The following is a 57,671-nucleotide window of genomic DNA, read 5'->3' as shown; positions in this document are numbered from 1 at the left end:
TTGATCGCGGCGATGCTCATCAGAATCCAGTACGCCGGGACCAGCAGTGCCGAACCCACCAGTTCGCTGCGGTCGTCCTCGCGGATGGCCATCAGGTTCATGTAGAGCGCCGAGCCGTTGCCGAAGACCAGCGAGAGCAACGACAGATAGTAGATCGGACCCCAGAACAGGTGCGCGACAACGGGTGGCTGGCCGGCGATCCACATGATCAGGATCAACCAGAAGACCATGTTCATGCACGCGATGAGCGGGGTGCCCGCGATGAGGAAGGTGAATCGGACCCACGCCACCGGACCGAGGATGTGCCACAACGTGATCGGGTGACGCATGTGCACCAGCCACGTCTGCATGTAACCCTTGTACCAGCGCGATCTCTGCCGAACCCAGTTGATCGCATCGACATTGGCCTCTTCGAGGGTCACCGAATCCAGCACGGCGGTGCGGTATCCGCTGTCGGCGATGCGCACGCCGAGGTCGGCGTCCTCGGTGACGTTGAACGGATCCCACGCACCGATGTCGTCGAGCACGTTGCGCAGGAAGTGATTGGACGTGCCGCCCAACGGGATCGGGGCGCGACTGACCATCATGCCGGGCAGCAGGAACCCGAACCAGATGCCGTAGTCGGCGGTGAACCAGCGGGTCAACAGGTTGTCGGTGGCGTTGTGAAAGCTGAGCTTGCCCTGCACGCACACCACCGAGTCGTCGCCGATGTTTCGGAAAACCCAAACCGCCCTGCGTAATTGGAGCGGATCGGGTTTGTCCTCGGCATCGAAGATGGTGACGATGTCGCCGGTGGCGAAGTGCAGACCGTAGTTGCACGCCTTGGGTTTGGTGCGCGGCTGCGCCGGTGGGGTGAGCACCACCGTCACCACGCCGCCCTCGTCCTCCATCGCACGCGCGGCCCGGATGGTCGGTTCGTCGTCCTCCTCGAGCAGCAGGAGCACCTGCAACTTGTCCTGCGGATACTCGATCGACTCGACCGCCTTGATGAGGTCGCCGACGACCTCGGGTTCGCCATAGGCGGGCACGAGCACGGTGTAGGGCGGCAGGTCGTCGTCGGACAGGGCGCGGGCCTGCTCGTCGGAGACGGCGATGGCCCCGTTGACCAGGCCGCGTCGGAAGATGACCAGCCGGTCGATCAGCGTGACCACGTAGGCGACGGTGGCGATGCCGATCAGCATTGCCAGCGTCGGGATCGGGAAGAAGCCGACCAACACGACGATGACGAGCAGCAGGGCCAGGCCGCCGTACTTCTGTGGCCGGGAGAACGCGGTGGATGCCGAGGCGTCGGCGTCGGCGTCGCGGAGCCGTTCGACCGCGTCGTAGAGGGCCTGCTGCCGATAGTCCTCGTCGACGAGCAACTCGGCGACCGGACGCGTCGGCCGGGTGCAACGGCTCCGCGGATCGGCCTCGGAGCGATGCCGGGCCCGCACGGGCGCTCCGGTGTCCTCGGCACTCAAGTCCCGGCCTCCCGTCCGGCCGCCTCGACCTGCGCGTCGACGATGCCGGCGGCCAAGCGCACCAACAGATCCCGGTCCTTGTAGGTGGGTGTGGTGTCGCGGATGGCCGCGTTCCCGCGGAACAGCACGGTGAACATGGTGTTGACGTTGCCGACCACGGTGTACGTCGGCGCCGGGAAGTAGGCGTCGGTCTCGTGGTTGTCGACCGACCACAGCACGACCTGCTGGGTGAGGTCACCGTTGTTCCACCACCACGACACGACGGTGTAGCTGAGGTAGCGGGTGTCGTCGATCACCGTCCACATCCAGGCGCGCACACCGTGCGGCATGGGCACCTCCACCGAGGGACCGAACCGGTCGCCGACCATGTCGTAGCGAAAGATGTAGGGGTAGGTCTGCAGCGACAGCGGCCGCCCGGTGTCCACGGAGTCGACGGCCACCCGCCGCGGCCGGGACTGCTTGTCGAACCGGGAACTGCCCAGCCGCTGCACGACCATCTGCCGGTACATCACCGATCCCGAGCTGTAGAAGCGCTCCGCCCAGTCGTACCGACTGACCGACTCCTGCCGCCAGTCGGCGGGCAGGGCCAGCGGCACACCCACCGACATGCCCGGAATCGTCGCGCTCGGCCAGCTCGACGCCGTCACCGGAACCGGGATGAAGGCGATGACAACGGTCGCCAGCAGCAACAACAGCCCGGGCCTGCGGACCCGGGCCAGCGTCGGCGGATGGACGTTGCGTCCCAGTGGCGACCAGCCCAGCCGATGCCGGTTGCGGTAGTCGAAGTACATCACCAGCGACGACATCAGCGCCGCGGCCACCGCAGGCACCACCACCAGCAGAATTCGCTGCAGGCCTTCGACATAGACGTGCATCACGATCAGGATCACCAGTCCGGTGACCAACGACAGTACGGCGCCGATGAAGGCCCGGCGACGGTTGCGTCCGACGGCGATGAGTGTCGCGATCGCGGCGACGACGACCATCACCGCGCCCGCGGCGACCGGGCCGCCGCCCGCGGTGAGGATCACCACCCGCATCGGTACCGGCCAGATCAGTAGCGCCAGCGCCCAGGTCCACCGGAACCGCATCACCGGTCGCAGACCGAACATCACGATCGCCCCGCCGAGCACGAACAACCACAACGCCAGCAGGTCCATGTGCGCGGTGATGTAGGCCTGCGAGTATCGGGGATTGACCATGAACTGCACCGACACCGACAACAGCAACACGATCGCCCCGACGATGGTGTCGGTCTGCCGGTCGTAGATCGGCGGTTCCGGGGTGGGACGCCAGGACTTGCCGATCGCCGCGATCAGCACCAGCGCCAGCAGCACCGGGACGTAGATGATGAGCGTGAGCGCACGCATCTCCGCCAGCACCGCGAGGATGGTGACCCGGAAGGCGATGGCGGTGAGCGCGGCCAGAACCAGCCAGCGCACCGCGAGCACCACCGACGGATGGTCGGCCGGGCGCAGCGACACACCCGGCCGGGCGGGCGCCGGCGGCGGGGTGGTCGGCTCGGTCACCGTCATGGTGGGACCATCACCGCTCGTCCGGGGCGCTGTCGGCTACACCGGCGGCGGACCGGCGGCGACGCAGCACCAGGATCACCGCGCCGGCCACCACGACCGCGGCGACGAGCACGCCGACGATGATGCCGATCGTCGCACCCGTACCGAGCCCCGACGACGCCGACGGACGCGGGGTCGACGCCGCGGCGTCGACGTAGACCTGGTCCTGATCACGCACCTTGATCAGCGCATCCCCGGAGATCGATGTCCACCGGTTGTCGTCGTCGAGCCAGCGCAGCAGGTCATCGAGATCGGAGCCGTCCCCGGTGGACGTCGCCACCAGGACGGTCCGGTCGCCGGACTGCGTCGCCTGCAACGATCCGTACCGCAGCGCCGGGGTCAGGGTGATCTGCGCCGACGACCCGCTCGCGGCATGCACCGTCACCGTGCCGCCCGACGAGCTGACCGGCAGGGTCAGATCGGGCAGGCCCCGACCATCGGCCGAGATCAGCACGGCCGGCTGCTGCGACGATGCGGCGTCGGCCATCGACACCACGTCGAGCCCCAGCGGGACGACCGACAGCCGCTGCAGACCGGCGGCGATCTCCACACCGCGGCTGACGTCGCCGACATCGCCCTTGGTCCAGGCCAGCTTGGCCCACGGCATCAACGATTCGGGGACCGATCCGAGTCCGGCCGGTTGCGGCGGATCGGCGACGTCGCTGGTGATCTCGCCGGCCGAACTCAACGACAGACTCGAGCGCGAGCCGTTCCCGCAGCCCTCGTTCACCCCGCCGCGCTCGAGCGTGACGGTGAGCTGGGTGAAGCGGGTGACCGCGTTGTCGGGCAGGTCGACCCAGCTGTTGAAGGTCCCCGAGGAGTCCGTCGGCAGTGTTGCGATGACCCGCCGGCCGATGCGCACCGAGATCACGGCGTTGTCACCACCGGCCGGTGCGTAGGAGCCGATCAGCTGGATCCGGATGTTCTTGGACGGACGGCCCAACCGGGTCTGATCGATCCCCACCGAGATCGACGGCCAGGTGTTGGAGACGACCTGTTGGTCACCGATGCCGAGATCGGCGAGGGTCTGCACGTCCGGCGCGAGCTGCGGGGCGTCGAAGAGGGGGCCGCCAACCGCCGACGAACTCGCGGCGATCGAGGCGAGATTGCTGGTCAGCATGCGCGCCTGGGCGACGAGCTGATCGGCGGGACCCCCGACGACGAGATACGCCGAGCCCTGCGGGCCGCTGCGCAACGACAGCCCCGCCGGTGCCGACGAGTCGATGACGATCTGACGTTCGAGCGGCCCGGGAGCCGTGGGCGGTGTGAGATCCGAGCGGGGACGCGCGACGGTGGTCACCGGCACCGACGCGGTTCCGTAGTGCGCGACGACAGCCGCGGCGAGGTCCACGGCCGCTGCGCCCTCGGCCTGCTTCACGTCGTCGGGAATGACGAGGGTCAATTGCCGAAGAATCGGCGGCAGGAATTGCGCGACGGTCTGCGGAATGGATTCTCGCCCGGTGAACGACACCACCGCACCGGAGAGGGTGAATGCATTGTCGGGCTCGAATTGGCAGATTCCCTGAACGGTCAGATAGGCGCGCAACGTGATGTCTGCGGCGTCTGCGCTGACGGTGACACCGGCCAGTGGCAGGACGATCTGCGCGTTCGGTGCGTTCGGGATCGGGGTCCGCGAGATCAACCGCGACCCTTGCATGACGTCGACGGTGCCGCCGGTGACGAACGACGGCAACGACACCGTGCCACGCAGTTCGTCGGGATTCAGATTGTCGGGCACCGGAATCGACAGCGACACCTCCCCCTGTTGGCCGGGAAAGGTGATGGTCGGTGACGAGCCGATCTGTTCGAGGGACATCGGTGGTGGCGGGTCGCCCGGCGCCGCGTGGACGAATGCCGCAGGCCCGGCGGCGAGCCCGAGGACGAGCAGGCACACAGTCACTGCGCGGACAATGGGGGTGACGCGCACACGAAAGATCATGGGTTCCTTCGACGGCCGGCATTTCTCGATGACGCGATCTCCCGAGAATTCTCGCGGTTTATCGAGTCTGGTGAAGTCACCGTATCGGTAAAGACCGCCGCATGTGCGCCTTCGGTCGGGCGACACACGGCGGGCGCGTGGCGCGCGGCTCGTCCGCGGGCGGACCGATGCCGTTTCGACTCTCAAACGTTCTCACCGCGCTACGGGGACTCTGGGAGCATGGGCGCCATGCCCACCGAGTTCCTCCTCCGACGCAGCGCGCCATGTCCCCGACATCCGCGATGACCCGTTCCGGGATCCGCGTCGGCGACCGCGTCGACGCCGGCTGCTACATCGACGTCGACGGCGCCCTGATCTGGCACTTCGTCGGCGGCGACCCGGCCGGGGCGCCGACGGTTCTGTTACACGGCGCCTTCGCGTCGGCGGCGACGTGGGGTGCGCAGATCGCCGGATTCACCGATGCCGGTCTGCATCTGTTCGTTCCCGAACGCAGCGGCCACGGCCACAGTCCGGACATCGCCGGGCCGTGGTCGATGGATGCGATGCTCGCCCAGATCGTCTCCTATCTCGAGACGGCGGTCGGGGTGCCGGCCAATCTGGTCGGCTGGAGCGACGGCGCGATGCTCGCGCTCCTCGCCGCGCGGGTGCGCCCCGATCTGGTGTCCCGGGTCGTACTCACCTGCAACTACATCAACTCCGCAGGACGCGACGCGCCCGAGTTCTTCTCCCGGATGACCGATCGGGATCCGGATCTGGTCGACTTCCTGCGCGGCACCTACAACGAGGAAAGCCCGGACGGCCCAGAGCATTTCGACACGGTGTACGCGAAAACCGAGGACTTCCTGATCAACGGACCGGACTACGCGGTCACCGAGTTCGCCGAAGTCGACGCACCCGTGCTGGTCGTCGCCGCCGACCGTGGCGTGGTGCACCTCGAACAGAGCCTGGAATTGTCCCGCACATTGCCCCGCGGACGGCTCGCGATTCTCCCCGGCACGCACATCCTGCCGATCGAGTCACCGGAACTGTTCAATCCGCTGGTGCTGTCGTTCCTGATGTCGGACCCGCCGAGTCAGTGGACTCCGTAAATCACCGGACTCCGTGACCGCTGGACTCCGTGATCGCTGGATTCCGTGACCGCCGGGAGACCCGGCTGCTCAGACGTCGAGCGCGGCGACGTCGGACGGCGCCTCCGGTGAACCGCCGGACGCGACGAGGAGTTGACGCCCCCGATCCCACGCCTGCCGGCGCGACGCGTCCGGGTCGGACTCGACGTGGCTGGTGCGGTCGAGCACCATCACCGGCCGATGCGCCGCGTCGTAGGCGGGCCAATCCGGCCCGGGAGGCCGCCCGCGAGCGAAATCGCCCCACCGGGACTGCATCTCGTCGACCATCGCGCCCGCGGCGCGCCAGTCGGCCGTCGCCAGCCCGGCGAACACCGGCATCCGATATCCGCCGAACACCGCGAACAACTCGGTTGCGTGCGTGGCGCCGAGTCCGGCGCGCGCGAGGGCACGCGTATGGAAGTCGAAGCGGTACACATACGTCGGTGCCACCGCGCGATGAGCGTCGGCGAAGGCGGTGACCGGAGCCCAGAAGATGCTGTCGGCGGTCAGCCGCAACTGGTCGTCGGGGCCGCCGGCGTACTGGTTCATGATCTCGTCGCGCGCGGTCTCGTCCTGGATGGCCAGCAGGGTGCGTTGGGTGTCGGGCAGCAGATTCCAGAACTTGTCGAAGAGTTTGCCCTCGTCGCGGTTGGTGCCGATGATCAGCGGGACCGGCGCGGTGTTGCCGTCGCGGGCCGCGGCATACGGCGACTGCGGTAGGGACGGCACGCCGTAGGCCGGTCCGAACGGGGTCGGTTCGACACTGTCGGCGTGGCGGGCGAAGCCCATCAGCCGACCGCCGGCGCGGTGGAGTTCCTCAGGGGTGGCGGCGTCGAGGCGCCGGGCCGCCTCGTGCGGGTCGATCGGCTCGCGCGGGCTGGTGGCGTCGGTGCTGCGCCGGTTCGGATCGGCCAGCAGGCGCAGGAACTCGTCGGCGAACAACGCGGCGCTCTCGCGGGAGATCGCCAGGTCGGTGGCCGGGCTCTCGGCGATCGCCCGGTGGAACAGTCCGCGTGCGCCGGGCGCGGCGAGCAGGCACAACACCGAGGTCCCCCCGGCGGACTCGCCGAAGATGGTGACGTTGTCGGGATCGCCGCCGAAGGCCGCGATGTTGCGCTGCACCCATTGCAGGGCGGCGATGTGGTCCTTGAGACCGGGGTTCTCGTCGAAGTGCCGTTCCGGCGTCGAATAGCCGCTGAAATCGAGCATCCCGAACGGCCCGAACCGGTACTGGATGGTGACCACGACGACGTCCTGCGCACGCGCGAGGTGCGTGCCGTCGTAGAGCGGGGTCGCCGCGGTGCCCAGGATGTAGGCGCCGCCGTGGATGAACACCATCACCGGTCGCGGCGCGCTCGCCACGGTGTCGGGGGCGACGACGTTGAGGGTCAGGCAGTCCTCGCTCACCGGCTGGAATCGTCCGAGGCCGGTCGCGGTGAGCAGTTTGTCCTGCACCGCGGCGTCGCCGAAGTTCTCGCAGCGCCGCACGCCGGGCCACGGGGCCACCGGTTGCGGGGCGTCAAAACGTCCACCGCCGACCGGCGGCGCCGCATACGGAATGCCCCGCCAGGCGACGGTGCCGCGCCGTGAACGCCGGCCGCGGACCCCGGACACGATCCCCTCCGCGGTCGAGACCCTGGTGTCGGCCACTGCGGTGTTCGGAACTCCCATGCTGTCGAATCTACAATGCGGCAGTGACGTCGAACACTGTGCGTGTGCCCGCCGGGCAGGAGGTCGGGCGGTCGGTCGACCTCAACGCCGACCTCGGTGAGGGCGTCGGCGACGACGAGGCGATGCTGGCGATCGTCACCAGCGCCAACGTCGCCTGCGGCTTCCACGCCGGCACTCCCGCCGAACTGCGTGCGACGTGCCGCGGTGCCGCGGTGTCCGGGGTACGCGTCGGCGCGCAGGTCTCCTACCCCGACCGCTCCGGATTCGGCCGGCGGTTCATGGACATCGCCCCGGCCGAACTCACCGCCGACATCCTCTACCAGATCGGCGCACTGCAGGGCCTCGCGAGATCTGTCGGCGTCGAGGTCACCTACGTCAAACCGCATGGCGCGCTGTACAACTCGATCGTGCACCACACCCGGCAGGCCGACGCCGTCATCGACGCGCTGCGCGAGCTCGGCGCCACCCTGCCGTTGATGGGGCTTGCGGGATCGCCGGTGCTGCACCGTGCCCGCGACGCCGGACTCCCCGTCATCGCCGAGGCGTTCGCCGACCGCGCCTACACCCCCGACGCCACCCTGGTGCCGCGCACCGAGCCGGGCGCCGTGCTCACCGACAGCCGCGAGATCGCGCAGCGCGTCGTACGGCTCGTGTCCGAGGGCACCGTGGTGGCCGTCGACGGTTCGGTGCTGCGCGTCGACGCCGAGTCGATCTGCCTGCACGGCGACACCCCCGGCGCCGTCGGACACGCCCGCGAGGTGCGGGAAGCGTTGCGGCTGGCCGGGATTCGGGTCAGCGCCGGGTCATAGCGCGTTACGCCAGCCGCCGCTGCCGTGCGAACTCGGCGAGCACGACTCCCGCGGCCACCGACGCGTTGAGACTCTCGACGTCGCCGGCCATCGGGATCGACAGGATCGAGTCGCAGGTCTCGCGGACCAGTCGCGACAGGCCCTTGCCCTCGGAACCGACGACGATGACGGTGGGCCCGGTGCCGTCGTAGGTGTCAAGCGTCACGTCCCCCTCCGCGTCGAGACCGACGAGTTGCGCACCCGTCTCCGCCCAATCCTTGAGCGTGCGAGTCAGATTCGGCGCCTGTGCGACGGGCAACCGGGCCGCCGCACCCGCCGACGTGCGCCACGCCACCGCGGTCACCGACGCGCTGCGTCGCTGCGGGATGAGCACCCCGTGCCCGCCGAAGGCGGCGACGGAGCGGATGACCGCCCCCAGGTTTCGGGGGTCGGTGATGTTGTCGAGCGCCACCAGCAGCGGCGGGGTGCCGCTGTCGAGGGCATCGCGCATCAGATCGTCGGGGTGGACGTAGCTGTACTCCGGGACCTGCAGGGCGATGCCCTGGTGCATACCGTTGGCCGACAACCGATCCAGCTCACCCTTGCCCACCTCGAGGATCGAGATGGCGCGGTCGGCGGCCAGCTTGACCGCCTCGGCGACCCGGTCGTCGGGATCACTGCCGGTGACGACGTACAAAGCGGTCGCCGGCACGTCGGCACGCAGGCACTCGACGACGGGGTTGCGACCCAGGACGTACTCGGGGCCGTCGTCCTTGCGCGACCTCGGCCGTCCCGCAGTGGTTTTCGCGGCGGCCTTGGCGCGCTTGTGCGCCGGATGGTACGGACGGTCCACGGCCTTCGGGGTGGCCCCACGCCCTTCGAGTCCGCGGCGTCGTTGGCCGCCGGAGCCGACGGTCTGCCCCTTCTTGCTGCCGTCCTTGCGTACGGCGCCTTTGCGTTTCGAGTTGCCCGCCATCTACTCCCGGCCTTTCAAGCTCCATTGTGCCCCGTCGGGGGTGTCGGTCACCTCGATACCGGCCTGCGCCAGTCGGTCTCGTACCGCGTCGGCGGTGGCCCAGTCCTTGTCGGCGCGCGCCTGCGACCGTCGGGCCAGCTCGGCCTGCACGAGCACGTCGAGTGCCGACGTGGCCGCCGAGTCGTCGGCGGCATCGGAATGCCAGTGCGGGTCCAGCGGATCGACGCCGAGAATGCCCGTCATGGCCCGCACCGCCGATGCCGCGGACAAGGCCCCGGGCCCGTCGCCGCTCTCGAGGGCGGTGTTGCCGTGACGCACCGTGTTGTGCACGACGGCCAGCGCCGCGGGCACACCCAGATCGTCGTCGAGGGCGGCCGCGAACTCGGCGGGCACCTCACCCACGCCGACCTCGGCCACTCGCGAATGCACGCGCTCGACAAAGGATTCGACGCGCCGATAGCCTGCGGCCGCCTCGGTCAGGGCGCCGTCGGAATACTCCAGCATCGACCGGTAGTGCGCGCTACCGAGGTAGTAGCGCAACTCCACCGGCCGCATGCGCGCGAGCATCGCCGGGATCGACACCACATTGCCCAGCGACTTGCTCATCTTCTCCCCGCCCATGGTCACCCAGCCGTTGTGCAGCCAGTACCGGGCGAACCGGTCGCCGGCGCCATGCGCCTGGGCGATCTCGTTCTCATGGTGGGGGAAGATGAGATCCATTCCGCCGCAGTGGATGTCGAATTCCGCACCGAGCAGCGAGGTGGCCATCGCCGAGCACTCGAGGTGCCAGCCCGGACGTCCTGATCCCCACGGGGTGGGCCAGGACGGCTCGTCGGGTTTGGCCGCCTTCCAGAGCGTGAAATCGCGCGGGTCACGTTTTCCGGTGCCCGCGCTCTCGCCCTGATGGACGTCGTCGAGTTTGTGACCCGAGAGCGCACCGTACTCGGGCAGGCTGCGCACGTCGAAATAGACGTTGCCGTCGGCGGCGTAGGCGTGGCCGCGTTCGATGAGACGCTCCATGTAGGTGACCATCTGCGTGACGAATCCGGTGGCCCGCGGCTCCCCCGACGGCGGCAGCACGCCGAGCGCGTCATAGGCCGCGGAGAACTCCCGCTCGTGGGTGGCCGCCCACTCCCACCACGGGCGTCCGGCCTCGGCGGCCTTGCGCAGGATCTTGTCGTCGACATCGGTCACGTTGCGGACGAACAGCACGTCGTCGCCGCGGTGCAGCAACCAGCGGCGCAGGATGTCGAAGGCGATGCCGCTGCGGACGTGACCGATGTGCGGAACTCCCTGGACCGTGGCGCCGCACAGGTAGATCGACACATGCCCGGTGTGCAGGGGCACGAAGTCGCGTACCTCCCGGGTGGCGGTGTCATACAGGCGCAGGGTCACGACGTGCGATTCTACCCGGATCGATGCCCGTGACCGCCCACCCCCGGTGGCGGCGTCCGAGGTCACGAGGAACCCGGGGCCTCATAACCGCGCAGGGCTTCGACCTTAGCCGCCGACGAGCTCGCCGGGTCGAATTCGTGATCGAGCCATTCGTGGGTGAGTTTGCGGGCCAGCTCCAGCCCGATCACCCGTTCGCCGAAGCAGAGGATCTGGGCGTTGTTCGACAGCACCGACCGCTCGACCGAGTAGCTGTCGTGCGCGGTGACGGCGCGGATGCCGGGCACCTTGTTGGCACTGATCGCCACCCCGAGCCCGGTGCCGCACACCAGCAACGCGCGGTCGGCCTCACCGGCGGCCACCCGCCGCGCGGCATCCACCGCGACGTGCGGATAGGCGGTGTGCTCACCGTCGACGACACCGACGTCGATGACCTCGGCGACCCGCTCGTCGGCCTCGAGATCGGCCTTGAGTGCTTCCTTGTAGTCATAGCCGGCGTCGTCGGCGCCGACCACGATCCGTATCCCGGTCATCGGTGGTCTCCTTTCGCACCGGTACCGACCCCGACGCCGGTCGGGGTCATGCTCGCCGCGACGGTGGTCAAACACATCGCCAGCGAGGTCGCGCCCGCGTCGGGGGTCCCGATGCTGCGCTCGGCCAGCGGCCGCGCCCGTCCGACATTGGGTCGCAGATCGGCGGTGTCGGCCGCGGCGGCGGTGGCGACCTGCGCCGCAGCATGCCAGGCCTGCGGCCAGGGCTCCCCGTCCCGTACCCGGCGATCGAGGTCGTCGGTGAAGGGGTGCAGCGCGTCGAGCATCGTCTTGTCACCCGGTGCCGCCTTGCCCAGCCGCACGATCGCGTCGTAACCGTCGCGTACGCCGGCGACCACGGTCGCCCCGTCGGGCCGGCCGCGATCGCCGATCCGCGCGCCGACGGCGCCGAGCAGCGCGCCCCACAGCACCCCGGAGGTGCCGCCGGCTCGTGCCGCCCACTGCGAGCCGGCCGCACGCAACACCGTGCCGGCGCCGGCGCCGGCGTCGACGGCACGCGCGGCAGCTTGCGCGGCGGCTCGAGATCCCTTCACCATCCCCCGGCCGTGATCGCCGTCGCCGGCCACGGCGTCGATGCGGCCGAGCTCGTCCTCGGCGTCGGCGAGCGCCTCGGCCATCGACGCCAGCGCGCGCGCCACCGCGCGGCCGACCGATCGGGCGTCGTCGTCGGCACGGGCGGCCGCCTCGGTGAGGTCGTCACCGGCGGCCGCATCGTGTACCGAGCGAGGAGTACCGGCGTCGGTGCGCGCCGCACCCTTGCGGTATGCCGGCGTGTCGGCCGGTGCGCGCCAATATCTTTCGAGTTCGTCGTCGAGCCACATGAGGGTCAGCGAGCAGCCGGCCATGTCCAGGCTCGTCACCAGTTCGCCGACCTCGGGCTCGACGACGGTCAGTCCGCGCTCGCGCAGCAGCACCGAAACCGTGCCCCACACGACGAACAGCTCCTCGTATTTGGTGCGGCCGAGCCCGTTGAGGATCACCGCGACCCGGTCACCGGCGCCCGCGGGTGCGTGCGCGCAGACGCCGTCGACGAGGGTGCGGGCGAGCTCGGCGGCGCTCGGCAACGGCTCGTCGGACACTCCGGGCTCCCCGTGGATGCCGAGCCCGATGCCCATGGTGCCGTCGGGCACGGTGAACAGCGGTTCGTCGGCGCCGGGCATGGTGCATCCGCCGAAGGCCACACCGAGCGTGCGGGTCGCCGTGTTCGCGGCGTCGGCGACGCGCACCACCCCGGCCATGTCGAGGCCGTCGGTGGCTGCCGCACCCGCGCACTTGAACACGGTGAAGTCGCCGGCGATCCCCCGACGGCGGTCCTCTTGTCCGTCGGGGGCGCTCGCCACGTCGTCGGTCACCGCGAAGTAGTGGGCGTCGATGCCCTCGGCGCGCAATTGCTCGACGGCCAGACCGAAGTTCATGACGTCGCCCGCATAGTTGCCGGTGATCAGCAGCACTCCGGCGTCGCCGTGTGCGGCGCGGGCGACCGAGGCCGCCTCGTCGGCCGACGGGGAGGTGAAGATGTTGCCGACGACGGCACCGTCGGCGAAACCGGTGCCGACGACCCCGCAGAACGCCGGGTAGTGACCCGAGCCGCCGCCGACGACGACGGCCACCTTCCCGGCGGGTGTCGTGGTGGCGCGCACGACGCCGCCGGGCACGCCCATCACCTGCTCGGCGTTGGCGTCGAGGAATCCGGCCAGCATGTCCTCGGTGAAGCGGGCGGGATCGTTGTAGAGGGTGGTCATCGCAGTCGTGCTCCGGTCTCGGTGTCGAAGAGGTACACGCGTTCGGCGGGTGCGGTGATCCGCACCCGATCCGACGTCGCGTAGGTGTCGGCGGCGGGGGTGACCACCACGAAGCCCTCCTCGATCCCGCTCACCGTGGTTGTCGTCATCCCGAACTCCAACAGATGCTCGAAGTAGGCGACCTCGGCGGCGATTCCGGTCTCGACACCGTCTCCGGTGTCCGTACCGGGCCCGGGGTGGAGGACGCAGTCCTGTGGGCGCACCCCGACGGTCACCGCGGTGCCGTCGGCCACGGAGGTCACCTCGGTTGCCAGAGAACCTGCACGCGTACCGATCTCGACGCGGACCCGCCCGTCGCGGACACGGGCCGTACCCGGCAGCACGTTGATCTGCGGTTCGCCGACGAACTGCGCGACGAAGAGGTTGGCCGGGTCGTCGAAGACCTCGTCGGGGGTACCGAACTGCTGGACGATCCCGGCGTCCATCACCGCGAGACGGTCGGCCAGCGACAGTGCCTCGACCTGGTCGTGGGTGACCACGATCGTGGTGTAGCCGAATTCCCGTTGCAGAACCTTCAATTCGCGGCGGACCCGGTTGCGGGCGGAGGCGTCGAGGTGGCTCAGCGGCTCGTCGAGCAACAACACCGGCGGATTGCGGACCAGGGCACGGGCCAGCGCCACGCGCTGCTTCTGCCCGCTGGACAAACCGGCCGGGCGCAGCGAGAGCAGGTCCTCCATGTCGAGGCGCCGTGCGATCGACTCGACCATCTGCTCGGCTCCGGAAACCTTGCGGGCCTTGAGTCCGTAGAGGAGGTTCTCCTTGATCGACAACGGCGGATACAGCGCGTAACTCTCGAAACCCACACCGATCCCGCGTTTGGCGGCCGGCAGATCGGAGATCTCCCGCTCGCCGATCCTGATCGAACCGCTGGTCACCGTCTCCAGGCCGGCGATCATCCGCAGCGTCGTGGTCTTGCCGCAGCCGGACGGGCCGAGCAGCGCCACCAGCTCGCCCGGTTCGATCGCCAGGTCGATGCCCTTGACCGCGGTGAACTCCCGACGCCCGCGCGCGGCATAGGTTTTCACCAACGCGCTCAGGGTCAGGCTCTGCGCCGTCTGCCCGGCGTCGGCCGATGATGAGGTCTTGGCGGTGCGGGTTAAACTCATCGGGCCACCTCCACGGTGTCGGATCGATCGGTAGACAGTCGGGCGGTGTCGCCGTCGCCCGCGGCAAAGAAGTGCAGATCGTGGTGCGCCACCGACATTCGCGCATCGGAGCCCTCGCCGACGCCGTGTCGGCCGGTGGTCAGGGCGATCACCTGTTCACCGGCGACCGTGAGCGTCAATTCGATGTTGCGGCCGAGTCGCTCGGCGAGCTGCACATGACCGCGCATCTCCACGTCCACCGCGGGATCGATCTCCGAGCCGCGAATGTGGATGTCGCACGGCCGGATTCCGACGCGAAGTCGGTCGCCGCGATCGGCGTCGAGACCTGCCGGTACGGGCACCCGCAGGCTGCCGTCGCCGAGTACCACCGCGCCGTCGTCGATGACGCCGTCGAGCAGGTTCATCTCCGGCTGGCCGAGGGATCGGGCGACGAAGGTGTCGGCCGGACGGTGCCAGATCTGCGCGGGGGTGCCGATCTGGATCAACGCACCCGCTCGCATCACGCCGATGCGGTCACCGAGTGCCAACGCCTCCTGGTAATCGTGGGTCACATAGATCGTGGTCGTATCCGACACCGCGCCCAACTGCTTGAGTTCGGCACGCATCGCGGCCCGCAGCTTGGCGTCGAGGTGGCTCAGCGGTTCGTCGAGGAGGTAGACATCGGCCGGCCGTACCAGGACCCGGCCCAGCGCCACGCGCTGGCGCTGTCCGTTGGACAGTTCGCGTGGGAAGCGGTCCAGCAGATGGTTGATACCCAGCGTGGTGGTGACCTGCTCGATCCTCGTGGCGCGTTCGGCACTCGAATAACGGCCGGTACGACCGGATTTCAACGGGGAGGCGAGGTTGTCGGTCACCGTCTTCTGCGGGTACAGGGCGTAACTCTCGAAGGCCATCGCCACATTGCGGTGGTAGGGCTCCACGCGCGTCATGTCGGTACCGCCGATGTGCACCGACCCGGCGTCGACGTCGACGAGGCCGGCGATCGACTTGAGCGTCGTGGTCTTGCCGGCACCACTGGGGCCGAGGATGACGAAGAACTCACCGTTGTCGATGCTCACCGAGAGGTCGTCGACGGCGGTCACCGGGCCGAATCGTTTGGTGATCCCGGTCAGATCGAGTGTGGCCATCAGGCTTTCACCGCCCCGAACGACAGGCCGCGGACCAGGTAGCGCTGGATCGTCAAGGCCAGCACCAACGGCGGTAGTGCGGCGATGATGGCCGCGGCCGCGGTGAGGTTGTAATAGGCCTGACCGCCACCGCCGAGGAACTTGGTGATCGCGACGGTCACGGTGCTCGCGCTGCTGTCGGCGAGGATCAACGGGAAGATGTAGTTGTTCCAGGCGAAGATGAACGCCAGCAACGCCGCTGCCGCGATCCCGGGACGCACGATCGGCAGGGCGACCATCACGAAGGCCCGGCGGCGGGTGTAGCCGTCGAGGAGTGCGGCCTGCTCGAGATCCTCGGGCAGGTCCTGGAAGTAGGACCGCAGAATCCACACCACGAGCGGCATCGTCACCAGTTGCAGCACCCAGATCATGCCGACCTTGGTGTCGAAGAGCCCGATCTGGTTGTAGATGACGAACAGTGGCACGATCACCATGAGTTCGGGGGCGAATCGGAACGAGAGCATCTGGAACATCAGGTCGTTGCTGCCGCGGTACTGCCAGCGTCCCGCCGCGTAGGCGGCCGGGATGCCGATGACCAGCGAGACGATCACCGCACCACCGCAATTGATGAGGCTCGTCAGCAACGAGGCCTTGAAGTCGACACTGGTCAGTTCGGTGCCCCGGCTCGACAGGACGGTACCGAAGTTCTCCCACGTCGGACTGAACCGGAAGAACGTGGTGGTCTGCTGCGAGTCGTTCTTCAACGCCAGCAGGAACATCCACACGATCGGGAACAACGAGAAGATGAACCAGACGATGACGATGAGATCGGCCGCCACCGACGACAGGGTGAATCGTTTACGGCCCGGAAGCAATTCGTTCGGGGCCAGAGAGGGAAGCTTGAGTTTCGACATGATCAGGACTCCGCTCCGGCAGCACGACGCTGCGCCTTGCCGAGCACACCGACGAGGATGCGCGCGGTGATGAACACGATGATCCAGAGCAGCAGCATGTAGGTGCTGCCGCGCGAGTAGTCGAGGTTGATGATCGAGTCCTCGAAGGCCCCGATCTGCAGGGTGCGGGTGGCCACCCCGGGCCCGCCCGCGGTCAGCACGTAGATGTGGTCGAACACCTTGAGGTTGTCCATGAACCGGAAGATGACCGCGACCAGGATGTAGGGCCAGATCATCGGCAGCATCAGTTTGCGGAACATGTAGAACCAACTCGCGCCGTCGACCTCGGACGCCTCGAACGGCTCCTTGGGCAACGAGCGGATGCCGGCGAGGACCAGGATCGCGACGAACGGCGTGAAGATCCACAGGTCGACCAGGATCACCGACCACAGGGCGTGCTGACTGGAGAGCCAGTCGAAGGTGTTACCCAGCCCGAGCACGTGATTGAGCACGCCGAACTGTGGGTTGAACATCAGCTTCCAGATCACGCCCGCGATCACCGGGGCGATCATCAGCGGCAGGATCAACACCTTCTCGAAGATCCGCCCGATGATGCTGGAGCGGTTGAGCAGCAACGCCAGTCCCACACCGAGAACGGTTTCGACCGCGGTGGCCACGACGGCGAAGATCGCGGTGACCGAGACGCTCTTCCAGAACACCTGGTCGCCGAGCACCGAGGCGAAGTTGCGGAAACCCACGAACTGCGGATGCGGGTTCACCGCCGCGTAATTGAGGAATGCGTAGTAGGCGCCGACGACGAACGGATACAGGATGCCGATGACGATGACCAGCGCCGGCAGCGACAGCAGATACGGGCGGAGTCTACGGCGCCAGACCGGGACCTGCGGGAGTGCGCGTCGCGGGGCGCCGACCGGCTCGTCGGGTCGGGTGGCCGACGCCTTGGGCGTCTGAGTGATCATGACATTCCCCTACAGGTTGACCTTGGACGTACTTGTCTTGGCAAGGCTGTGCAGCCGGGCGGCCGGGTCGTCGCCGCCGTAGATGTCCTGCAGCGCCACAGCCCAATTGGTGGTGGTGTCGAAGAACTTCTTCTGCGGTGTGAACTGGATCCTCGACGACCCGATCACCTTCTCGAAGGTGTCGAGGTAGCCGGGCTGATCGGCCGCGACCTTCTTGAACGTGGTGTCGAAGACCGATTGCCGGACCGGGTCGGCGTAGATCCCGCCCTGCACGGCCTTGTTCATCGACTCCTTGCCGGTGGCCCACTGGATGAACAACCACGCCGGGAGCTTGTTGGTGGAGTGGGCGTTCATCGCCCAGCTCCAGGTCCACAGGTTGGTCTTGTAGTTGCCGTCGGGGCCGGCCGGGCCCGGATACCACCCGAGATTGCCGGCCTGCGCGCTGGCGCCCGGCTTGTTCTTCGGGTATGTCGCCGAGTCGGCGTCGTAGACCATCATCGCCGTCCCGTCGCCGAGATCACCGGTGGCATTGGGATAGTCGTAGGTGGTCCACGACGTCGGTCCGGCCTTGTGCTGCATCTCGATCCACTTCTTGGTGAAGTCGATGGCCTGGGTGCTGTCCATCTCGGCGATGAGCTGCTGCCCGTCGAAGCGGTAGTCGACGGCACCCTCGCGGGTGTACTGGGTCATGAAACCCGGGTGGATGGTGGCCCAGGACTTCGATCCGCGGGTGGCGATGCCGTACCGGTTCTGCGAGCGGTCGGTGAGGTCGACGGCGAGTTGGATGAAGTCGTCGAACCGATCCGGCAGGCGGATACCGCGCTTGTCGAAATAGGCCTTGTTGTAGGCGACGACGTTGTTCTCGAATCCCCATGGGATCGCCCATTGCCCGCCGGTCCCCAACGGGGAACCGGTGCGGAAATCCCAGCGGGTCGAGTTGCGCAAACCGTCGAAGATGTCCTCGAAGTCGTAGTCGGCGTCGGTGGCTGCCGAATTCTGCAGCCACGGACCGAGATCCTCGATCCATCCGGGCGGTCCGTACTGCCAGATGAAGTACGCGCCGAGCATGAAGGCGTCGTGTTTGCCGGTGCCGCCTGCCAATTCGGTGTTCAGCTTGGTGAAGTAGTCGGCCTCGGGCACGAGATCGACGTTGACGTTGATCCCGGTGAGTTGGGTGAACTCCTTCAGCAACGGCTGATACGACTGCTGATACGGGTGCGGTGTCTGCAGGATGTTGATCGTCGCCCCGGATGCCTTGCGCCAGTCGAACGAGCCCGCCACCTCCGAGGCCCCGTTGGGCACCTCACCGCCGCCGCCGATGCCGCAGGCGCCAAGCACGGGTACCGCGGCTGCGGCGGCGCCGGCGACGCCCATGGCGCGCAGGAAGTTTCGGCGTGACAGGTCCGGACCGCCGAGGTTTCGCTTCCTCATCACGATTTGTCGTTCCCTTCGTGGGTTCTCACGTGCTGGGTCATGCCGGCGCTCACGCGGGGATCAGCGAGACCTTCACCGACTCCGTGCCGTTGGCAACGAGGTCGAGTCCGGTCTGAAAGTCCTGCAGGGGAAGCTGATGGGTGCAGATCTGGTCCATCGGCAGCACCCCGGACTCGATCATCCGGATGGCCGCGGGCCAGCAGTAGGGCCCCAGGTGTGCTCCGAGGACGTCGAGTTCCTTGTCGTCACTGATGATGCTCCAGTCGACGGACACGTCGCTGCCGAAGACGCCGTACTCGACGTAGCGGCCCAGTTTGCGCAGCAGGTTCAGTCCTTGTGGAACCGCCGACGGGTGACCGGTCGCCTCGAGGTAGACGTCGGCGCCGTAGCCGTTGGTCAGTCCCCGAATCCGTTCGGCGACATCGGTCTCGGCGATGTTGAGGGTGATGTCGGCGCCGCACCGCGCGGCCAGGTCGAGCTTCTCCGGCGCCATGTCGAGGGCGATGACGTGCTTGGGGCTCTTCGCGCGGGCACCGGCGATCATACCCAGACCGATGGGCCCGCAGCCTGCCACCACGACGGTGTCGGCGAAGGTGATCTGCGCCCGCTCGACCGCGTGCAGCGAGCACGAGAGTGGCTCGGTGAACGCGGCATGCGCCGGTGGGATGTCGGGCGACACCTTGTGTACCAACGCTTCTGCGGGGTAGACCATGAAGCTCGCCATGGCGCCGGGGGTACGGCGTTTGAATCCGTAGAGATCATGCGGCGCGCACATGTGGTACTGACCGCGCTTGCAGTACAAGCATTCCCAGCACGGCACGATCTGCTCGGAGACCACCCGATCACCGACGTCGATTCCCCATCGCTGCGCTGCTGTGTCGTCGAGTTCGACGACGCGCCCAACGAATTCGTGTCCGGGGATCACCATCGTCTCCGCCCAGGCCGGACGGTTCTCGTCACCCCAGAACTTGGCCGCCCCGTGATAACACTTGAGGTCGCTGGCGCAGATGCCGACCGCCTCGACCCTGATCAACGCCTCACCGGGACCCGGCCGCGGGACCGCGACCTCCTCGAGCCGATAGTCCTGCGGGCCGTGGCACACCACGGCCTGCATCTTCTCCGGAATCTGTTCGGGCATTCGTCCTCCTCGTCCGCGCGGTCCGGCACAGCCCGCCGCGTCGTCGTCCTGGGTCCGCCACAAGCCCCGCCTTGTGTGGTTGGAGTCACATTAGCCAGACGTGATGTCATTTGTCCAGAACGAATGTGCAGAGAATCTGCTGCGGTGAGCATCTGTTCAATGCCATACTCTTCACGTGGCCCGCTCTGCTCCCGCCCCGACCGGCTCCCAGGACGCCGACACCGGGCACTTCTCACCTGCACTGTTGTATGCGGCGGCCAAGCTGTACTACACCGAGGACGCGACGCAGGCCGAGGTGGCCGCGCAACTGGGGACCAGTCGCGCGACCGTCAGCAGACTTCTCGCCGAGGCCAAGCGCCGCGGGATCGTCCGCATCGAGGTGGTGGCGCCACAGGACGCCGACGACCACGATCTCGCCGACCGGGTCGCCCGCATCCTCGGGCTGACCGCGGTACACCTGAGTCCCCCGCTTCCGAACCCCGGACCCGGGCGTACCGCAGTCGACGTCATGGGCGGCGCGCTCGCACCGGTCGTCGGACGAGCACTCGCCGGCGCCGGACTCCTGCCCGGCGACGTGCTGCTCGTGTCATCCGGCCGCACCGTCTACGAGGTCGCCCAATTCGACCTCACCGCATTGCCGGGTGTGCTCGTGGTCCCCACCGTGGGCGGTAACGATCAGCCCGAATCGTGGTATCAGACCAACGAGATCACCCGACTGGTCTCCGACCGCACCGGGGCACGCCCCAATTACCTTTTCGCACCGGCACTTCCGGGCCCCGACCTCTACCACTCGTTGCAGCGGGATCCGAGTATCGAGCGGGTCATCGGGCTCTGGTCGACCGCGCGGTGCGCGTTGATGGGCGTCGGCGCCCCGCCCCTGTTGCGCACCGACATCCCCCAGTTCGTCCCGACGTCGTCGGAAGCCCTGCGCAACGCCGTGGGCGACGTGTGCTCTCGGTTCTACGACCGCAGAGGCGAATCGGTGGAGTTCGACGGCTCCGACCGGCTCATGGCCGTCACCCTCGACGTGCTGCGCAACGTCCCGGTCGGCATCGCCGTGGCGATCGGCGCCGACAAGGCCGAATCGATCATCGCCGGCGCCACCGGCAGATTCTTCAATCAACTGGTGACCGATCCGGCCACCGCCCACGCGATCGTCGGTCTCACCGATCCGACCTGACCGCCCGCCCATCCACCACAGGCGGCGGCTTCGGCCGTCCCCATCTCCCACGAGGTACCCATGACGACCATGACCGCACCCGACGCCGTCGGCGATCTCCGACTCGACGGCCGCCGCGCCCTGATCACCGGTGGCGCCAAGGGTATCGGCGCCGACATCGCCGCCCGCCTGGCCGCAGCCGGTGCGAGGTTGGTGATCACCGGCCGCGATGAGACAGCGTTGGCGACGACCTCCGAGGAGTTGGCGGGACGGTTCTCGACGGAGGTCTGCGGCGTCGCCGTCGACCTGACCGATCCCGATGCACCACACGAATTGGCCGGTCGCGCCGCCGCAGCCTTCGATGGACTCGACATCCTGATCAACAATGCGGGCATATCGTTTCCCGAGTCCGTCGTCGACGTCGACGCCGATCACTTCGACGCCACACTCACCGTCAATCTCCGCGCGCCGGCGCTGCTCGCCGCCGCCGTCGGGCGCCAGATGGTCGAGCAGGGCACCGGTGGCTCCATCGTGACGGTGGCCTCGGCGGCCGCGCTGGCCCCTCTGCCCGAGCACTATGCGTACTGCGCATCCAAGGCCGGGCTGGTGATGGCCACCAAGGTGCTGGCCCGCGAACTCGGACCCCATGGCATCCGCGCCAATTCGGTCTGCCCGACCGTCGTCTTGACCGAGATGGGGCAACGAGTGTGGGGCGAGGCGAGCAAGGCCGCGCCGATGCTCGACCGAATCCCACTGGGCCGCTTCGCCCTTCCGCACGAGGTGTCCGACGCGGTGGTGTGGTTGTGCTCGGATGCGGCAGCGATGATCAATGGCGTCGACATCCCGATCGATGGCGGTTACACCATGGGTTGATCGCCCGAACCGTCCTGATCGCTCGAATTGTCGAGGGCACTGAGGCGATGGATCTGCGGCCGGGTCGCGGGATAGAGTTCGAGCCACGTGCCGTAGAGGTCGTCGTAGAGGGGGCGCAGCCGGTCCTGCGGTTCGACGACGTGGGAGATCCTCGCCCAATCCGTTTCGGGGGCAACGAGTTCGGTACCGATCGCGGCGAGCAAGGCATCACCGTAACTGGCTCCGATGGTCTGCTCCGGGATCAGCTGGGCCCGGCCGGTGATGTCCGACATCGTCTGCACCCAGAGGGCGCTGCGGACCCCGCCGCCGACCGCGACGGTGCGGGCGGCGACGTGGGCGTCGTCGAAGCGGTCGAGGATGTGGCGGATGCCGAAGGAGATTCCCTCGTAGGCCGCGCGGAAGATGTGACCCCGGTTGTGTCGCAGTGTGATTCCCGCGAGGATGCCGCGCGCGTGGGGGTCGAAGACCGGGGTCCGCTCCCCGGCGAGGTACGGCAGCACCAGCAGCCCCTCACATCCCGGCGGTACCGCCTGCGCCTCGGCGACCAACTGATCGATCGGTACGTCACCACAGGTCGACTGCAACCAGCTGATGAGGCTGCCCGCCGTCGACGTCCCGGCCGCCAAAGCCAGTGTGTCGGGCTCGATCCCGGCCGTCGTCCACAGCGCCGGGTCACTGTGGTAGCGGTCGATGATCTGGACCAGGAACATCGTCGAGCCGTACATGAGCATCTGGTCGCCGGGCGCACGGACGCCCACCGAGAACGCCTCGGAGAAGGCGTCGACGGTACCGGCGACCACCGGCGTGCCGGCAGGGATACCGCTGACCTGCGCACCCGCGGCGTGCACGGTGCCGATGACCTCGCTGGGCCACGCCAGTCGCGGCATCTCGAGGTGGGCGCAGATCCGCTGTGCCCAGGGCTCATTCCAGCGAAATCGTGCGGTCTCGTACATCGGATCGCATTGACTGGCGGTGTGGTGATCGATCACGTATTCGCCGGTGAGTTTCGCGGTGATGTAGGAGTTCGATCCATACCAGCGACGAGCACCGGCGAACACGTCGGGTTCGTGCCTGCGGACCCACTCGATCTTGGGTCCGACGGCCTGGCTCGACAACACTGTGCCGCCGCGCTCAAGGATTTCCTCCGCCCCGAATTCCTCTGTGAGAAACTCGATTTCCGCACTCGCCCGGGTGTCGATGCCATAGAGGATGGCCGGACGGCAGGGGCGCAGGTCCTCGTCGGCCAACACCAGGCACGGGCCGGCGCCGCTGACGCACACCCCCGCGATGCGTGCCGCCGGCGGGCATCGCGACATCAGCGCAGCGCTGATCTCACAGACCTCGCGCCACCAGATGGCCTCCGGGTCGAACTCCGCCCAGCCCGGTCGCGGTAGTGACATCTCGTGCGTACGGGACTCGGTGGCCAGCACCGTTCCATCGGCGGCGACCAGCACCCCCTTGGAACTGCCTGTCCCCATGTCGATTCCGAGTAACAGATCCACACGCACCACCCTAACCGCAGGGGCGCGCGGTTCTCAGCGTGTTGGCGAGTCGACAACCACCGGCACCTGGGCGACCGCGGCATCGTCGACCGGGGCATCGTCGACTGGGGCATCGTCGACCAGCGCCGTGGCCACCGCGGCGATACCCTCGCCCCGTCCGGTCATGCCGAGCCCGTCGGTGGTGGTCGCCGACACCGACACCGGAGCGCCGAGCGCGGACGAGAGCACCTGCTGCGCCTCGGCGCGGCGCGGGCCGATCTTGGGACGATTGCCGATGACCTGCACGGCACCGTTGACGACGCGCAACCCTGCCTGCGACACCAGCTCGGCGACATGGGTGAGCATCTGCACGCCGGACACGCCCTCCCATTCGGGACGGCCCGTCCCGAACACGGAGCCGACATCACCGAGTCCGGCCGCCGAGAGCACCGCGTCGCACAGCGCGTGGGCGCCGACGTCACCGTCGGAGTGGCCCTCGCAGCCGGCATCGTCGGGGAAGTGCAGACCCACCATCCAGCACGGCGCGCCCGACTCGACGCGATGGGCATCGGAGCCGATACCAACCCTCATGTGACGACCTCTCCGGAGTTCAGGATCTGACGGATGACCCGCAGGTCCCAGGGGGTGGTGATCTTCATGGCCATCGGGTGGCCGTCGACGACACACACCGGGATCCCGATGCGTTCGGCCAGACCGGCGTCGTCGGTGGCCAGGCCCTCGTCGTCGGCGTGCGCGGCGACGAGCGCCTCGCGGGTGAAGCCCTGCGGGGTTTGGATCGCGCGGAGCAGATCTCGATCGACAGTCGTGGTGACCTGTGCGAGACCGGCGTCGATCTGCTCGACGTGCTTGAGCGTGTCGGCGACCGGAATCCCGGGGATCACCGCACGATGCCCGGAGCGGATCGCGTCGATGACCCGACGGAACACGCTCACCGGGGTGAGCGGACGGGCCGCATCGTGCACCAGGATGATCCCGGCGTCACCGGCCGCGGCGAGTCCGGCCCGCACCGAGGTGGAACGATGGGCGCCACCGGCGACCACACCCACCTGTGGCGGAAGAAGAAATCGTGCCCGGCCGACGAGGTCGGCAGGCACGACGACGACCACACGAGCATCGAGATCGAGAACCTGATCGACGCACCGTTCGAGGATGGTGCGCCCGTGCAGATCGACGAAAGCCTTCGGGATCGACTCACCGAGCCGTGTTCCCGAGCCTGCGGCCGGGATGATCACGCAGACCTGCGAACTCGCGTGGCCGTCCGGGGCCGACGAGATCGGCCCGGGTTGTTCGGTCACAGCAGACGACGTCTACGACGCCGCGGCGAGAACCTCGTCGAGAATGCTGGTGGCCTTCTCGTCGTCGGTGTTCTGAGCAAGCGAGAGCTCGTCGACGAGGACGCGACGAGCGCGGGTCAGCATGCGCTTCTCGCCTGCCGACAGTCCACGATCCTGTTCACGACGCCACAGGTCGCGGACGATCTCGGCGACCTTGATGATGTCGCCGGAGATGAGCTTTTCTTGGTTGGCCTTGAACCGGCGAGCCCAGTTGGTGGGCTCCTCGGTGTGCGGGGCGCGCAAAACCTGGAAAACCTGATCGAGCCCCTCCTCGCCGACGACGTCACGCACGCCGACGTACTCGAGCTTGGATGAGGGAATCTGGACGGTCATGTCACCATCGGCAACCTTGAGAACCAGGTATTCGATCTGTTCGCCCTTGATGGTCCGAATCACGATGTCTTCGACCCGAGCAGCACCGTGATGGGGATAGACAACGGTGTCGCCAACTTTGAAATTCAATGTTCCGTGCCCCTTTCGAGTATGGCCAGTCTAACACGGGCGCCCCAGACGGCCCAGACAACGGTGCAGGTCAAGGCCATGATGGCCGCCCGGCCTCGGCGTTTGGGCAGGTGAGGCACCGGCCCTTAGCAAGCGTGTCGCCTCTGCGCAACCGCGGCATCCACAGCCACACTCGCGCCCGCTGTCCGGGTCCGCTCCGTCGGCGACCTCGACGCGACACGGGCCAATCTGGCACCCCGCCGGGATTTTGCGACGCGCGCCCACTACGCTGCGTAGTGCAGCGTTCGTTCACTGCGTTTATGCGTTCGACTACCTGGGAGGAACGGGTGTCCGTGCCAACTCGACTTCGGCGACGACCTTCGACTGCACGACGCTTGGCGTCGGTGACCGCCATCGCGGCTGCGGGAGTCGCCATTGCACTGGGCACCACCGGCTGTGGTGCGGGACAGATCGCGCAGACCTCCAACATGATGCCCGGGGTCAACGGTGGCGAGGCCACCGCGACGTGGGACAAGGTCGAGATCCGCAACCTGCAGGTGGTCTACCCGGCCGATCAGGCCGACACCGTGTTCGACAAGGGCGGGCCGTTCGAGGTGTCGTTCACCATCGCCAACAGCAGCCCGACCAAGACCTACAAGCTGACGAAGATCGCGGTGTCCCAACAGGGCGCACCGTCGTCGGCGACGGTGACCATCACCGGCGAGCCGACCATCGCGCCCGGACAGGCCGTGCGCGCGGGCAACCCGGCAAACGTTTTGCCGGACGGCTCGACCCCGAGCGCCTCCGGTGAGTCGCAGACCAGTGCGGCCTCGACCACTGCGGAGTCCAGCAGCACGGAGTCCGGCAGCACCGCGACCAGTGCGACCACAGCCAGCGCAGCCAATCCCACCTCGGCACTGCTCGGCGAGTCGGCGATGATGGCCGAACTCGACGGCGCCGGGCACTCGGTTGCACCGGGACTGACCACCGAACTCACCTTCTACTTCCAGGTGCAGGACGACAACGGCAACTGGGTCGACGCCGGCACCATCAAGGCCGACGCCTCGGTCGACGCGACCACCCTGGAGACCCGGGTCGATCAGCCGCGCGGCGGCCAGGAGGCCGAGGGCGAAGGCGGGCACTGACGCTCGTCCCCGGCAAGAGTTCCGGGGCAAGAGTCCCCGGGGCAAGAGTTACAGACGGATTAGCGGGCCGCACCCTTTCGAGGGCGCGGCCCGCGGTCGTTTCTGCGGGTGCGCGCGGCCGTCGACGCTCACGGTCTAGACTCGGCTTCGTGCCCTCCTTGCGCCCACTGGAGTGGCCGGTGTTCCGCCAGTTGCGCACCGGCGACAGGTTCGGCCGGGGTCCGGCCGTGCAGTCGGCGCAGACCCGCGACATGGCACCGCGCACCGCCGACGCCGACAAGGTCGTGCAAAGTGTGTGCCCGTTCTGCGCTGTCGGGTGTGGGCAGAAGGTCTATGTGAAGGACGGCCGGGTCATCCAGATCGAGGGTGACCCCGACTCCCCCATCTCTCGCGGACGGTTGTGCCCCAAGGGCGCGTCGAGTGAGCAGCTGGTCAACAATCCGATGCGGCAGACCACGATTCGCTATCGGGCGCCGTATGCCACGGACTGGACCGACCTCGACCTCGACACCGCGATCGACATGATCGCCGACCGCTTCGTCGAGTCCCGTCGCCGCACCTGGCAGGACACCGACGAGCAGGGCCGGATCCTGCGTCGCACGATGGGTATCGCCTCGCTGGGCGGCGCAACCCTGGACAACGAAGAGAACTATCTGATCAAGAAGCTCTTCACCGCGGCCGGTGCCATCCAGATCGAGAACCAGGCGCGTATATGACACTCCGCCACGGTTCCCAGTCTGGGGACCTCGTTCGGACGCGGCGGCGCCACCCAGTCCTTGCAGGACATGGCCAATGCGGATTGCATCGTGCTCATCGGCGGCAACATGGCCGAGGCACACCCGGTGGGCTTCCAGTGGGTGGTCGAGGCACGCGCGAAGGGTGCACGGGTGATTCACGTCGATCCCCGCTTCACCCGCACGTCGGCCAACGCCGACAAGCACATCTCGATCCGCGTGGGGTCCGACGTCGTGCTGCTCGGTGGGCTGATCAACTACATGCTCACCCATGAGCGGTACTTCCGGGAGTACGTCGTGGCCTACACCAATGCCGCGACGCTGGTGACCGAGGATTACCGCGACACCGAGGATCTCGGCGGTCTGTTCTCCGGGTTCGATCCCGAGACCGGCACCTACGATCCGACGACGTGGGCCTACGACGATCCGTCCGACGGCAAGGTCGCCTCGCCCGACGGCCACGAGCACGGGACGTCGGCGTCGGCACGCGCCGCCGGCGACGAACACGGATCGGGTGGCCCACCCCTCGAGCACGCGCGGGTACGCCGCGATGAGTCGTTGACCCACCCGCGCAGCGTCTTTCAGATCCTCACACGCCATTTCGCCCGGTACACACCGGAAATGGTGCGCGACATGTGCGGGATCTCGATAGACGACTTCACCTATCTGGCCGAGGCGATCGCCGACAACTCCGGCCGCGACCGCACCACCTGCTTCGGGTATGCGACCGGATGGACGCAGCACACCCTCGGGGTGCAGTTCATCCGGACCGCGGCGATCCTGCAATTGTTGATGGGCAACGTCGGTCGGCCCGGCAGCGGGATCATGGCACTGCGCGGGCACGCCAGCATCCAGGGGTCGACCGACATCCCGACGCTGTTCAACCTGTTGCCCGGCTATCTACCGATGCCCTCGGTCGGTAAGCACGACACGCTCGCCGATTACCTTGCCGCCGTGGGCTCCCCGCAGCAGAAGGGGTTCTGGGCCTACGCCGACACCTACATGATCAGCTTGCTCAAGGCCTGGTTCGGTGACAATGCGACCGCCGAGAACGACTGGGCCTATGACCTCTTGCCGCGTCTGTCCGGCCCCGCGGGGACCTATCAGACCACCGTCGACATGCTCGCCGGCAAGGTCGAGGGCTATTTCGTGCTCGGGCAGAATCCGGCGGTCGGGTCGGCCAACGGCCGCCAGCAGCGGATGGCGATGTCGAAGTTGAAGTGGCTGGTGGTCCGCGACCTCAACATGATCGAGTCGGCCACCTGGTGGCGCGACGGACCCGAGATCGCCTCCGGCGAGCTGCGCACCACCGACATCGGCACTGAGGTGTTCTTCATGCCCGCGGCCACCCACGTGGAGAAGGCCGGATCCTTCACGCAGACACAGCGAATGGTGCAGTGGCGCCACCAGGCGGTGGCGCCACCCGGGCAGGCGCAGAGCGAGTTGGACTTCTTCTACGAGCTCGGCCGCCGCATCCGGGAACGGCTGGCCGACTCGACCGACGACCGCGACCGTGCGCTGCTCGATCTGACGTGGGACTACCCGCTCGACGAGCACGGCAACCCCGAGCCGGAGGCGGTGCTCTCGGAGATCAACGGGTACTTCACCTCCGGGCCGCACGCGGGCGAGAACCTCACGTCGTACACGCAGATGACCGCCGACGGATCGACCGCGGGAGGTTGCTGGATCTACACCGGTGTGTACGCCCACGCCACCAATCAGGCGGCCCGCCGGGTACCGCAGGGCGGTGATTCGGTCAGTCAGCACGAGTGGGGCTGGGTGTGGCCCGCCGATCGGCGCATCCTCTACAACCGCGCGTCCGCCGACCCCGAGGGACGACCGTGGAGTGAGCGCAAACGCTACATCTGGTGGGATGCCCAGGCCCGCAGGTGGACCGGCGACGACGTGCCCGACTTCCCGGTCGACAAGGCGCCCGATGCGCGGCCCGATCCGGACCTCGGTGGCGCCGAGGGGCTGGCCGGTGACGACCCGTTCATCATGCAATCCGACGGCAAGGCCTGGCTGTTCGCGCCGAAGGGGCTCGTCGACGGACCGCTGCCCGCACACTACGAGCCACACGAGTCGCCAGTGGCCAACGCCCTGTATCCGCAACAGCAGGCGCCGGCGCGGATCACCTTCGCGCGCAGGGACAATCTGGGTGCGCCGAGCGCCGGTGACCGGGGCGACGAGGTCTACCCGTTCGTGTTCACCACCTACCGGCTGACCGAGCATCACACGGCCGGCGGGATGAGCCGGTGGTCGCCGTTCCTGGCCGAGCTGCAACCGGAGTTGTTCTGTGAGGTGTCACCGGAATTGGCGGCCGCGCGCGGACTGGTGAACGAGGGATGGGCGACGATCATCTCGCCCCGCTCGGCGATCGAGGCGCGGGTGCTGGTGACCGATCGGATGACGCCGCTGCGCATCAACGGCCGCGAGGTGCACCAGGTGGGCCTGCCGTATCACTGGGGGCAGGGCGGCGACGCCGTCGTCACCGGCGACGCGGTGAACGACCTCCTCGGCGTCACCCTCGACCCCAATGTGCAGATCCAGGAGTCGAAGGTGGCCTCATGCGACGTGATCGCGGGCCGGCGCCCACAAGGTCCCGCGCTGCTCGATCTCGTGCGCCGCTACCAGGAACGCGCCGGCGTCACGGTGGAGACCGACAACACCCGGATCACCGACCCGGCACACGAAACGGTGTATCCCGAACCCGGCGAACCAGGGAGGTCTGACTAGATGGGCCAATTGTCCGGACCGACCGACCCGACCGCGGACGCCCACTGGGGCGATCGCGAACGGCCGCGGAAGGGCTTCTTCACCGACACCTCGATCTGTATCGGCTGCAAGGCATGTGAGGTCGCCTGCAAGGAGTGGAACGGCAATCCGCGCGACGGCGATCTCGAGCTGACCGGTATGTCCTACGACAACACCGTCGCGCTCGGCGCGAGTACCTGGCGGCACGTCGCGTTCATCGAGCAGAACCGCGAACAGATCAGTGCCGCACGCGAATCCGGTCGTGCGCTCACCGATTTGGGGATGCCCGCGCTGCCGGGCGCCGGCGGGGAGCCGACGTCGACCGACGCCCCGCAGGGGGTCGGTGATGTGCCGGGGGTCGCCGGTGTACGGGCTGATGTCAGTCCACCGGATACCCCCGAGTTCCGGTGGCTGATGTCGTCGGATGTGTGCAAGCACTGCACACACGCCGGGTGTTTGGACGTGTGCCCCACCGGCGCGTTGTTCCGCACCGAATTCGGGACGGTCGTCGTGCAACACGACGTGTGCAACGGATGCGGAACCTGTGTTGCCGGTTGCCCGTTCGGGGTCGTCGAACGCCGCTCGGACGGCACCGTCGAACCCACCACCCGCGAAGGCCAGCGCAAGGGTGAGCAGCCGCCGGTACCCAAACGTGGTGTCGCACAGAAGTGCACGCTCTGCTACGACCGTCTCGTCGATGACGAGACCCCCGCCTGCGCCAAGACCTGCCCCACCACCTCCATCAAGTTCGGCGACCACGACGACCTCGTCGACGCCGCTCACGAGCGGGTCGCGCACCTTCACGCACAGGGCATGACCGAGGCCCGGCTGTACGGGGCGAACACCAACGACGGCGTCGGCGGTACCGGGTCGGTGTTCCTGCTGCTCGACGAACCCGAGGTGTACGGGCTGCCGCCGGACCCGCGGGTGTGCACCGCCGACCTGCCGAGCATGTATCGGCGTGCCGGTGTGGCCGCCGTGGGAATGCTTGCCGCCGCTGCGGTCTCGTTCCTCACCGGGCGCGGGCGGTGAGCACCTGATGACCTCCGAGTACGACGCATTGCGCCCGCCCGAGCCGCCACGACGCCGCGACCGCATCCGCAATCGGGTCGCGCGGCGACGGCGTGGCGCCGGCGGGACCGATGGGTCGCGTGAGATGTCGATGGTGCCCGACGCCGAGTTCGAGAAGCTCACCGGCGAGGGCTATTACGGCCATCCGGTGGTCAAACCACCGCCGTGGGGCGACGAGATCGCGCTGTATCTGTTCCTCGGTGGCGTCGGCGGCGGGTCGGGTGTGCTGGCTGCGGGCGCCCAACTGACCGGGCGGGAGTCGTTGCGCCGCAACGCGCGGCTGGGCGGCTTGGCGGCGGTGGGGCTGGGTGCGGTGGCGCTGGTCGCCGACCTGGGTCGGCCGGACCGGTTCTACAACATGTTGCGGACCTTCAAGGTCACCTCCCCGATGAGCGTCGGGTCGTGGATTCTCACCGCGTTCTCGGGCGGCATCGGAGTGGCTGCCGCCGCCGAGGTGGACCGGATGACCGGAGAGCGACTTCCGTTGGGGCCGTTGCGGACGGTGCTGCGCCTGGGTGAGGCTCCGGCCGGTCTCGTCGGTGGCGCGTTCGGGCCGCTGCTCGCCGTCTACACCGCAGTCCTGCTGGGCGACACCGCCACTCCCACATGGAATGCGATGCACCGCGATTTGCCGTTCGTGTTCGTCAGTTCGGCGAGTCTGGCGGCGAGCGGACTGGCGATGGTCACCACGCCGGTTGCCGAGGCGGGACCGGCCCGCAGCCTCGCCGTCGTCGGCGTCGTCGGCGATGTGGCGGCGACCCGGCTCATGGAACGTCGCATGGATTCGGTTACGGCCGAACCACTTCACCACGGCCGGCCCGGTACGCTCATGCGCTGGGCGGAGCGGCTCGCCGTCGTCGGCGGTATCGGCGCACTGTTCTCGAGACGGTCCCGCACTGTGTCGGCGGCCTCGGGGATGGCATTGCTGGCGGCGTCGGCGTGTACCCGCTTCGGCGTCTTCCATGCGGGCATCGAGTCGGCAAAAGACCCGCGCTACACCATCATTCCGCAGAAGCGCCGCCTGGCGGCCCGCCGCGCGGCGGGCATCACCGACGATTCGATCACCACGGGTTACTGACACCGTGGGGCAGGCTCGGCGCCGGCCACTGGCCAGTGGGGCGGTACCGACTCGGGTACTGCGGTGAGCAGATGAACCGATTGCCACCCTGGCGTTTCGCCTCGTACATGGCCAGATCCGCGTCGCGGAGGAGATCGTGGAGATTCCACGACGCGGCGGGCGCACCGGCCACCCCGACACTGATGGTCACCGGTGGCGTCGCATGCGCGTGGACGTCACGGCAGAGGTCGGCGGCGATCCGGCATCCGTCGTCGATGTCGCCGTCCAGGACGACGACGAACTCCTCACCACCGATTCGCGCGGCGATCGTGGACCGGCCCGCGACCTCCGCCCGTGCCGCGACGTCGGCGATCCGGTTCGCGATCTGCATCAACACCAGGTCGCCGAGTTGATGACCTCGGGTGTCGTTGATCCGCTTGAACTCGTCGACGTCGATCATGATCATCGCAACCCGACCAGTGGTGCAGTGCAGACGTGGTGCGAACCGGGCCAGCCCTCGCCGATTGACCAAGCGTGTCAACGGATCATGTTGTGCGACCATGGCGTCGCTCCCCAGACGCCAGAACATGAACTGCGCCATCGGGAGCACGAACAACACGAGAGCAACCGGGGCAACGCCCTTCGACACCGCCAACGCCAGGTGCCCGGGGCCGGGCTCGTCTGCCATCCGGATGACGATGGCACACATGACGATCGCAGCGAAGACGGCATGCAGCGCGTGAACCGCCGGCGCACAGTAGAACGCCGCAAGCATGCTGACGACAAGGAACACCGAGGTACCGGCAATTCCGAGCGCGGGATCTGGATGACTCATGCACGCCAGGGCGATGATCACGTCCGTACCCGCCACCAGCATGATGGCCTCGGTGCGTCGACGCGGCGGCAACACCCACCACCGAACCACATAGGTGGCACCGAGCACCACACCGACGGCGAGCAACGAGCGAACGACGTCGTTGTATTCACCGGCGGGACTGAACACACCCCCGGCGGCCGCGATCGTCATGATCAGCGTCCCGAGAGAGAAGCTGATCTGCTTGAGGCGCATGTGGCCGATCCGCTCCCAGAACGGCAATCCCCACTCGACCTCACCATCACCGACAAACCATGATGTGAACGTCGAAGTGGGCGCATCCAACCCGCCCATCTGGTACCCGCTTCCGCCGAAAAACCTGCGGACCGAGTGTACGACGCGCCGAGCGGGGGCACGTGGGTCCAAAGACCCTACTCCGCGTCCGAGATCCTCGGCGACTCAGCGCACGCGGATCCCTGCGCCGGCCACGGTCTCACCGATCACCGGATACCCGGGCACCTCACCGATCAACAGAAGTCCCCCGGAGGTCTGGGCGTCGGCGAGGAACAGCAGATCGTCGTCGGTGACGGCGCCCGCGGCGTCGAGGTGCGGCCGTACCCAGTCGAGGTTCCGGCGAGTGCCACCGGAGACGAATCCATCGCGTAGTGCCTCGAGTGCGCCGTCGACAGCAGGCACCGCCGACCGATCGATGACGGCGCCCACCCCCGATGCACGCGCGAGTTTGTGTAAGTGTCCGAGCAGCCCGAAACCGGTGACGTCGGTGCCTGCGCGCACCCCGGCCGCCAGCGCCGCCTGCGCGGCGGCGTCGTTGAGTTCGGTCATCGTCGCGAGCGCCGCCTCGAAGACCTCCCCGGTCTGCTTATGACGATTGTTGAGGAACCCGACGCCGATCGGTTTGGTCAGGGTGATCGGCAGTCCCGCCACCGCCGCGTCGTTGCGGATCAGCCGGGCCGGGTCCGCGGTTCCGGTCACGGCCATCCCGTACTTGGGTTCGGGATCGTCGATGCTGTGTCCGCCGATCACCGGACATCCCGCCCGGCCGGCCACATCGAGACCACCCCGCAGCACTTCCGTCAGTAACTCCATCGGCAGCGTATCCCGGGGCCAGCCAACGAGATTGATCGCCACGACGGGTCGGCCACCCATGGCGTAGATGTCCGACAACGCATTTGCGGCGGCAATGGCGCCCCACGTGAACGCGTCGTCGACGACCGGGGTGAAGAAGTCGGCGGTCGACAGCACGGCGAGATCGTCACGCACCCGAACCGCGGCGGCGTCATCGCCGTCGTCGAGACCGACCAGGATGTCCTCTCCCACCTGCCCGGTCAGCCCGGCCACCGCGACCTCCAACTCGCCAGGCGGGATCTTGCACGCGCACCCTCCACCGTGCGCGAACCCCGTCAGCCGCAACGCCCCGATGTCATCCACCGCACTCATGCCCCGATGCTACGGCAATGGACGACGCACCTTCCCTCCCCCGATGGCTCGACCCGTTCCCCGATGCTCGACCAACCCCGCCGTCCCCGATGATCGAGAACCCTCCCCTCCCGATGGTCGAACAACCCGTCCTCCCCGATACCCGAGAACCCTTCCCCCCCGATGGTCGAACAACCCGTCCTCCCCGATACCCGAGAACCCCCCCGATGGTCGACCAACCCGTCCTCCCCGAATACCCGAGAACCCTTCCCCCCGATGGTCGAGGTGCGAGCCGCGTGCGGCGAGCCTCGAGACCCGGCGAGACAACAAGCCTCCCAACCACATCGAAAGCAAGACAAACGAAAACCGCACCCCCTACCACACCCCACCGACAGAAAATCAGCGCCGAAACACGTTGTCCACAAGCAGAATTGATCAAACTACCCCTTGCGTCGAACACACTGGCGATGTACACTGGAGCCATCGCACCGATCAGCCACTGGGGAGGGGCCCATGATCGACACCACCACAACTCTTGACGTCAAAGATGTTGACGCCGAGGCAGTCTTCGCCGCGATCGTCAGCCAACTCAGCGACCTGCAATGGAATCCGGAGATGACCGGGCCCCAAGCCTTCGGCGCGATGAAGCAAGTCCTGTTGTTGCGGAACCTGGTTGATCACCACGCCACCACCCTCACCGGCGAACTGGACCGGCTGGGAGTGGCCGACCACAAGACCACCCGACTTCGGGAGCTGTTGATCAGCATGGGTTGCGCGCCGGCCGTCGCTTCCAGATATGTGCGGATCTCGGCCACCACCGATGTGGATCTGTTGTTGGCGCATGCCGCGGACGGATCCATCTCGTCCGAACACGTCGATGCCATCGTCCGCGGATTGACCCACATCGACACCCGCTCCCCCGAACCCCTCGACACCGTCCAACGCTGCGAATACCTCCGGAAACTGCTGTCGCACTACTTCGCCGGATTCACCCCCGCCGAGATCAACACCTACGCACGGCAACTCGGCAACGAGTTGGCGGCCGAAACACCCGGTGGCTTACCGGCCGCCGAAGACAAGAAGATCAACTCCTACACCGACCGCATCACCGACGACGGACGGTTGGAAATCTCGGCGAACCTCGACATCATCGCCGGGGAGAAAACCAGAACTCTGATGGAAACCTTGTCGGCGCCCAAACCTCAGCCCGATGGGTCGCCGGATCCGCGGACACCCGAACAGATCTGTGCCGCCGCGTTCGAGACGATTGTGGAGTTGGCGGCACAAGGTTTGGCCGACACCACCTTCTCGGCGAAACCGACCAACGGGTTGTTGTGGACGTGGTCAGCGGACAACCCGGCGGTCGGTGGGGATCTGCAGAATATGGGCGCGATCACCGAAGCCACCGCGCGGATGTTGTCGTGTAATACGACGATCACCAAAATCATCCTCAACACCGACGGCGTACCCCTCGACGTCGGACTCAAAGAACGATTGTTCACCCCCGGACAACGCAAAGCGTTGCTGGTGCGTGATCGCGGGTGCATCAAATGCGGAGCACACGCCGGACGCTGCCAAGCACACCACTTGCACCATTGGGCTGATGGTGGTCCCACCGACCTCGACAACGGCTGCCTACTCTGCACCAGCTGCCACGACGACGTCCACCACCACGGATGGGACATCATCATGGGATTCGACCGGCACCCCTGGCTGATCCCACCCGCCAGCATCGACCCGAAACGACGACCCGTGCCGTCCTATCACCGACGCACCATGCGACTCGACGACACGGCAGCCTGACCCACGCTGCCCCACAACCTGATTCCCCGCACCCGGCCCGGCCGGGACCGCATCTGTTGTTTGAGAACTCCATAGAGAAACCCCTTCCCGATGGTCGAGGTGTCGTGCCGTCCGAGGCCCGGAATCCTTTCGGCACAAGGGTCTCGAGGCCCGGCGCCTGGGGCGCCGTGCACCTCGACCATCGGGCGGGAAGGGCCACCGGGCGGGACGCACAAGCATCCTTCGAGGGCATCGTAATTCCCGATGGTCGAGGTGTGAGCCGCGTGCGGCGATCCTCGAGACCGTCTGCACTGGTGCTGGATTCGGGCCACGGTGGCCCGAAAATCCGTCAGCACAAGGGGTCTCGAGGCTCGTCGCTGGCGCTCCTCGGCACCTCGACCACCGGGATGGGGCGGTTTCCCCCGATGGTCGAGGTGCGAGCCGCGTGCGGCGAGCCTCGAGACCACCTGCACCGGTGCTGGATTCGTCCCCGCGATACCTCAGCGGAAGGCGAGGATGTCGTTGCCCCAGGTGTCGCGGAGGTTGTCGTCGAGCCCTTGGACCACGCGATCGTCCTCGTCGATCACCAGGGAGCGGCGATCGTCGCTGCGGTATCGGGGCCACGAGGGCGTCGGGCCCGAATCGAGCCGGACATCGGGAACACCTTCTCGCACAAACGATCCCCAGCGACCGAGGAGCCGTTCGGCAATATGTTCACCGGTTGCCCGCCCACCCAGCTTGTAGGTGATGTCCTTGCGTCCCGCTGGAAGATTGCCCCAGGTGTAGTTGAGCTCGGTGCCGTGCGTGGCACCGAGGCGCAGTACACGGAACATCCTGGGCGCCCAGTCGAATCGGTACATGTACACCGGCGCCACCTCGGCGTGCGCATCAGCGACCCACAGCGTCGGCATCCGGAAAGCCAGGTCACGCGCAATGCCGAGCCCGGCGGCCTTGGCATTCCGCGGATACGCCGCGAGTACGGTGTGCTCATCGGGTACACGGAGTTCGGGCTGTTCGAGCGCGATCCGCTCGAACATGGTGCGGATCGTCGACAGGTCGATCGGCATCAACGGGGACTTCATGTAACGGAACAGCGCGGACTCGTCGCGGTTCGTTCCGATCAGCAACGGCACCGGGATCGATTCGCCGGCCCGGTACACGTCGATCGGGTGATGCGGAACCAGATCCCCGTCAACGGTGACCGTGAAGGCCAGGATTCCCGGATTCTCCTGTGGTACTTCGGCGAAGACCTGCATCTGCGCGTGGACGAACTGCGCCGACGACGCCGAGCGCAGATCGCCGGGAATAGCGGCGGCGATACGCTCGGAAACAATCCCCATCCGCTGCGCCGAGGCCACCGCCGTCGCCGGTGAGCTCTGGGCGATCGCCCGATGGAACAGTCCGCGAGCGGCCGGGATCGTGAGCAGCGTGGTGACGATCCCACCGCCCGCCGACTCGCCGGCCACCGTCACCTGCGCCGGGTCGCCACCGAACCCGGAGATGTTGTCGCGCACCCACGTCAACGCGGCCAGCACATCCGACAATGCGACATTGGTTTCCGCACCATCGATCACCGGCCCCATGTCGGCGAACCCGAAGGCACCGATGCGGTAGTTGATCGTGACCACCACGACGTCACGCTGCGCGGCCATCCGGGTGCCGTCGTAGAGGGGTTGACCACCGGATCCGAAAACGTAGGCCCCACCATGTACCCACACGATCACCGGTCGTGGTGAGTCGGCGCCGGCCACCGGGGCCCACACGTTGAGGAACAGACAGTCCTCGTCGATCACCGGATCGCTACCCAGACCGATCGCCGGATTACGCGCCTGTGGACACACCGCACCGAACCGGTCGGCATCGACGACACCGGCGTGCGGAATCGCCGGACGCGCACGGCGCCAGCGATTCTCACCCACGGGTGGCGCGGCGTACCGGATGCCCTTCCACACGTGAATCCAGTGGTCACGAACACCGCGATAGGCGCCCGAGGTGGTCTCCACCACGGGAGACGAGGAGCCACCGCCGGACTGCGTGTCGCTCATGCTAGGCCTCACGCTCGATCGGGCAGGACATGCACCGTGGCCCGCCTCGACCACGCCCGAGCTCCGACCCCGACATGGCGATGACCTGAATGCCGTTGTCGCCCAAGTATTTGTTGGTGGTGACATTGCGTTCGTACCCGACCACGACCCCCGGCGATACGGTCAAGAAGTTGTTGCCGTCGTCCCACTGCGCCCGGGCCGCCTCGAGCCGGTCGATCGGCGCCTTGAGAACCCGCAACGTGTCCACCCCGAGCGCCTCGGCCACCACGGCGAACAGCTCGGCGTTCTCGGTCACGGTGAAGTGGCCCTGGTCGTTTCGCGGCACCAGAGTGTAGGAGCGCAAGGTATCCGGCAGATACGGGTAGACACTGAACGCGTCGCGATCGACCTGCGTCATGGCGGTGTCGAGATGCATGAACGCCCGCTCCATCGGGAGTTCGACGACGATGACCTTGTCGACGGTCCCCGACTTGAACAGGTTTTCGGCGAGCACCTCGATGCCCTGCGGGGCGGTACGTTCGCTCATACCGATCATCACCGTGCGGTTGCCGATGACGAGAATGTCCCCGCCCTCGATGGTGGCCGGTGTGTGCCGCATCGGATCGTTGCCGTTGTAGAACACGAACTCCTCCGCGGTGAACATCGGATGGAAGTTGTAGATCAGCCGGGAGTTGATGGTCTCGCGTTGCCGTGCCGGTTTGGCCATCGGGTTGAGGTTGACCCCGGCGTAGATCCACGCCGAATTGTCGCGCTGGAACAGATGATTGGGCAGCGGCGCGAGGAGGAAGTCGTCGTCGTCGAGGCTGTGGAGCAGCAGGCTCGACACGCCACCGAGATGCGGCGCCGCCTCTCGTTTGAGCATGCCGCCGATCAACAGCTCGGCCAGCTGGTCGGGTGTGCGCTCGTCGAGCAACTCCTGCAGGGGTCCGTCGAGTTCGGTCCCGAACTGGGTTTCGGTGATCAGCTCGGCCGCCAGCTCGTCGCGCGCACCGTCCTGGGCGAGTGCCTCGGCGAGCAGGTCCTGATAGAGGTGGACCGTCACCCCGAGGTCGCGCAGTATCTGCTGGAACTGCTCGTGCTCCTCCTGCGCCTTCTCGGCCCACATCACGTCGTCGAACAGCAATCCCTTGACGTTGTCGGGTGTGAGACGCAACAACTCGATCCCCGGCTTGTGCAGGATGACCTGGGCCAGCGGACCCACTTCGGAGTCGACGTGGAAAGTCATACGCGAACTCTAATCGCGCACACAGGCCGGCGCGGGACGATGACAACTCGACGACATCGACTGCACCCGCCCAAGACCGACGGCCCGTCCGAAATCACACCGGACGGGCCGCAGTCTGCAGGCGAGCCCCCTGTCAGGATTGAACTGACGACCGCTCGCTTACAAGGCGAGTGCTCTACCACTGAGCTAAGGAGGCATGCTTGCGCGAGTATATCCGCCGCACCGCCCGCCGCCTCATCGGCACCAGCCAGGCCACGATCGACACCATCGAACCCGGCAGCATCATGGTGGCGCCCCGGCGTCCGATCGATCGGTTCGACGTCGGGGCCATCACCGAGGTGCTCGACCTGGCGACTAAGATCGGCGCGGTGCTGCTCGACTCGGGGACCGGCGCGATCGACACCGGCAGCCAGATCCAGTTCGTCGCGAACATCTACGGCATCGAGGACGTCGACGTGGATGTCACCTACAACACCATCGTCGTCAGCGCCCGACGCGGCGCGACGCTGCCGCCCATCACGACGATGGAGACCGTCCACTACCGCTCGCTGGACTTCACCCGACTCGCGCAGGTCGACAAACTCATCCGCCGCATCCGGGATTCGGCGATCACGCCGGCCACCGCGCACCGGATGGTCGACGCGATCATCGCCGCCCCGCACCCTTACCCCTACAAGGTCGCGACTCTCGCGTGGGGGCTGATGGCCGCAGGCATCAGCGTGCTGCTCGGCGGCGGACCGCTGATCGCGCTGTTGGCGTTCGTGACGACCGGGGTCACCGTCACCATCAATCGGCTACTCAATCGCATCGGCACCCCGATCTTCTTCCAACAGGTCACCGGCGGCTTCATCGCGGTGGTACCGGCGGCGCTGGTGTTCGAGGGCGGCGAGAAACTCGGGTTCGAGATCATGCCGTCCCAGGTCATCGCGGCGGGGATCGTCGTGCTGCTGTCGGGACTGTCGCTGGTGGGCTCGGTGCAGGACGCCATCACCGGCGCACCGATCACCGGCGTCGCCCGCTTCTTCGAGCTGTTGCTGATGACCGGTGGCATCATCGCCGGCGTCGGTATGGCGCTGCGGATGCTCTCGGCGGTCGGCATCTACCTGCCCGCCATCACCACCACCACGGAGTTCGCGGCCGTCGACATCCCCGCACGCGTGGCCGCGGGCGCCTTCGCCGCATTCGCGTTCGCGCTGGCCTGTTACGCCGAGCGGCGCGCGCTGCCGGTCGCCTTCATCTCCGGCGTGATCGGTGTCGGCGTCGCCGCGGGCGCCTCGTTCATCCCGGTCGGCGACGTCATCGGTTCCGGTCTGGCCGCGGTCTGCATCGGGATGCTCGGCGGTCTGCTTGCGCGCCGCGCACTCACTCCGCCGCTGGTGGTCGCCGTCGCCGGTATCACGCCCCTGCTGCCGGGTCTCGCCGTCTACCGCGGTCTGTACGGGCTGCTCAACGATCAGACTCTCGACGGACTCACCTGGGCCGGAAGCGCCCTGGGCGTCGGTTGCGCGCTGGCCGCGGGGGTGACCCTCGGCGAGTTCATCGCCCGCACCCTGCGCCGGCCCCGCATCGTCCGGCCCGAATGGGCGCACCGGCGCCGCCTGCGCCGACGCCGCCGGATCGAGTGGTGACCGCGAAGCCCTCAGCGGGTGACCGGGTACCATGGGTGGTCGCGCGCACCACACGACGGTGCGACAACCACGACATCCGACGACCGCGGCGCCCCATCCGGGGCCACGACCGAGGGGACATGATGGCAGCAGCCAAAACCACCGACATCGCCGACGAAGAGCTGGAGCCAGTGGCCGACGAGACCGCGAGCTCCGCGCGACGCGTCGTCGCCGCCTACGCGACAGACGCCGACGAGTGCCGGATGCTGCTGTCGATGTTGGGGATCGCACCGGGCGAGAACGCCTGACCCGTGACCTCGGAGAGCCGAGCGGTACCCGAATCCGGCGCCGAGTTCGTCGTGGTGGCCAACCGGCTGCCCGTCGACAAGTCGGTCGACGCCGACGGCGAGATCACCTGGAAGCGCAGCCCCGGCGGTCTGGTCACCGCTCTCGAACCCATCCTTCGCTCCCACACCGGCGCCTGGGTGGGGTGGTCGGGCATCGCCGACTCCGACGAGAACCCTGAGGTCGAGGGGATCGGCATTCAGGCGGTGCCGCTGTCGACGCAGGAGATCGCCGAATACTACGAAGGCTTCTCCAACGCCACCCTGTGGCCGCTTTACCACGACGTCATCGTCAAACCCGAATACCACCGCGAATGGTGGAACACCTACGTCGAGGTGAACCGCCGCTTCGCCGAGGCCGCCTCGAAGGCCGCCGCCGAGGGTGCGGTCGTGTGGGTTCAGGACTACCAACTGCAGCTCGTCCCGAAGATGCTGCGGATGCTGCGCCCCGACCTCAAGATCGGGTTCTTCCTGCACATCCCGTTCCCGCCGGTCGAGTTGTTCATGCAGCTGCCCTGGCGGACCGAGATCGTCGAGGGACTCCTCGGTGCCGATCTCATCGGCTTCCACCTCCCCGGCGGCGCCCAGAACTTCCTCTATCTCGCACGACGCCTCGCCGGTCAGGCCACCAGCAAGGGCACCGTCGGCGTGCGGTCGCGGTTCGGTGTGGTGCAGGTCGGTTTCCGCACGGTACGGGTCGGGGCCTTCCCGATCTCCATCGATTCCGGCGAACTCGACGGGAAGGCGCGATCCAAGGAGATCCGCAAACGTGCCGCCGAGATCCGCAAAGAACTCGGCAACCCGAAGACGATCATGCTCGGCGTCGACCGGCTCGATTACACCAAGGGCATCGACGTCCGGCTACGAGCGCTCCAGGAGTTGCTGGAGGAGAAGCGAATCGACGCCGCCGACACCGTCATGGTGCAGCTGGCGACACCGAGCCGCGAACGCGTGGAGAGTTACATCCAGATGCGCGCGGGTATCGAACAGCTCGTCGGCAACATCAACGGCCGCTACAGCGAGGTCGGCCGGCCGATCGTGCAGTACCTGCACCGTCCGATCCCCCGCGACGACCTCATCGCCTTCTTCGTCGCCGCCGACGTCATGCTCGTGACGCCCCTGCGTGACGGGATGAACCTGGTCGCCAAGGAGTACGTGGCGTGCCGCAACGACCTCGGTGGCGCCTTGGTGCTGAGCGAGTTCACCGGTGCCGCAGCCGAATTGCGGTCGGCGTATCAGGCCAACCCGTATGACCTCGACGGCGTCAAGGACGCGATCGTCGCCGCCGTCGAGCAGGCCCCCGAAGAAGGCCGACGCCGCATGCGGGCCCTGCGCAGGCAGGTTCTGGCGCACGACGTCGGCAAGTGGGCGGCAAGTTTCCTCGGCACCCTGGCCGATACGACCGAGACCGAGGCATCGGCGAACCGCGGTGTGCGCCTGCTGGATTCCGAATCCGACGAGGCTGGGCCGATCGAGTCTGGGTCGATCGAGTCTGGGGCCGACGAGTCGGCCGACGGGCGATGAGCGCCGAGGGCATCCCCACACCGCTGTCCGACGCGCTGCTGCGGGCGAGCACGGTGAACCGGCTGCTGCTCGCGTCGGACTACGACGGCTGTATCGCCCCCATCGTCTCCCGGCCGCAGGACGCGGTCGGTCTGCCCGAATCGATCGAGGCGCTACGGGCCGCCGCCCGACTCGACCGCACCACGGTGGCCGTGGTGAGCGGGCGGGCGCTGTCGGATCTCGCCGCACTGTCCGGTCTCGCCGACGACCCGATCACCCTCGTCGGCAGCCACGGCAGCGAGTTCGACACCGGCTTCGGGCAACCGGTCACCGCCGAGCAGCAGCAGCTCCTCGCCCGGATCATCGACGAGTTCGAGTCCATCGCAACAGAATTCGACGGTGTCACGGTGGAGGTCAAACCGGTCAGCACCACCCTGCACGTCCGCAACGCGAGCCCCGCCGACGCCGCGACCGCCCTCGACCGCGCTCGTCTCGGCCCGGCCCGGTGGGACGGGGTCGAGGCCACCGAGGGCAAGGCGGTCATCGAGCTCGCCGTCATCGAGACCAGCAAGGGCCTCGCACTCGACCTCCTGCGCGACCGCACCGGCGCCGACGTCGTCATCTATCTCGGTGACGACGTCACCGACGAAAAGGCCTTCGCCCATCTGCGCCACGACCACGACATCAGCATCAAGGTCGGCCCCGGTGACACCGCCGCCCAGTATCGCGTCGGCGATCCGGCGGATGTGGCCGCCGTCCTCGAATTCGTTGCCGCCCATCGCCGCGAGGCGCTCGGCTGACCTGGCGGCGGCCCGGGCGACTGGTGCGGGTTCACGACACCGCAGGCTCGGCGACCATCGGATCGGTGACCGGATTACGCTTGGTCGACTCCCGGATCACGCGATGGACGAAGCCGAGTTTGCGCACCACCGGTTGCGGGATGTCGAAGGGATACAGCGGCGGGCTGCCCATCGCCTGGTTGACGCGATTGAACATGGTGGACAGCCACTTCCAGTCATACAGCAGTTTCTCGATGGGCTGATCGGCGTACGTCGCCAGCGGCACGATGTCGCGGTCCATCGAGAAACGCACCTGATCACTCTCGAGCATCAGCCCGGATTCACGTGCGGTGTCGATGGTTCCGGTGATGTGCAGGTAGTGGGCGAAGCACTCGGCGAAGTCCTCCCACGGGTGCATGGTGGCGTATTCGGAGATGAACGAGTCACGCCAATTGGCCGGTGGCCCGTGCCGATAGTGCCGGTCGAGAGCGTCGCTGTAGCTCGCTCGTTCGTCGCCGAAGATCTCGCGGCACCGGGCCAGATAGCGGTCGGCCCCGTCGCCGGTTTCGACGAGCACATGCTGGTAGTAGTGCCCGGTCTCGTGGCGGAAGTGCCCGACCATGGTGCGATAGGGCTCGCCGAGTGACACCCGCAGCCGTTCACGATGTGCGTCAAGGGTTTCGGCGAGGTCGATGGTGATGACGCCACCGGCGTGCCCGATGATCACCTGTTTGCCCTCCGACAGACTGGACAACAGGTCGAAGGCCAATCCGCCCTTGGTGCGCCAGTAGGGTTCGATCGGTAGCCCCAGATCGGCGAGCTGATAGATCACCATCCGCAGATCGAAGGTGGTCGGCGCGAGCTTCTCGACGGCGATGGTGTCCGACGGATCGGGTTGGCGCCGCACCAGCGAATCCGGGAAACACAGTCCCCGCAAACCGATCTCACCTTCGCCCACTTCCGAGGGCGTCATCCAGTTGCAGCCGGTGCGCGACCAACTCGAACACCGCTCCCAGTGTCGCCCGTCGATGTCGACGCCGTCCTCGGAGGCCACCACCAGTGATCGGCTGGGCAGATGTACTCCGACGGAGGTGCCACAGCGGGGACAGTTCTGGTTCTCGAATCCCGACAGCGCATTGCAGATCGGGCACGTCAGTGCGCGCACACCGCTCAGCCTATGCTGATGCGGTCCTTTCCGTCGTCGATGGGCAGATCACCGCGCACCACCGCGGTCACCTGATATGAGTCGAGGTTGATCGAACCCTCGTGGTTGTCGAGGAATGCGGTGTCGGCGGCGTCCCGCCCGGTCGAGATGCGCACCAGCCCCTGGCGTGGCGCGAGCCGCGTGGCATCGACCACCACCCAGACGCCGTCGATGAGCGCCTCGGCGACCGCGTGGAAATCCATCGGATCGCAGCCCGGCGCATACACGGCGACCAACCGGGCGGGGATGTTCAACGCGCGCAGCAACGCCACCACCAGATGCGCGTAGTCGCGGCAGACGCCCGCACCGGCCAGCAGGGTGTCGGCGGCGCCGTCGATGGGGTCACTCGCGCCGGGGATGTAGTCGAGGCGATCCTCGACGAACGCGGTCACCTGGTTGAGGAGTTCCCCCTTCGGCAACGAGGTGTCGAACTGACCCGCGGCGAATCCGAAGAACTTGTCGGCCTCGGCATATCGGCTGGGGCGCAAGTAGATCGAATGATCGGTGACCGCGACCTGGGCCGGATCGGCAGGCGTGGTCACCGCGGCCCGATAGTCGACATCGAGCTGACCGGACTCCACCGACAGCCGGTGGATGCGGCCGCCGTAATTGTCCACGATCTCCTCCACCGACACCGGCTTGCCGTCGAGGGTCACCTGGAGGGTTTCGTCGAGGGACAGCCCGGGCATGCGGGCCACCGCGATCTGCATCTCGATCTCGGTGGGTGCGGTGACGGAAATGGACATGGTCGCGGCAACGTCGCGAGGGGGGATCGTCATGCCTGTCACGGTAGGGCAAAACGCCGGACTCTGCGTCACTGGCGCCCGCTACGCTACGGCCGGGCGCGACAGTGGGTCATCGCCGCGACCGGGTCGGCGTAGATCACGCTGAGCGCCACCACGATTGCCGCACTCTCCTGGACCGACAACCCGAACCGCGACGCCGTGAGCTCCAGCGGCCAACCGATCCTGGATGCGGAGTCGAAGGCCGCCTGCACCGGTCCGAGCCCCTGCGGATGCGCGGCGAACGCATCACCGGCGACGATCACCTCGTCGGGATTAACCGCGTCACGGAAGACGGCGACCACCTCCCCGAGGATGCGGGCGCGTTCGTCGGTGATCACCGACGCGTCCGGTGAGACGCCGAGGCGCTGCGCGGCGCGGCGTGCGACGTCGACACCGATCACGTCCTGCAGGGTGGCCGCACCCCCGCACAGCGTCGGGGCGTCGACACCGATGTGGGCGATCGTGCCGGCCCCGCGGTCGGGGACCACCACCTGCCCGCCGACGGTCAGGGCCATGCCCGTGGTTTCGCGCGCGTAGAAGAAAAGTCCCGTATTCGCGCTGCTGCGAGCCGAACTCAGCAACAGTTCGGCTGCGGCCATGGCCTGCACATGCTCGCACACCGACACCGGCACGCCGAGTGCCTCGGCGAGTTGCGCTCCAACGGGGACATTGCGCCAGCCGAGGACGGGATGATCGACCACACCGCCGGCGCGCTCGACGCGCCCGCCGAGTGCGACCCCGCCCCACAGCAGGCGGCGCCCGGAGAATCGGTCGGCGAGTTCCCGCAGGGCGTGACAGAGTTCGGCCGCCGACGCGTACGGATCGTCGTGCGGGGTGAGTACGGCGTGGCTGTAGAGGGTGCGCCCACCGAGGTCGGCGATGGCCAGCAGGGTCCGTCGGGCGCCGATGTGCATCCCCGCGACGCAAAGGCTGTCGCGGTCGAGGGTCAGGGGATGCTTGGGCCGACCGATGCTGCCGGCATGGACCAGGTCGCGGCGTTCGACGACGAAACCCAGTTCGGTCAGCGCGGTCACCTGTCGGTTGATGGTGGCCGGGGACAACCCGGTCTCGGCGGCAAGGGTGTCGCGGGTGATGGGCGCACCGACCCGGATGCGCTGCAACACCTGCGCCGCGGGGGTCGTCCCGACACCGAGTGTCGCCGGGATGACCGTGTGCATGACTGGAGAATCTAGCATCGCCGTCGGCGGGCGCATCCCGATCGGCGTCGAGACCCAGTCCGGGGCTCAATGTCTGGCCCGGGACTCGGGCCCCACCCGGCTCGGCACGTAAACTCACGATCATGAGTGAGTCCACCGCCTCCGAGGTCACCCGCGTCGCCGTCGTCACCGGTGCGAGTTCCGGGATCGGCGCGGCCACCGCCCGCGCCCTGGCCGCACAGGGCTTTCACGTGGTCCTCGGCGCCCGCCGGGTCGATCGGGTTCAGGCGCTGGCCGCCGAGATCGGTGGTACCGGAAAGCAACTCGACGTCACCGACGAGGAGTCGGTGGCCCGATTCGTCGACGGCCTGGACTCGGTACACGTGCTCGTCAACAACGCCGGCGGCGCGAAAGGCCTCGACCCGGTGGCCACCGCCGACCTCGACGACTGGCGCTGGATGTGGGAGACCAACGTTCTGGGGACGCTACGGATGACCAAGGCGCTGCTCCCGGCGCTCGAGGCCTCCGGCGACGGATTGATCGTCACCATCACCTCGGTCGCCGCCCTGGAGGCCTACGACAACGGCGCCGGCTATACCTCGGCGAAACATGCTCAGGGAGTGTTGCATCGGACGTTGCGCTACGAATTGCTCGGCAAGCCGATCCGGCTCACCGAGATCGCGCCCGGCATGGTCGAAACCGATTTCTCGCTGGTGCGTTTCGAGGGCGACAAGGAACGCGCCGACGCCGTCTACCAAGGCCTGACGCCGCTGACCGCCGACGATGTCGCCGAGGTCATCGGCTTTGTCGCGTCCCGGCCGCCGCACGTGAATCTCGATCAGATCGTGCTCAAACCGCGTGATCAGGCCTCGGCGCGGCGCAACATCAAGACCGGCTAGGCGGGGCCGCTCCGGGCCCTCAGTTCGGGGCGCTCACCGACGAGGGTGCACCACTCGGGGTCGCCGGCACCGACGCCGACTGCGGGGTGCCCTTGATCGCCGACATCGACTTCCAGGTGTCCCAGTCGTAGGTCCAGTCGAAGATGTCGCCGTCGGCCTCGGACAGATCGATCCGGGTGCCGGTCACCTCGACGGGGTCACCGTAGATCGCGGTGGTGAAGTACTGCTGCGCGTTGTCCAGCGACAGGTTGATGCAGCCGTTCGTCACATTCGACGAACCCTGCACGCCAACGGTTTCGGGGTTGGCGTGGATGAACTCGCCGTTGTTGGAGATACGCACCGCCCAGCGTTCGTGGACGTTGAAGTACCCCGCTGCCGGGTTGGACATGTAGAAGTCCTCGTACTTCTCGCTGACCACGTGGATACCCGAGCGGGTCACGTTGCGGTCGACGTCGCCTTCGCCGTAGCTGCAGGGCAAGGTCATCAGCGTCGATCCGTCACGGACCACCACGATCTGGTGGCTGGGCGCGTCTGCCTTGACGATCTGCGAGCGGCCGACGGTGTAGTCGCTGGTGACGTCGGCGGCACCGTATGCCCCGCCGCCGTGATCGAGCCCGTACAGCTTGGCCGACATGTGGATCTTGGTGCCCGGGGTGAGGTACTCCTTGGAGCGCCAGTGCACGCGTGACCCGTTGTCCTCGCCGAGCCAGGCCCAACTGCCCTCCGCGGGGGGTGTGGTGGTCAGGGTCAGTGCGCGCTCGACGGCTTCCTTGTCGTCGACGGTCCCGTCGAACTTGAGGATCAGCGGTGCGGCGATGCCGACTTCCTGCCCGTCGGCGATGTTGACGACGACGTTGAGTTGTTGCTTGGGATCGAGGGTGGTGAACGATCCCTTGACCGGCACCGTCAGTCGGTCCTGCCCGACGGCACTGCCCTGCCAGGTGTAGGTGGTGCCGTAGCCGAGCACCTCGTTGACGGTGAAGGTGGTGCGATCGTCGGAGAGCGTGCCGGTGACCGCCTTGCCGCTGGCGTTGACCAGTTTGACGTCGGGGTTCAGCGTGCCGCCCGACGCCTTGACCTCGACCTTGGCGGTCGGATTGGGCGCGGCGGGATCGTCGAGTGCAGGTGTGTAGGTGACCTTGACGGTCGGCTGCTTCGACTTCTGGGCGGAGGTGGTGTCGTCGGATCGTCCACAGGCGGCGGCCACGAGGCCCGCGGTGGCGATGCCTGCCGCCGCGAGAACGGTGCGTCGGCTGGGTGTCGGCTGCGTGTTCATGTCGGGACCAGGGTACCGAGACCGGCTGATGAACGGCTCTCTGCCTGCTGTGATTCGGTCAAGACAGCGATGCCGGCGACGCCGGCGACCCACGCAGATGGGCGCGCTCACCGTCGTGGTCGAAGATCGAGAGGACCTCCGCGGGTCCGTCGTCGGGGGCCAACGAATGCGGGACCGTGCATGCGAACTCGGCGGCGTGGCCTGCGGGAATGATGATCGTCCGTTCGCCGAGCCGGAGCCGGATCGTGCCGCTGAGCACCGTGAACCACTCATGTCCGGGGTGCACCCGCAGCTCGCGGGCGGCGTCCCGAACCGATTCGTCGAGTCGCATCTTTGCCACGGTCACACCGGCCGGGGTGTTGTCACGTGACAAAGGCCACACCGTGATGCCCTCGTTGGAGTGGGGTTCGGGACGGATCACCACGTCGGCGTCGCCGACCGGCTCGACCAGGACATCGAGTGAGGTGCCCAGCGCGCGGGCGATCGGGACGAGCTGATCGAGCGCGACCCGCCGATGTCCGGTCTCGATCCGGCTCAGCGTCGACGGACTCAGGTGACAGCGATGTGCCAGCGAATCCAAGGTCCACCCCTTGGCGACGCGCATCGCGCGGATGCGCTGACGGACCACCGCATCGATTTCTTGCTCCATGGGCAAGATGGTATGCCCCCTGCGCATCAGCTCGCTAGCCTCGACATCATGACCAGCACGCACGGATCAGATCATCGGCACCACGGACGGCACTCGCACGGGACACAAGATCATGGGGCACACGATCATGACGGCACCGACATCGGCGATCTGCTCGAACTCGACGCCGCTGTCACCGGCACCTACCTCGACGAGGCGATCTCCCTCATCCGCACCGAGACCACCCGGCCCATCGAGGTGATCGTCGACGCCGGCGCCGGTACCGGGGTCGGCACCCGCGCCCTCGCAGCGGCCTTCGGGGACGCCGAGATCGTCGCCATCGACGGCTCCCCCGAGATGACCGCACGCATCGACGCCGCCGGACCGGGCACCGTGCGGACGGTGACCGCCGACCTCGACGACGGCTGGCCGGCGAGCGTCGGGGCCGCCGACGTCGTGTGGGCGTCGGCGTCGCTGCATCACGTCACCGACCCCGCCGCCTTCCTGCGCACCACACGCAGCCATCTGCGGCCGGGCGGCGTGCTGGCGGTCATCGAGATGCCGCATCAGCCCCGATTCCTGCAGACCGAGACACCGCACACCGACCTCAATGATCGGATCGAGGAGCTCATGCGGGCCAAGGGCGCCAACAGCTTTCCCGACTGGACCGACACGATCACCGCCGCCGGATTCGAGATGCGCACACGGCACACCGTGAGAATCGACGTTCCCGAACCCACCGAACTCACCCGCGCCTACGCGCAGGCATGGCTCTCCCGGGTGCGCACCGGACTCGCCGACGACCTCACCGACACCGACGCGGCCACCCTCGACGAGTTACTCGGCGACGGACCCACCTCCCTGCGCCACCGCCCGGACGTCGCCGTACGGGCCGCCCGCACGATCTGGATCGCGACCGGGCCCGCATCGACCACCGAAGCGAACCAGGAGATCTCATGACCACCACGGCAACCGAGACCGTCGACGTGGCCATCATCGGCGGCGGCGCAGCCGGGCTGTCCGCTGCGGTCACCCTCGCGCGGTCACTGCGCACGGTCGTCGTCATCGACGCCGGCGCACCCCGCAACGCACCCGCCGCCGGTGCGCACAACCTCCTCGGCCGGGAGGGCATCGCCCCGACCGAACTGCTGCGCGCCGGACGCGCGGAGGCCATCGGATACGGCGCGATCATCCGCGAGGGCACCGTTACCGCCGTGGTGCGCCCAGAACACCGGGCCGACAGCGCTTTCGAGGTGCACAGCACCTGCGCTTTCGAGGTGCACAGCACCGGCGGGCCCACCGTCGTCGCCCGCCGACTGCTGATCGCGACCGGACTCGTCGACGAACTCCCCGACGTCGCCGGGCTCGCCGAACTCTGGGGCCGCGACGTGCTCCACTGCCCGTTCTGTCACGGCTACGAGGTACGCGGTCGGCGGGTCGGCGTCCTCGGCACCGGGCCGATGGCCATGCACCAGGCAATGCTGTTCTCCCAGTTGACCTCCCACATCACCCTCATCGATCACGGCATGCCACCACTCACCCCGGAACAGCGGTTGCAGGCCGAGGTACGCGGGATCGAGATCATCGGCGGACCAGTGACGCGGGTTGACGCCGACGCCGACAACCGTTTGCGCGCAGTCCTGTTCGACGACGGACGCGAGCTGGAGCTCGATGCACTCGTCGTCGCACCACGAATGCGCGCCCGAGCCGAGATCTACACCTCGCTCGGCGGCACACTCGAGGACAACCCGATGGGCAGCATGATCCCCGCCGACCGGACCGGACGAACCCCGATCGACGGGGTCTGGGCGGCAGGCAATTCCGTGGATCTCGCAGCGATGGTCGGGGCCTCGGCGGCGGCCGGGGTGCAGTGCGGCGCGATGATCAACGTCGACCTCATCGAGGAGGACACCCGGCGGGCGCTCGGGAGCCGGGTGGCCGGCTGAACATCGCTGTCAGTTGAACATCGCTGTCAGTTGAACACCGGTATCAGCTGAACACCACGGTCTTGCGGCCGTGCACCAGCACACGGTCCTCGAGGTGCCACCGCAAACCCCGCGCCAGGACCAGGGTTTCGATGTCGCGGCCCTGCCGGACCATGTCGCGCACGCTGTCGGAGTGGTCGATCCGGGTGACGTCCTGCTCGATGATCGGGCCGGCGTCGAGGTCGGCGGTCACGTAATGACAGGTCGCGCCGATCAGCTTGACACCGCGGGCGAACGCCTGGTGGTACGGCCGGGCGCCGATGAAGCTGGGCAGGAAGCTGTGGTGGATGTTGATCGCGCGCCCGGCCCACGCCTCGCACAGTTCGGGCGGCAGGATTTGCATGAAGCGGGCGAGCACCACCGCGTCGGGGGTGTGGCTGTCGACGATCTCCTCGACCCGGTCGAAGGCTACTCGTTTGGCGCGCGCACCGGACTTCCCGTCGGGTCCGGTGAACGGCACGTGATGAAACGGCACCCCGAAGCGTTCGGTCAGTCCGCCGAGGTCGGGATGGTTGCCGATGACCGCGGACATCGTCGCCGGCAGTTCACCACGGTCGGCGCGACCGAGTAGGTCGGTGAGGCAATGGCTTTCCTTGCTGACGAGCAGCACCACCGATTTCTCCTCGCCGGTGTCGGTGACCTTCCACTCGGTCTGCGGTCCCCATTCGGCAGCGATGCCCGCGAATCGGGCGCGCACCTCGTCGAGGGGGATCGTCACCGTGTCGGCGCGGACGGCCTGCCTGGTGAAGAACCATCCGGAGTCCTCGTCGGAGTGGTAGGCGGCCTCGGTGATCCAGCCGCCGATCTCGGCGAGGAAGCTCGAGATCCGCGCGACGATCCCGGTCTGGTCGGGGCAGCCGAGGGTGAGCACATAGCGACGGTCGGCACCGGAGGCGTCGGTGGCGGGGACCGAGGTGGCGGGGACTGAGCTGGATGGGACAGCGGTGGCGGGGGTGGTCACGGTCCTTCAGTGTGCCAAGCTCGTCTGTGTGACGATCACCGACCTACGCCGAGCCGATGTCGCGGCCCTCGTCGACCACACCCTGCTCAAGCCCGAGGCCACCCGCGCCGACGCCGAGGCCACCATCGCCGAGGCCGCGGAGCTCGGCGTCTACGCGGTCTGCCTGTCGCCGTCGATGCTGCCGATCGACACCGGTGACCAGAAGTCCTGTGTGGTCGCCGGCTTCCCGTCGGGCAAGCACCATTCGCTGGTCAAGGCCGCCGAGGCGCGCCTGGCCGTGGACTCCGGTGCCGACGAGGTCGACATGGTCATCGACGTCGGCGCCGCGCTGGATCAGCGATTCGACGAGGTCTTCGCCGACGTGCTCACCGTGCGTGAGGCCGTCGGCGACGAGACGGTCCTCAAGGTGATCGTCGAGTCGGCGGCGCTGCTCGACCTTGCCGGCGAGGACACCCTGACCGAGGTCTGCGCGCACGCGGCCCGCGCCGGGGCGAGCTTCGTCAAGACCTCGACCGGGTTCCATCCGGCCGGCGGCGCGAGTGTGCGGGCAGTGGAGATCATGCGGGCCGCCGTGCCGGCCCGGGTCGGGGTGAAGGCATCCGGCGGAATCCGCGATGCACGGTTCGCCGCCGAACTCATCGCTGCCGGCGCCACCCGACTCGGCTTGTCGGGCAGCCGTGCGGTGTTGGAGGGCTTCACCGAATAGCGATCGGCCGCAACGGGTTCAGGCCACGACAGCACACCTGAGGGATCAGCCCGGAAGAGTTGGGCGCATGGGTGATTCGCGGTCAGAACCCGCCGAAATCCCCGCCGCCGAAGTCCCCGCCACCCCCGAAGTCGTTGCCGCCACCGAAGTCACCGAAACCGCCGCCGTAGTCACCACCGCCCATGTCGCCCCCGGCGTCGCCGCCACCCATGTCGCCCCCGCCTCCATCGCCGTAGCCCCCATCGCCGTAATCCGCGGCATCGAGGGCTCCGGCGTCGGTGCCGTCGCCGACGCCGTTCTCGAAGGCGGCCGCGTCGTAGTTGACCCCGGCCATACCGGAGAACAGTGCCGAGAACAGGAACATCGAGCCGACACCCCACGCTCCGGCGACGAGCGCGGGCTTCCACCACGGTTCGGAGTACCAGCCGGCCGGTACCGGTCGGCCGGCGACGCGGCCACCCGGGTAGTAGTTCGGGGTGGTCGGCGACGGTGCGGGCGAGGCCTGCACGGTGCGGCCTTCGAAGTCGATCTCACGGTTCTCGGTGACCTGGCCCGCACTCTTCTGTCCGTCGAGTTCGGGGATCGCCGGTCCGGGGTCCATGCCCATCGCGGTCCGTGCGGCGCGGATGTAGTAGAGGCCCTCGATGGCGGTCTGTTTGGCGAGTCGGGCCTGTGCGGGGCTGGTGGCCTGGTCGATCTGCGAGCCGGCGGCGGTGTGCCGTTCGGCCGCGTCGGCGAGCGCCTGCTTGGCGGCGGGCGAATCCCCGACCAGCATGTACACCTGCCCGCCGAGTCGTTCGATGGCCTGTCGGGCGTCGGCCTTCGCGTCGTCGAGGGTGCGGGCGGTGTTGGCACCGGAGCGCCGCTGCATGACCACCACCACCCCCACGACGAGCAGGATGACGACGGCGATCAGGAGCAGCTGGCCCACGGGTTCCTCCGGAACGGGGTCGGAAAATCGGACATCTCCCAGCGTACCTGCGAGGTGGTGGGGCCCGTCCGGCTCAGAGGATCGAGCAGGTCGGCGCCGAACCCGAGCTCGACGTCGACGCGGCCGCCGACCCGAGATCGACGTTGCTGCCGGTGACGGCGAAGTCGACGCCCTGGTCGGTGACCTTCAGGGAGGTGACCTTGATTTCCTTGGTGAGGTCACCGAAGAGGCTGTCGCCGAAGCCGTCGACGAACTGCTGGGCGAAGTCGGCGGGAATCCCGAAGACGAAGGCGCTGGCCTGCTCCACCTGGAAGCGCACCTTGCCCTGGTCGAGGACCGGCTTCATGGTGAGGCTGACCGGCACCGGGAAGATCGCGACCTGTACCGCGGCGTCCACCTTGATCGTGCCGTCGGCGGCGTTGCCGGTGACCGAACTGACCTGGGTACTGCCCAAGATGCCGGAGCCCTCGGTTCCCGTACCGCCGTTGGTGGTGCCACCGTTGGTCCCGCTGTTGTCGGTCGAGCCACCGGAGAGTTGTCCCTGCTTGCTCAGCTCGATCACCCGCTGGAACGGGACGTAACCGGTGCCGGCGAGCGAGTCGACCTTGACCGTGTTCCCGTCCTGGCTGACCCCGTCGGCCCGCACGTGCAGTTGCATCTGCGTCGAATTGGAGTCGCTGGTGTCCACCTGGACGTAGGGGTAATCGTTCGAGAACTTCTGCAGCAGAATGGGTTTCTTGCTGATCGACACGTTGGTGGGCTGACCGGTCAGAGCGCCGAACTGTTGCTCGAGACAATCGGTGGCGCGGCTGCGCAAGAAGAGTTCGGTGCCGACGAGCGCGATGATGATCACCAACACCAGTCCGACCGCGCCGAGCGCGATGAACTTTCCCTTGCCGCGTTTCGTCGGCGCCGTCGTGACCACACCGTCGCCGGTCGGGGGAACCGCATGCGCACCCGTTCCCGGTTCGCCTCCGCCCATCGGGTTCTCCCCGGTGGTGAACTGCGCGGTCTGTGGGTGCGCCGCGGGTGGCGGCGGCGTCACTGGGGTCGTGGTGGCGTCGGAGATCTGCGAGTAGGCGCGAGCATGGCGGGAGGTGGTGGTCGGCTCCCACTGTTCGGTGTCGGGGGCGGGATTCTCCCCCGCACCGTGCTGGGCCGGAGTCTGCGCTGCTGAGGTCGGCTCCGCCGGAGTCTGATCGGCCGGAGTCTGATCGGCCGGTACTTGCTCGGCCGGCAAGTCCCCTCCCGCGGAGTGGTCGCGCGGCGCGTTCTCCCGACCGACCTGCTTGGTGGCATCCGGATCCTCGGGACCACGAGGGGTCTGCGGATCGTCGGTCGTGTCGTCGGCCATGCACTCCGTCCTAGGGGCGTCGGTCTTGCGTGATCACAGTTCGTACGCGACGGGCGTCGGTTCGATTCGGAATTCCCGCTGGTTGGCGAGGACCGCGAGTTGCTCGCGAGCCTTGGCGACAACACCCAGGTCGAGGTCGTGTACACCCAGCCGTTGCTCCCCCGTGTACGACGCGACCACGCTACCGAAGGGATCTGAGATTTGGCTATGTCCTACGCCGGTCGGCGCTTTCGACGCGCGGAGCTCCTCGTCGGCGGGTTCGGCCTGCCCGACGGCCACCACATAGGACGTCGAGTCGAGGGCACGTGCGGTGGCCAGCGTCCGCCATTGCTCGACCTTGCCGCGCCCGGCACCCCAGGACGCGGGGACGACGATCACCTCGGCCCCGTTTTGGGCAAGCGCGGTGAACAGCGCCGGGAAGCGGATGTCGTAGCAGGTGGCCAGGCCGATGCGGACGCCGTCGACCGTCACGGTCCGCGCGACGTCACCGGGTGCGACGGTGGCCGATTCCCGGAAGCCGAAGGCGTCGTACAGGTGGATCTTGTCGTAGCCGATGCGGGCGCCGTCAGGTGCTGCGACCAGCAGGGTGTTGGCGACTCGCCCGTCGTCGCCGGGGGTGAACATGCCCGCGATCACGGTCACCGAGTTCTCGACCGCGATCTGCGAGACGCCTGTGGCCCACGGCCCGTCGAGCGATTGGGCGACCGGGCCCAGCGGCACCCCGAACCGGCACATCGTCGCCTCGGGGAACACGACGAGAACGGCACCGTCGGCGGCCGCCGCGGCCGTGTGTTCGGCGACCAGACGCAGGTTGTCGTCCGGGTCGGTACCGGAGGTGATCTGGGCCATCGCGATGCGCATGTGGCCAAACTACCCGCGTGGTGCGACCGTCTCCCAGGGCACGGTCAACAGATTGTCGACGACGCGGCGGCGTGGAATCGCGACGTCGACGCCGGCCGCACGCATCAGCGTGAGGGTCTGCGCCCAACGTGCGCGTGGGCCGAAGACCGTCCGACCGGCGGCGTTGTCCCAGCAGCGGTCGGCGGTGACGAGCAACTCGTGGATGCGCTCACCGGGCACGTTGCGATGGATGAGCGCCTTGGGGAGCCGTTCGGCGAGGTCGGAGGGTCTCCCGGTGTGCGCGGGCGACCAGCACAGGGTGAGGCTGCGAGGCCCGGCGGCGTCGAGCAGCACCCAGGCGCACCGACGGCCGATCTCGTCGCAGGTACCTTCGACGATCAGCCCGCCGGGAGCCAGTCGCGTGATCATCTGCGACCACGCGGGGGCGACCTCGTGCTCGTCGTACTGTCGCAGGACATTGAACGCGCGGACCAGTTGTGGCCGGAATCCGGCGAGCTCGAAACCACCGAGTGCGAATCGCACGCCGTCGATCGGGGCGACGATGCGGTCGGGGTCGATCTCGAGGCCGATCATCTGCAGGTCGGGAGCGACGGGCCGCAGTCGCCGGGCCATCTCGACACAGGTGTCGGACCGTGCACCGTATCCAAGGTCGACGACGATCGGTCGCGCGACGGCGGCCAGTGCCGCGACGATCGACGGTTCGTGCGCCATCCACCGGTCAACGCGGCGCAGGCGGTTGATGTTGGTGGTACCCCGGGTCACCCGACCGTGAGGTCTCGGGGTGGGTGTCACGCCGTCAGAGGTTCTTGTCGATCCAGTCCTTGGAGTACTCGGCCTCCGCACGGAACAGATCCACCAGGTTGACCAGCATGAGTTGCTCGAGTTTGCCGTTGATGAACGGGATGAAGACCTTGACCTCGGTGGTCTTGCGGATGGTGCAGCCGGTCTCGGTGGGGAACAGTTCCTGCCAGCCCTGCAGATTGCCGGGACCCGCGGGGATCGACGCGGTGTAATTGCCCTTGGTGTTGTCCGGGTCGAACGGCCCGAACGATTCCTCGCGGGTGATCACCATGTCCTTCATCAGGACGGTCTGGGCGATCGGGGGCAGCTGATCGCGGCCGATGTGCTGCTTGAGCACCACTTTAAGGCCGGTTTCATCGGACCGGAAGTCTTCCACCTCGCAGTGCGGCGAGATCATCTGGAAGCCCGCCATCATGTCATCCCAATACTGCCGGGAGCTCTGAGCTTCGTAGAGCTTCTCCACGGGATGCGCATAGCGCGCGGAGTAGCTGAGACGTCGTGCCATGACGGCCAGGTTACGTCAGCGGTGAGCGGCCTCCCAAGTCACCGTCTTCTCCCGTTCGTTGTCGAGCAGGTCCACGAGTTGTTCGATGACGGCGCT

51 protein-coding genes and 1 tRNA gene (2 of these 52 cut by a window edge) are annotated in these 57,671 nt (G+C 67.7%); 17 read left to right on the top strand and 35 right to left on the bottom strand.

Going from position 1 to position 57,671, the window contains the following annotated elements; translation table 11 throughout:
- The 3 genes in view from GOPIP_RS24855 to GOPIP_RS24845 are tightly spaced (at most 23 nt apart) and all read right to left on the bottom strand, a layout consistent with a single transcriptional unit that may run on beyond the window.
- Window positions 1–1,433 carry the 5' portion of a glycosyltransferase gene (locus GOPIP_RS24855; RefSeq protein WP_370530206.1) on the bottom strand. Its footprint begins 100 nt before the window's first position, so 1,433 of the gene's 1,533 nt are visible here — the first part of the coding sequence; it begins with the start codon at window positions 1,431–1,433; its stop codon lies off the left edge, out of view.
- Window positions 1,434–1,456: 23 nt separating this feature from the next.
- The gene (locus GOPIP_RS24850; protein WP_006372613.1) at window positions 1,457–2,995 is read right to left on the bottom strand and encodes a hypothetical protein; all 1,539 of its coding nucleotides are present in this window, start codon (window positions 2,993–2,995) and stop codon (window positions 1,457–1,459) included.
- A 10-nt stretch (window positions 2,996–3,005) separates the two neighbouring features.
- Window positions 3,006–4,973: a hypothetical protein gene (locus GOPIP_RS24845; RefSeq protein ID WP_006372612.1), complete on the bottom strand. Its 1,968-nt coding sequence runs from the start codon at window positions 4,971–4,973 to the stop codon at window positions 3,006–3,008.
- A gap of 281 nt (window positions 4,974–5,254) precedes the next feature.
- On the opposite strand from GOPIP_RS24845, the gene GOPIP_RS24840 reads away from it, so the two are divergent.
- The gene (locus GOPIP_RS24840; RefSeq protein ID WP_006372611.1) at window positions 5,255–6,061 is read left to right on the top strand and encodes an alpha/beta fold hydrolase; all 807 of its coding nucleotides are present in this window, start codon (window positions 5,255–5,257) and stop codon (window positions 6,059–6,061) included.
- A 69-nt stretch (window positions 6,062–6,130) separates the two neighbouring features.
- Here GOPIP_RS24840 and GOPIP_RS24835 read toward each other — a convergent pair whose 3' ends face one another.
- On the bottom strand, window positions 6,131–7,750 hold the full coding sequence (locus GOPIP_RS24835; protein WP_006372610.1) for a carboxylesterase/lipase family protein: 1,620 nt from the start codon (window positions 7,748–7,750) through the stop codon (window positions 6,131–6,133).
- 23 nt (window positions 7,751–7,773) lie between these two features.
- On the opposite strand from GOPIP_RS24835, the gene GOPIP_RS24830 reads away from it, so the two are divergent.
- A complete protein-coding gene (locus GOPIP_RS24830) occupies window positions 7,774–8,559 on the top strand; it encodes a LamB/YcsF family protein (protein ID WP_035728818.1) in 786 nt (261 codons plus the stop codon).
- A 4-nt stretch (window positions 8,560–8,563) separates the two neighbouring features.
- On the opposite strand, the gene rlmB is transcribed toward GOPIP_RS24830, so the two are convergent.
- From rlmB to eltD, 10 genes are all read right to left on the bottom strand, one after another.
- On the bottom strand, window positions 8,564–9,514 hold the full coding sequence (rlmB, locus tag GOPIP_RS24825) for a 23S rRNA (guanosine(2251)-2'-O)-methyltransferase RlmB (RefSeq protein WP_006372608.1): 951 nt from the start codon (window positions 9,512–9,514) through the stop codon (window positions 8,564–8,566).
- Complete coding sequence (cysS, locus tag GOPIP_RS24820; RefSeq protein ID WP_006372607.1) at window positions 9,515–10,909, bottom strand: cysteine--tRNA ligase; 1,395 nt, start codon at window positions 10,907–10,909, stop codon at window positions 9,515–9,517.
- 62 nt (window positions 10,910–10,971) lie between these two features.
- Entirely contained in the window at window positions 10,972–11,439 is a 468-nt protein-coding gene (locus GOPIP_RS24815; RefSeq protein ID WP_006372606.1) for a ribose-5-phosphate isomerase, read from the bottom strand.
- Entirely contained in the window at window positions 11,436–13,199 is a 1,764-nt protein-coding gene (locus GOPIP_RS24810) for a dihydroxyacetone kinase family protein (protein ID WP_006372605.1), read from the bottom strand. Before GOPIP_RS24810 ends, GOPIP_RS24815 begins: the two co-directional genes overlap by 4 nt.
- A complete protein-coding gene (locus GOPIP_RS24805) occupies window positions 13,196–14,365 on the bottom strand; it encodes an ABC transporter ATP-binding protein (protein WP_006372604.1) in 1,170 nt (389 codons plus the stop codon). The genes GOPIP_RS24810 and GOPIP_RS24805 overlap by 4 nt, the downstream gene beginning before the upstream one ends.
- Window positions 14,362–15,492, bottom strand: a complete 1,131-nt coding sequence (locus tag GOPIP_RS24800) for an ABC transporter ATP-binding protein (protein WP_006372603.1) — start codon at window positions 15,490–15,492, stop codon at window positions 14,362–14,364. The genes GOPIP_RS24805 and GOPIP_RS24800 overlap by 4 nt, the downstream gene beginning before the upstream one ends.
- Window positions 15,492–16,385 carry a carbohydrate ABC transporter permease gene (locus GOPIP_RS24795; protein ID WP_006372602.1) on the bottom strand — a complete coding sequence of 298 codons (894 nt, stop codon included), beginning with the start codon at window positions 16,383–16,385 and terminating at the stop codon, window positions 15,492–15,494. Before GOPIP_RS24795 ends, GOPIP_RS24800 begins: the two co-directional genes overlap by 1 nt.
- Window positions 16,386–16,387: 2 nt before the next feature.
- Window positions 16,388–17,344 carry a carbohydrate ABC transporter permease gene (locus GOPIP_RS24790; RefSeq protein WP_006372601.1) on the bottom strand — a complete coding sequence of 319 codons (957 nt, stop codon included), beginning with the start codon at window positions 17,342–17,344 and terminating at the stop codon, window positions 16,388–16,390.
- A 9-nt stretch (window positions 17,345–17,353) separates the two neighbouring features.
- On the bottom strand, window positions 17,354–18,775 hold the full coding sequence (locus tag GOPIP_RS24785; RefSeq protein WP_035728816.1) for an ABC transporter substrate-binding protein: 1,422 nt from the start codon (window positions 18,773–18,775) through the stop codon (window positions 17,354–17,356).
- 52 nt (window positions 18,776–18,827) lie between these two features.
- The gene (gene eltD, locus GOPIP_RS24780) at window positions 18,828–19,916 is read right to left on the bottom strand and encodes an erythritol/L-threitol dehyrogenase (RefSeq protein ID WP_006372599.1); all 1,089 of its coding nucleotides are present in this window, start codon (window positions 19,914–19,916) and stop codon (window positions 18,828–18,830) included.
- Between the two features lie 175 nt (window positions 19,917–20,091).
- Here eltD and GOPIP_RS24775 point away from each other — a divergent pair, with 175 nt between their 5' ends.
- Complete coding sequence (locus GOPIP_RS24775) at window positions 20,092–21,096, top strand: sugar-binding transcriptional regulator (protein ID WP_006372598.1); 1,005 nt, start codon at window positions 20,092–20,094, stop codon at window positions 21,094–21,096.
- A 60-nt stretch (window positions 21,097–21,156) separates the two neighbouring features.
- A complete protein-coding gene (locus tag GOPIP_RS24770; protein ID WP_006372597.1) occupies window positions 21,157–21,948 on the top strand; it encodes an SDR family NAD(P)-dependent oxidoreductase in 792 nt (263 codons plus the stop codon).
- Here the strand turns inward: GOPIP_RS24770 and GOPIP_RS24765 are convergent.
- From GOPIP_RS24765 to GOPIP_RS24750, 4 genes are read right to left on the bottom strand one after another with little or no spacing between them, the layout of a single operon-like run.
- Entirely contained in the window at window positions 21,933–23,450 is a 1,518-nt protein-coding gene (locus tag GOPIP_RS24765) for an FGGY-family carbohydrate kinase (RefSeq protein ID WP_006372596.1), read from the bottom strand. The two genes, GOPIP_RS24770 and GOPIP_RS24765, sit on opposite strands and share 16 nt — an antisense overlap.
- A gap of 33 nt (window positions 23,451–23,483) precedes the next feature.
- Window positions 23,484–24,020, bottom strand: coding sequence for a 2-C-methyl-D-erythritol 2,4-cyclodiphosphate synthase (gene ispF / locus GOPIP_RS24760; RefSeq protein ID WP_006372595.1), 537 nt, complete (start codon window positions 24,018–24,020; stop codon window positions 23,484–23,486).
- A complete protein-coding gene (gene ispD, locus GOPIP_RS24755) occupies window positions 24,017–24,745 on the bottom strand; it encodes a 2-C-methyl-D-erythritol 4-phosphate cytidylyltransferase (protein WP_020172308.1) in 729 nt (242 codons plus the stop codon). The genes ispF and ispD overlap by 4 nt, the downstream gene beginning before the upstream one ends.
- A 12-nt stretch (window positions 24,746–24,757) precedes the next feature.
- Window positions 24,758–25,246, bottom strand: a complete 489-nt coding sequence (locus tag GOPIP_RS24750) for a CarD family transcriptional regulator (protein ID WP_006372593.1) — start codon at window positions 25,244–25,246, stop codon at window positions 24,758–24,760.
- Between the two features lie 383 nt (window positions 25,247–25,629).
- Between GOPIP_RS24750 and GOPIP_RS24745 the strand changes: the two genes are divergently transcribed.
- The 4 genes from GOPIP_RS24745 to nrfD all read left to right on the top strand — a co-directional run bounded on the left by GOPIP_RS24745 (window position 25,630) and on the right by nrfD (window position 32,007).
- Window positions 25,630–26,370 carry a hypothetical protein gene (locus GOPIP_RS24745; protein WP_006372592.1) on the top strand — a complete coding sequence of 247 codons (741 nt, stop codon included), beginning with the start codon at window positions 25,630–25,632 and terminating at the stop codon, window positions 26,368–26,370.
- A 149-nt stretch (window positions 26,371–26,519) separates the two neighbouring features.
- Window positions 26,520–29,840: a formate dehydrogenase gene (fdh, locus tag GOPIP_RS24735; protein ID WP_170320244.1), complete on the top strand. Its 3,321-nt coding sequence runs from the start codon at window positions 26,520–26,522 to the stop codon at window positions 29,838–29,840.
- A complete protein-coding gene (locus GOPIP_RS24730) occupies window positions 29,841–30,890 on the top strand; it encodes a 4Fe-4S dicluster domain-containing protein (RefSeq protein WP_006372590.1) in 1,050 nt (349 codons plus the stop codon).
- A gap of 7 nt (window positions 30,891–30,897) precedes the next feature.
- Window positions 30,898–32,007, top strand: coding sequence for an NrfD/PsrC family molybdoenzyme membrane anchor subunit (nrfD, locus tag GOPIP_RS24725; protein ID WP_006372589.1), 1,110 nt, complete (start codon window positions 30,898–30,900; stop codon window positions 32,005–32,007).
- Here the strand turns inward: nrfD and GOPIP_RS24720 are convergent.
- Both GOPIP_RS24720 and selD read right to left on the bottom strand, forming a co-directional pair.
- Window positions 31,991–33,154 (bottom strand): GGDEF domain-containing protein, encoded by a 1,164-nt coding sequence (locus GOPIP_RS24720; RefSeq protein ID WP_035728814.1) that lies wholly within the window; start codon window positions 33,152–33,154, stop codon window positions 31,991–31,993. The genes nrfD and GOPIP_RS24720 overlap by 17 nt on opposite strands.
- A 105-nt stretch (window positions 33,155–33,259) precedes the next feature.
- Entirely contained in the window at window positions 33,260–34,258 is a 999-nt protein-coding gene (selD, locus tag GOPIP_RS24715) for a selenide, water dikinase SelD (protein ID WP_006372587.1), read from the bottom strand.
- 492 nt (window positions 34,259–34,750) lie between these two features.
- Between selD and GOPIP_RS24710 the strand changes: the two genes are divergently transcribed.
- Window positions 34,751–36,040, top strand: coding sequence for an HNH endonuclease (locus tag GOPIP_RS24710; RefSeq protein ID WP_006372586.1), 1,290 nt, complete (start codon window positions 34,751–34,753; stop codon window positions 36,038–36,040).
- Window positions 36,041–36,519: 479 nt separating this feature from the next.
- Here the strand turns inward: GOPIP_RS24710 and GOPIP_RS24705 are convergent, their stop codons facing one another.
- From GOPIP_RS24705 to GOPIP_RS24695, 3 genes are all read right to left on the bottom strand, one after another.
- Window positions 36,520–38,064 carry a carboxylesterase/lipase family protein gene (locus tag GOPIP_RS24705; RefSeq protein ID WP_006372585.1) on the bottom strand — a complete coding sequence of 515 codons (1,545 nt, stop codon included), beginning with the start codon at window positions 38,062–38,064 and terminating at the stop codon, window positions 36,520–36,522.
- 1 nt (window position 38,065) lies between these two features.
- Window positions 38,066–39,289 (bottom strand): arginine deiminase, encoded by a 1,224-nt coding sequence (locus GOPIP_RS24700; protein WP_006372584.1) that lies wholly within the window; start codon window positions 39,287–39,289, stop codon window positions 38,066–38,068.
- Between the two features lie 124 nt (window positions 39,290–39,413).
- A tRNA-Thr gene (locus tag GOPIP_RS24695) sits at window positions 39,414–39,485 on the bottom strand.
- 4 nt (window positions 39,486–39,489) lie between these two features.
- Here GOPIP_RS24695 and GOPIP_RS24690 point away from each other — a divergent pair.
- From GOPIP_RS24690 to otsB, 4 genes are all read left to right on the top strand, one after another.
- Window positions 39,490–40,917: a threonine/serine exporter family protein gene (locus GOPIP_RS24690; protein ID WP_006372583.1), complete on the top strand. Its 1,428-nt coding sequence runs from the start codon at window positions 39,490–39,492 to the stop codon at window positions 40,915–40,917.
- Window positions 40,918–41,039: 122 nt separating this feature from the next.
- A complete protein-coding gene (locus tag GOPIP_RS29210; protein ID WP_165776325.1) occupies window positions 41,040–41,204 on the top strand; it encodes a hypothetical protein in 165 nt (54 codons plus the stop codon).
- Between the two features lie 3 nt (window positions 41,205–41,207).
- Window positions 41,208–42,764, top strand: a complete 1,557-nt coding sequence (locus tag GOPIP_RS24680) for an alpha,alpha-trehalose-phosphate synthase (UDP-forming) (RefSeq protein ID WP_006372581.1) — start codon at window positions 41,208–41,210, stop codon at window positions 42,762–42,764.
- The gene (gene otsB, locus GOPIP_RS24675) at window positions 42,761–43,543 is read left to right on the top strand and encodes a trehalose-phosphatase (protein ID WP_006372580.1); all 783 of its coding nucleotides are present in this window, start codon (window positions 42,761–42,763) and stop codon (window positions 43,541–43,543) included. The genes GOPIP_RS24680 and otsB overlap by 4 nt, the downstream gene beginning before the upstream one ends.
- A gap of 31 nt (window positions 43,544–43,574) precedes the next feature.
- Here otsB and GOPIP_RS24670 read toward each other — a convergent pair whose 3' ends face one another.
- The 3 genes from GOPIP_RS24670 to GOPIP_RS24660 are packed head-to-tail and all read right to left on the bottom strand — an operon-like array spanning window position 43,575 to window position 46,689.
- Window positions 43,575–44,687: a zinc-binding metallopeptidase family protein gene (locus GOPIP_RS24670; RefSeq protein WP_006372579.1), complete on the bottom strand. Its 1,113-nt coding sequence runs from the start codon at window positions 44,685–44,687 to the stop codon at window positions 43,575–43,577.
- 5 nt (window positions 44,688–44,692) lie between these two features.
- On the bottom strand, window positions 44,693–45,505 hold the full coding sequence (locus GOPIP_RS24665; protein WP_014358958.1) for a transglutaminase-like domain-containing protein: 813 nt from the start codon (window positions 45,503–45,505) through the stop codon (window positions 44,693–44,695).
- Between the two features lie 53 nt (window positions 45,506–45,558).
- Window positions 45,559–46,689 carry an ROK family transcriptional regulator gene (locus tag GOPIP_RS24660; protein ID WP_006372577.1) on the bottom strand — a complete coding sequence of 377 codons (1,131 nt, stop codon included), beginning with the start codon at window positions 46,687–46,689 and terminating at the stop codon, window positions 45,559–45,561.
- A gap of 122 nt (window positions 46,690–46,811) precedes the next feature.
- On the opposite strand from GOPIP_RS24660, the gene GOPIP_RS24655 reads away from it, so the two are divergent.
- Complete coding sequence (locus GOPIP_RS24655) at window positions 46,812–47,567, top strand: SDR family NAD(P)-dependent oxidoreductase (RefSeq protein ID WP_006372576.1); 756 nt, start codon at window positions 46,812–46,814, stop codon at window positions 47,565–47,567.
- Between the two features lie 19 nt (window positions 47,568–47,586).
- Here the strand turns inward: GOPIP_RS24655 and GOPIP_RS24650 are convergent, their stop codons facing one another.
- Both GOPIP_RS24650 and GOPIP_RS24645 read right to left on the bottom strand, forming a co-directional pair.
- Complete coding sequence (locus tag GOPIP_RS24650) at window positions 47,587–48,843, bottom strand: L,D-transpeptidase (RefSeq protein ID WP_006372575.1); 1,257 nt, start codon at window positions 48,841–48,843, stop codon at window positions 47,587–47,589.
- Window positions 48,844–48,901: 58 nt separating this feature from the next.
- The gene (locus GOPIP_RS24645; protein WP_006372574.1) at window positions 48,902–49,492 is read right to left on the bottom strand and encodes a helix-turn-helix domain-containing protein; all 591 of its coding nucleotides are present in this window, start codon (window positions 49,490–49,492) and stop codon (window positions 48,902–48,904) included.
- Window positions 49,493–49,540: 48 nt separating this feature from the next.
- Here GOPIP_RS24645 and GOPIP_RS24640 point away from each other — a divergent pair, with 48 nt between their 5' ends.
- Complete coding sequence (locus GOPIP_RS24640) at window positions 49,541–50,431, top strand: class I SAM-dependent methyltransferase (protein ID WP_244421214.1); 891 nt, start codon at window positions 49,541–49,543, stop codon at window positions 50,429–50,431.
- Window positions 50,428–51,417, top strand: coding sequence for an NAD(P)/FAD-dependent oxidoreductase (locus tag GOPIP_RS24635; RefSeq protein WP_006372572.1), 990 nt, complete (start codon window positions 50,428–50,430; stop codon window positions 51,415–51,417). The genes GOPIP_RS24640 and GOPIP_RS24635 overlap by 4 nt, the downstream gene beginning before the upstream one ends.
- Before the next feature lie 43 nt (window positions 51,418–51,460).
- Here the strand turns inward: GOPIP_RS24635 and purU are convergent, their stop codons facing one another.
- On the bottom strand, window positions 51,461–52,417 hold the full coding sequence (gene purU / locus GOPIP_RS24630; RefSeq protein ID WP_006372571.1) for a formyltetrahydrofolate deformylase: 957 nt from the start codon (window positions 52,415–52,417) through the stop codon (window positions 51,461–51,463).
- 28 nt (window positions 52,418–52,445) lie between these two features.
- Between purU and deoC the strand changes: the two genes are divergently transcribed.
- Window positions 52,446–53,123, top strand: coding sequence for a deoxyribose-phosphate aldolase (gene deoC / locus GOPIP_RS24625; protein WP_006372570.1), 678 nt, complete (start codon window positions 52,446–52,448; stop codon window positions 53,121–53,123).
- 82 nt (window positions 53,124–53,205) lie between these two features.
- On the opposite strand, the gene GOPIP_RS24620 is transcribed toward deoC, so the two are convergent.
- From GOPIP_RS24620 to GOPIP_RS24595, 6 genes are all read right to left on the bottom strand, one after another.
- Window positions 53,206–54,054 (bottom strand): hypothetical protein, encoded by an 849-nt coding sequence (locus GOPIP_RS24620; protein WP_006372569.1) that lies wholly within the window; start codon window positions 54,052–54,054, stop codon window positions 53,206–53,208.
- A gap of 73 nt (window positions 54,055–54,127) precedes the next feature.
- Window positions 54,128–55,408, bottom strand: coding sequence for an LmeA family phospholipid-binding protein (locus GOPIP_RS24615; protein WP_006372568.1), 1,281 nt, complete (start codon window positions 55,406–55,408; stop codon window positions 54,128–54,130).
- A 33-nt stretch (window positions 55,409–55,441) separates the two neighbouring features.
- Window positions 55,442–56,269: a carbon-nitrogen hydrolase family protein gene (locus tag GOPIP_RS24610; RefSeq protein WP_006372567.1), complete on the bottom strand. Its 828-nt coding sequence runs from the start codon at window positions 56,267–56,269 to the stop codon at window positions 55,442–55,444.
- 9 nt (window positions 56,270–56,278) lie between these two features.
- Complete coding sequence (locus GOPIP_RS24605; protein WP_035728812.1) at window positions 56,279–57,031, bottom strand: methylase; 753 nt, start codon at window positions 57,029–57,031, stop codon at window positions 56,279–56,281.
- 34 nt (window positions 57,032–57,065) lie between these two features.
- Window positions 57,066–57,575 carry a DUF2505 domain-containing protein gene (locus tag GOPIP_RS24600; RefSeq protein ID WP_006372565.1) on the bottom strand — a complete coding sequence of 170 codons (510 nt, stop codon included), beginning with the start codon at window positions 57,573–57,575 and terminating at the stop codon, window positions 57,066–57,068.
- A 15-nt stretch (window positions 57,576–57,590) separates the two neighbouring features.
- Window positions 57,591–57,671, bottom strand: the final stretch of a protein-coding gene (locus tag GOPIP_RS24595) for a DUF2505 domain-containing protein (protein WP_006372564.1). It continues 414 nt past the right edge of the window; 81 of the gene's 495 nt are visible here — the last part of the coding sequence; its start codon lies beyond the right edge, outside the window; it ends in the stop codon at window positions 57,591–57,593.

Source organism: Gordonia polyisoprenivorans NBRC 16320 = JCM 10675 (assembly GCF_000241325.1).
Taxonomy (GTDB): domain Bacteria; phylum Actinomycetota; class Actinomycetes; order Mycobacteriales; family Mycobacteriaceae; genus Gordonia; species Gordonia polyisoprenivorans.
This window is presented reverse-complemented; position numbering and strand designations above follow the sequence as displayed.

Bases quoted from the DNA above. Each gene is read 5' to 3' on its own strand.
- GOPIP_RS24850 (WP_006372613.1), bottom strand. From the start codon at position 2,995: ATGACGGTGACCGAGCCGACCACCCCGCCGCCGGCGCCCGCCCGGCCG.
- GOPIP_RS24845 (WP_006372612.1), bottom strand. From the start codon at position 4,973: ATGATCTTTCGTGTGCGCGTCACCCCCATTGTCCGCGCAGTGACTGTG.
- GOPIP_RS24840 (WP_006372611.1), top strand. From the start codon at position 5,255: ATGACCCGTTCCGGGATCCGCGTCGGCGACCGCGTCGACGCCGGCTGC.
- GOPIP_RS24835 (WP_006372610.1), bottom strand. From the start codon at position 7,750: ATGGGAGTTCCGAACACCGCAGTGGCCGACACCAGGGTCTCGACCGCG.
- rlmB (WP_006372608.1), bottom strand. From the start codon at position 9,514: ATGGCGGGCAACTCGAAACGCAAAGGCGCCGTACGCAAGGACGGCAGC.
- GOPIP_RS24815 (WP_006372606.1), bottom strand. From the start codon at position 11,439: ATGACCGGGATACGGATCGTGGTCGGCGCCGACGACGCCGGCTATGAC.
- GOPIP_RS24810 (WP_006372605.1), bottom strand. From the start codon at position 13,199: ATGACCACCCTCTACAACGATCCCGCCCGCTTCACCGAGGACATGCTG.
- GOPIP_RS24805 (WP_006372604.1), bottom strand. From the start codon at position 14,365: ATGAGTTTAACCCGCACCGCCAAGACCTCATCATCGGCCGACGCCGGG.
- GOPIP_RS24800 (WP_006372603.1), bottom strand. From the start codon at position 15,492: ATGGCCACACTCGATCTGACCGGGATCACCAAACGATTCGGCCCGGTG.
- GOPIP_RS24795 (WP_006372602.1), bottom strand. From the start codon at position 16,385: ATGTCGAAACTCAAGCTTCCCTCTCTGGCCCCGAACGAATTGCTTCCG.
- GOPIP_RS24790 (WP_006372601.1), bottom strand. From the start codon at position 17,344: ATGATCACTCAGACGCCCAAGGCGTCGGCCACCCGACCCGACGAGCCG.
- GOPIP_RS24785 (WP_035728816.1), bottom strand. From the start codon at position 18,775: ATGAGGAAGCGAAACCTCGGCGGTCCGGACCTGTCACGCCGAAACTTC.
- eltD (WP_006372599.1), bottom strand. From the start codon at position 19,916: ATGCCCGAACAGATTCCGGAGAAGATGCAGGCCGTGGTGTGCCACGGC.
- GOPIP_RS24770 (WP_006372597.1), top strand. From the start codon at position 21,157: ATGACGACCATGACCGCACCCGACGCCGTCGGCGATCTCCGACTCGAC.
- ispF (WP_006372595.1), bottom strand. From the start codon at position 24,020: ATGAGGGTTGGTATCGGCTCCGATGCCCATCGCGTCGAGTCGGGCGCG.
- GOPIP_RS24730 (WP_006372590.1), top strand. From the start codon at position 29,841: ATGGGCCAATTGTCCGGACCGACCGACCCGACCGCGGACGCCCACTGG.
- nrfD (WP_006372589.1), top strand. From the start codon at position 30,898: ATGACCTCCGAGTACGACGCATTGCGCCCGCCCGAGCCGCCACGACGC.
- GOPIP_RS24720 (WP_035728814.1), bottom strand. From the start codon at position 33,154: ATGGGCGGGTTGGATGCGCCCACTTCGACGTTCACATCATGGTTTGTC.
- selD (WP_006372587.1), bottom strand. From the start codon at position 34,258: ATGAGTGCGGTGGATGACATCGGGGCGTTGCGGCTGACGGGGTTCGCG.
- GOPIP_RS24710 (WP_006372586.1), top strand. From the start codon at position 34,751: ATGATCGACACCACCACAACTCTTGACGTCAAAGATGTTGACGCCGAG.
- GOPIP_RS24705 (WP_006372585.1), bottom strand. From the start codon at position 38,064: ATGAGCGACACGCAGTCCGGCGGTGGCTCCTCGTCTCCCGTGGTGGAG.
- GOPIP_RS24700 (WP_006372584.1), bottom strand. From the start codon at position 39,289: ATGACTTTCCACGTCGACTCCGAAGTGGGTCCGCTGGCCCAGGTCATC.
- GOPIP_RS29210 (WP_165776325.1), top strand. From the start codon at position 41,040: ATGGCAGCAGCCAAAACCACCGACATCGCCGACGAAGAGCTGGAGCCA.
- otsB (WP_006372580.1), top strand. From the start codon at position 42,761: ATGAGCGCCGAGGGCATCCCCACACCGCTGTCCGACGCGCTGCTGCGG.
- GOPIP_RS24665 (WP_014358958.1), bottom strand. From the start codon at position 45,505: ATGACGATCCCCCCTCGCGACGTTGCCGCGACCATGTCCATTTCCGTC.
- GOPIP_RS24660 (WP_006372577.1), bottom strand. From the start codon at position 46,689: ATGCACACGGTCATCCCGGCGACACTCGGTGTCGGGACGACCCCCGCG.
- GOPIP_RS24655 (WP_006372576.1), top strand. From the start codon at position 46,812: ATGAGTGAGTCCACCGCCTCCGAGGTCACCCGCGTCGCCGTCGTCACC.
- GOPIP_RS24650 (WP_006372575.1), bottom strand. From the start codon at position 48,843: ATGAACACGCAGCCGACACCCAGCCGACGCACCGTTCTCGCGGCGGCA.
- GOPIP_RS24645 (WP_006372574.1), bottom strand. From the start codon at position 49,492: ATGGAGCAAGAAATCGATGCGGTGGTCCGTCAGCGCATCCGCGCGATG.
- GOPIP_RS24640 (WP_244421214.1), top strand. From the start codon at position 49,541: ATGACCAGCACGCACGGATCAGATCATCGGCACCACGGACGGCACTCG.
- GOPIP_RS24635 (WP_006372572.1), top strand. From the start codon at position 50,428: ATGACCACCACGGCAACCGAGACCGTCGACGTGGCCATCATCGGCGGC.
- GOPIP_RS24615 (WP_006372568.1), bottom strand. From the start codon at position 55,408: ATGGCCGACGACACGACCGACGATCCGCAGACCCCTCGTGGTCCCGAG.
- GOPIP_RS24610 (WP_006372567.1), bottom strand. From the start codon at position 56,269: ATGCGCATCGCGATGGCCCAGATCACCTCCGGTACCGACCCGGACGAC.
- GOPIP_RS24600 (WP_006372565.1), bottom strand. From the start codon at position 57,575: ATGGCACGACGTCTCAGCTACTCCGCGCGCTATGCGCATCCCGTGGAG.